Source organism: Providencia sp. PROV122 (assembly GCF_028482365.1).
Taxonomy (GTDB): Bacteria; Pseudomonadota; Gammaproteobacteria; order Enterobacterales; family Enterobacteriaceae; genus Providencia; species Providencia stuartii.
Map to the genome: position 1 here is coordinate 57,672 of NZ_JAMPQI010000012.1, position 57,671 is coordinate 115,342.

A 57,671-nucleotide genomic window follows, 5' to 3' on the forward strand; every position below is an offset into this window, starting at 1 on the left:
AATAAGCATTCATGTTGTCGATCCCAACAACCTCATGACCACTATCTAATAAACGCTGACATAGTCTAAAACCGATAAAACCTGCACTACCAGTAACTAAATATTTCATGTTAATTATCTTTTAGTATTAAACCATTCTCACGACTCAATATAAGCCGCATTCAATATCCATTTAGAGTTAAGACCTGTAAATGTAACAATGGTTTTATTTCTAAAGAAATAAAATAATGCTCTCAGTGAGCTATTCGAAAGTTTCTGGTATGGCTTGTGATAGTGCAGATTGATTAATTTCACTTAATGTCGGTGCACCCGCGGGGCCTTGCTTACTGACAACGATAGCAGCAACTTGGTTACCAAAGTCAACACAATCGCGTAATGGCCAGCCCTGAGATAATCCCGCCAATACTCCTGCGGTATGTGCATCCCCAGCACCAATCGTATCCACAACGGCAACTTGGTATGCAGGCACGAACAGTGGCTGTTGATTCGGTTGACATAGCCAAGCACCTTGGCTATCCAAGCGAACAATCAGCGTAATACCACGACGATACGCATACTCCGCTGACAACCTTACAAGGTCACCTTCACCACAGAGGAAACGCGCCTCATCACGGTTGACCGTTAAAAGGGTTCTATTGGCGGGTAATTGCTGTAAGAAATTCTGAGGAAGCGCTGCAAGTCTTGGTCCTAAATCTAAAACGAGGGTTTGTGTTGGGCAGTCATTCAGCAACCATTGTTGTAACGCTTCCCCTTGCAAGCAGCCTAGTTCGTAGCCGCTCGCATAGATAATACTGTCGTTCGGTAAAGCGAGAGTTTGTAGCTCCTCCCTATTCCACTCTTCTTCACAACCCGCGATAGAAATAAACGTCCTTTCGCCGTTAGGCTCTGTTAATGCAAAGCACCAACCATTATCTTGGGTTTCGCTAACGAAAAAAGGTGACACACCAAGCTCTGATAGCGCTTGGCGAACTCGCTGTCCCCATTGGCCATTGCCCACACGAATACCATTAATTATAGGGAGTTGTAGACGAGCTAAAGCACGAAGAACATTAAATGCACAGCCACCGATTTGCCAGCCGTGATCGTGGGCTGCGATATCTTCACCACTACGTGGCATTCTCGCGACGCTTAAAACGCAATCGCCAGCAGCAGCCCCTATCACGGCAACGGTACGCATGATTAATCTTTCTCCGCTGAATGATTAAACATCAAGTATAAGCCGTAAAGCAAAAAGCTTAATACAAATGAAAGAAGAATGGATAAACTAGAGCCTTCAAAAATCCCTGTTGCCCAAGGCCCTTTAATAAACTCATTATCACTGACTAACAAACCAGCCAGCGCACCTAACAGCCAGCACAGCAGCGGTATCCAACGAATTCCTGCGTTCGACTGACCAAACAGTTGCTCAAACTTATAACCTTGGCGACTACGCAATACGGCATAATCCAACATAAATACCGCTTCCCATGAGGCTAAGAACACGCCACAAAATAGTAAGAAAGCAATAAATGAATTAATAAATTCGCCTGAAATAAATAGGATATAAATCGCCACACCCATGACTAAAATAGCATCTATTGCGACCGCATAAACTTGGCGAATTTTTATGCCAATCGTCAGTAAGTTGAGACTCGCAGAATAGAGGCTTAGTACCGCAATAGTAATAATACCCGCGGTTGCCGTTAATAAATAAGGGATAGACATCCAACTTGGCAGCTCTGCACCAATTAACGCAATCGGGTTTTCAGCGGAAGCTAATTCCGGCAAGCGTGCCGACAGCAAAATCCCTGTAAATAACAGAATAAATAGCGGTAGCATCGCTCCAAATGTGACGGCATTAAAAATAGATGATTTTGATGACCGTTCGCTTTGATAACGGCTGTAATCTGCTCCTGCAATCCCCCAGCCAATACCTGTTCCTGCCGCAATAATTGAGACAGCAGGTAAAAAGCCCGTTAGCCAGCTACCAGAAGGCATGGATAACACTGCCTGCCAATCTGTATGCCAAATAATATACAGCGCGGCAATCAAGGTCATGGTGCCAAAGATACGCGTGATCCAGCTTTGCATAACCACAACCGTTGCTTGCCCGAGTAGGCTAATAGTGATAGCTAAACCACCAAATAACACCATACAGACAACGGTTAATGTCACTGAATCACTAAATCCAAGCACCTGAAAAAGCGCTTTTAATGTCAGTGTCCCAGTGATCATGTTGATGGCTTCCCATCCCATCAAAGTGACCCAACTGAAAAATGTCGGGGCTATATTCCCTGTTTTGCCGAAAATGGTTCGCGAGAGTGTTAGTGTAGAGGTGCGGCCTTTTTGGCCTGATAAACTGATGTAACCAACTAATGCGAAGCTGGCTATACCGATAATCGCCGCGAGCAGCGATTGCACGAAAGAGAGACGAAAAGAAACAATAATTCCGCCATAAACAATACCGAGGATCCCGATATTCGCGGCAGACCAGATCCAAAATAACTCAAGAGGAGTGGCTGTTCGCTCATGCTCAGGTACGATATCAATACCTGTATTTTCGATTTTCCATGCTTCATTTTTTTGTGCAGCGTCAGGTAGTGCACTCATTCAACTCTCCTTAATGACGTAAGGCGCTGAGTATTTTTGCGTAGGGATAAAAATCTATATTATTAGAATTGTTAATCATTGCAATCCATTCTTCAGGAAAAGATTGAATACCTGACAAAGCTCCCGAAATCGCTCCGGCCATAGCACCAATGGTGTCCGTGTCTCCCCCCAGGTTGGCACAATATTTCGCACACATGACAGGATCACCATTTGTTAGGTCAACTATGGCCAGAGCGCAGGGAATAGACTCTATCGTGTCCATACCGGCCCCGATAAAATCGTACAGCTCTTTAAGTGTTGTTTGAGGAGAGCATGTTTGCAACTCGCTAGCCTTCTTAAAGGCCAATAAAATTCGTTGGCCTAAAGACGGACTAAACGTTGAGGCATATAACTGTTGCACCTCATCGGCGAGTAGTGGAAGTTCTTGTTTTATTTGAGGCCATGGAGTTTGCTCGATAGCTCGGCTAATTGCCCAAGCAATGACACAGGCACCTGCAATCGCAATGTCCGACTTATGTGTCGGGATACAAGCCGCTTCAACGGTTTTTATAAATTGATTGCGATCAGCAGTTGAAGCAATGCACCCTACAGGGGCTATCCGCATTGCCGCACCATTGGTGACACCATTTGACACAATATCGTTAATTGGAACGCCTGCTTGAATAGCTAATAGAGATTGCTTGGATGTTGGTCCAAAAATATTTTTATCAAAGGCATTAATGCGGTCTGCCCACGCTAAAATATTTTGTGCAACCACCTTCGGCTCTACCTGACCATTACAAGCGATAATCGCATCCATTAACGCAATTGCTTGATGAGTGTCATCCGTCACTTCACCAGCACGAAACCCAATCGCGGCAATATTTTCGTCTGGCCCTGGTAAAAAGTGATCTATCCAGCCGAAAAATTGTTGAACTTTGTCTTGGCGCCATAGTTCAGAAGGCATGCCCATGGCATCCCCTGTAGCCTGACCATATAAGCATCCAAGTATCGCCGCTTCAATGTTGGGTTTCAGGCCCATTTTTACTCCCAGTACTTTCCTTAACAACACTAATTATATTAGCAGCAATTAAGTCCAATACCAGTCCAATCAGTTAAAAAATAATGCCAATGTAAGTCCAATCGATGATATTATGCATATCCTGAACTCTGTTATAAACTTAATTTGTTGAAAGTTTTATGGAAAAATACAATGCAAGTACACTTTCTTGAATGGATTAAGAATCAACTAGATGTGAATTCCACAATGCCTCTGTATCGCCAATTGCAACAAGCGATTGAATCCGCGATTGAGCACAAAATTGTGGATGCAGGCGATTATCTTCCAGCAGAGCGCTATCTTGCACAACAGTTAAATCTTTCTCGAGTGACAATCAGTAAAGCAATGCAATCTCTTGAAAAAAAGGGAGCCGTTGTTCGGCAGCAAGGGGTTGGTACTCAAGTCGCAAAATATCTAGGTTACTCGTTATCACATGAAAGTGGTTTTACCTCTCAAGTGATTAAAGCAGGTGGTACAGTCACCACACAGTGGTTATTGCGCACACTCACCGAAGCAACGGCCGATATTGCCGCAAAACTAGGTTTAGCTGTTGGTAGCCAAATCGCGCAATTAAGGCGTATCCGTATCGCAAATGGTCAGCCTGTTTCTTTTGAAAATAACTATATTCCTGCTCAATATCTTCCTGAACCGGAAAAACTGACCGACTCTCTCTATGCCCTGTGGGGGAGCCAAGGTATTACTTTCAATCATGTGCAACATAAAGTGAAAGCGATCAGTTGCAATGAAGAGTATGCAAATTGGTTAAACACAACGGTAGGGGCTCCATTATTACAGGTGAAACAAACTAGCACCCTGCAAGGTGGCGTGATCATTGAGTACAGTGAAATCATCTGCCGTGGGGATATCTATGAGTTGGAGTTTAATTCACCATAACGCTTGGCGTGATCTTATCCACGAACACGATTGATAATTTAGATTACTTAAACATTTACCTTTATTCTAATTAATAGTCGTTTTTACTATTAAAGAGAGGGGGTAAATCATGCAGGTTTCTGCTCGTAACCAATTAATCGGTACAGTTAGTGAAATTAAAGAAGGTGCAGTTAACAACGAAGTGGTGCTCAGTTTAGGCAACGGAGAACAACTTACCACCGTCATTACCTGTGAAAGCTGCAAAACCTTGGGGTTAGAGGTAGGCAAAGAGGCGGTCGCTATTATTAAGGCCCCTTGGGTGGTACTCGCCACACCGGACTGTGGTTTGCAATTTTCAGCCCGTAATCAATTCAACGGTAAAATCAGCAATATTATTGAAGGCGCCGTCAACAGTACCGTTCTCCTCGTCACCGATAAAGGTGTTGAGCTAACCGCCGTGATCACCAATGAAAGTCTAAAAGAGATGGCGCTCACTAAAGGGGTCGATATCATCGCCTTAGTGAAAGCCTCTAGTGTGATCCTCGCGACTCGCCAGTGATTGCAGCGGAGATAAAAAATAGCGGAGCACAGCCCCGCTATTTTCCTACCCCTTATTCCTCGACGTTTTTATTCGCCGCCTGTAATGTGTGATAGATGTAGTGGTGATAACTCTCTAATAATTTTTTATCTTCACAGTCATCTAACTTGCCATCACACAAATGACGCATCTTAATATTCGCTTCATAGAACGGGGAAACATGTAAATTTGCGCGCTCTAATATTATCCCTCCAAGGAAGGCAATATCGGTTAACGGACCCGTTTTAATCTGATTACCCGATTTCAAATTATCACGTAACGTAAATTGTGTGATAAAGGCGGGGTTAGAAAATTCAGATTGATATTGATTTAAGCTGATCCCCGGCTGGTGGTCACCAAAATATAAAAACATTAATGGACGTTTGCGCTTCGCCATAAATTCTACAAAATCGCGTATCGCGTTATCAGACGCGACGATTTTTTCCATATAATGGCTAAATTCACCAACGGAGTCTGCATTTTTTACCTTCCCTTTTAAACCATAATCATCATGATGGCTCTCTTTATAAGGGCCATGCTCATACATGGTTAACGAGAAAATAAATACTGGTTTATCAGTCTCTTTTGCTAAGATTTCTTTGACATATTTCAGCATATCTTCAGTGCTGATCGTCCATAAGTTATCTTGTAATTTTCCTGGGTAACCCAACTCTTGAGGCTGAATAATTCTATCGACACCTAATGTTTGATAAGCATGGCCTGAATGGTAAGCACCACGGTTAAATGGCGTCAGAACGACGGTATAATAACCATTTGCCTTCATCTCTTTAAACAAGCTGTTATTTAGATGGTCGACAATAAAGTAAAAGACACCACTTTTTTGCGAGCCAAAGTCATCACTGTTTAGCCCTGTTAAAGCGGCAAATTCAGACAACCAAGTTCCTCCCCCGAAAGTTTGCACTCGCATATGGCTATGCGCGATCAACTCGTTATCCTGTTGAAACATAAATAAATCGGGTAGTTTAGTGCCGTCTGGTAATTTATAGATGCTTGGATTAACAGTGGACTCTTGTAATAACAATAAGATATCCGGTTTTTCTGTTATATCAGATGCGGGTAATGATACCGTTGCCGCTTTTTGTATAAAATAATCAGATGAACCTTTAATTTGGGGGGAATGGTAATTTGAATTTTTCGCCGACATAACCAAGTTGGTAACGGTTCCTCTACCTTTCGGTAAGGTCTCCGTCCATTGGTTGTAATAATGGGAGGCCGCAAAGCTCGCGCCAAAATAGCCACCAACGCCAAGTAATATGCCGATTAATCGCCAAGAAAATGTTTTCGTTGGGCGTAATAGACGCCAACTAAGCACTGCATTAATGATTAACAAAATCAATAATCCGATCAATGCAACGCCAGCTAACCAATAATGCCCCAAGGTTCCCATATTTGACGTATCCATCATGATATTAATATCGGAATAAAATAATTGCTCTTTATAATAGTGAACTTTGAGTTGGTTAAGGAATTTAATAATAATAAACAGCGTACTGGTAACAACGGCAGAAAATAACCATCTAGCTGAGACAAGATAGAGCCCCCCAAAGATAACGGCATAAACACTTACCGAGATCAATCCGGGGTAAATCACACTCGTTTTCTCGAAGACTAGGAAAAGGGAAGCAATGAATATCAGTGTTAGATAAACGGCGGAAAATACTCTTTTCTTCATCGGGTTTACCACAAAATATGTAAGTATCGACGACCTCCAACAGATAAAGGCCGCCACAGACTGGCTATTTTAACTAATTTAGACGATAAATCTATTCAACAAAAATGCCTTTATCTCGCAAAAAGTGCCCATCGCCTTTGCGTCTAGTGAAGCCACTTCTATCGAAAAACTCAAGAATTTGAATCGCCAATTTCCGACCAATCCCTAATTCATTGCGAAAATCAGCGGCGCCTATTTCTCCTTTATGCGTACAGTAACGCAAAATAAGCTCGGCAAATTGCTTTATTTGATCACTACTGTAGTAGCGGTCACGGATAATCGCCGTCACTAGCCCCATTTGTGCCGCTTTTTTCATCGCACGTCGGACAGCGTCTTCATCATGATTGATTTCTTTAGCCAGATCACGGACCCACCATGCCTCGGCTCGAGGGAATAAAGGCGCTATTTGTTGCCAAATTTGTTGTTGTTCCGTATCAAAGACTAACCCATGTTGTGGCATGTGTAGCCAACCACGGGTCTGTTTAATACGCTCATCAGCAATCAACTCATTAATTAATTTAAAAACTAATGATTCACTTACTGTCGGTAATGCCATGCGTTTTAAGCGTGCTTTCCCAACCCCAATTTGGTCACTGTGCACTTCATGGAAATCTTCTAATGTTTGAACGAGCCGTTCTTTCGCCACTTGGGCTTTAAAAGCAGAAAGAGCCAAATCCCCTACGCGAACGAGTTCAACCTGTGATAATAGCTGTTCAAGGGCGGGCGGGGTTAATTGACGAGCCCAACTATAACGCTTTAAATCTAACTCACCATTAGGTAACTGTAATTTCAGATGGGTAAGTTCATCATTTGTCATACAGAGGCGAGTTAACCATTCAATGAATTCAGGTAATCTCTTACCTCGACGTGGAGAGGTAAGCCGGATCACTCTTGCTGACGCCAGTGTTTCTCGCGCACTAATATCACGAATGATGAGGCGGTCGTTATCCACAAGCCACAACGGTGTATCGAGAATGAGTTCCGCGAGTAAGGGCGTCGAGCCAAGTTCGGTTAATAATGAGACTCGACCTGTAATATGGCTCGCACCATGGTATAAATGGACCGGCTGCCAATGTTTAATCACCGAATCACACTCTAATTCAACAATCACTCTTGTTGCCGCAGCGAAAGGCTTCTCTGATAGCAGCCAATCACCACGTGTAATAGCCGCTTTATCAATATCTCCTGCTAAATTGAGTGCAACCCGGTCACCCGCTTGAGCTAGCTCTGCTGGCTGATTTTGGCGGTGGATCCCCCGAATACGAACAGTGGTGTCAGCGCCCGTTAACCATAAAGTATCACCAAGCTGCACTTGCCCTGCTAAGGCCGTGCCTGTGACAACAATACCGGCCCCTTTGACATGGAATACACGGTCAATCGCTAAACGAAAACGTTGTTGACGATTTTGGTGATCGGCTCTTTGCTGGTGTAATTGTTGTAAGTAAGCCTGTAATTCCGCAATTCCGCGTCCATCGTTGGCCGAGGTCACAAATATCGCAGCATCAGGCCAATCTTGGTGCTGTAGCTCATTTTTCACTTGCAAAGAAATGTGTGCAATTCGCTCTGCATCAACTTTATCTGCTTTCGTCAAAATAGCTGTTATATTTTGGCAACCAGCTAAACGTAAAATCGCTAAGTGCTCTCGCGTTTGCGCCATGACCCCATCATCACAAGCAACCACCAGCAAGGCATGATTGATCCCGCCGACCCCCGCTAACATATTCCCTAAAAATTTTTCATGTCCGGGAACATCGATAAAACCGATTGAACTACCATCTTGTTGAGGCCAATAAGCATAGCCGAGGTCGATGGTCATACCCCGTTTTTTTTCTTCGGGTAAATGCGCCGTATTCACCCCAGTGACTGATTGAATTAGCGATGTTTTACCATGGTCAACATGGCCAGCAGTAGCAAAAATCATGACAACAATACCTGCAATAATCCATGTTCATCATCTAAGCAACGGAGATCTAGCCATAATTTGCCATCTTTTAATCGACCAATTACTGGTTGGTCGGTGTGACGCCAACGTGCCGTCAGTAAGGCCAACGTATTGCCCCGCCCATCAAATGGCGTAAACGTCACAGCATAACTCGGTAGCCTATCAATCGGTAATGAGCCGCTACCAATTTGGGATAAACAAGGCTCCATTTCTACGACAAATTTATCGCCATAGAAGGCTTGTAATGGAACGATCAAACGTTCAGCTCGCGCTTTGATTTCATCGGCACTACGTGTTAACCAGCGTAGTGTTGGAAGCTCCGTGACCAGTTTTTCGGGCGTTAAATAGAGTTTTAATGTGGCCTCTAATGCGGCTAACGTCATTTTATCAGCACGTAAGGCACGCTTAAGCGGGTGCTTTTGAATGGCTTCAATCCACTTTTTCTTCCCGAGAATAATCCCTGCTTGCGGCCCTCCCAGTAGCTTATCCCCAGAAATAGAAACAAGGTCAATCCCTTGAGCAAGGTACGTTTGCGGCATTGGCTCGGCAGGTAGTCCATAGGCGGTCATATCGATCATTGATCCGCTGCCTAAATCAATTGCGGTCGGCAACTGATGCTGTTGACCTAATTCCGCCAATTCAGCGCCTTCAACTTCCGCGGTAAACCCTTCAATACTGTAGTTGCTGGTGTGCACCTTCATCAATAACGCGGTTTGCTCATTAATAGCGCCCGCATAATCACGCAGGTGAGTCCGGTTGGTTGTTCCTACTTCGACTAATTGGCAACCTGCTTGTGCCATCACGTCCGGTACTCGGAAAGCACCGCCTATTTCAACTAATTCGCCACGTGAAACAATAACTTGCTTGCCTTGAGCCACCGTCGCCAAAAGCAATAATACGGCAGCAGCATTATTATTCACAATGCAAGCATCTTCGGCGCCCGTGAGTTGGCATAGCAATTCAGCCAAAGCGCGATCACGATGCCCTCGCGTCGCGCCATCAAGAGAGTATTCCAAAGTCACAGGTGAGCTCATCACCTTATTAACGGCAGCAATCGCTGAAGAGGCCATCACCGCGCGACCAAGGTTGGTGTGCAGCACCGTTCCCGTCAGGTTAAATACGGGTTTTAATGCGCTTTCTTGTAAAGCACCATGGCGCCTAACCAACTCAGCAACCCAATCAGGATGCCAAGCGGGCAACTGACTATGTTGTCGGATATACTCGCGAGCTTGCTGTTGCATCTCTCGCAACTGCTCGGTTACCCAGTGGTGTCCTGACTCGATGACGAGGGTTTGCACCTCGTCAAGTTGGAGGAGTTTATCAACAGCAGGAAGCTGGCGGTATAGTTCGGCGGTGGAGTCTGCCATCGTGATTACTCTCTTTTAGTGACTATTTTTCACCGGGAAATAAAAATGGGTTAAGGCTACTACGGGCAAAGCCCTCTTCTTCCATCCGAGCATCTAGGATGATAGACGCCAGATCATCAGCAACGGCTTCGACTTTCGCATCTTTTTCTTGATAAAGAATTTTGAGATAACTACCGCAGTCACCACAACTTTCTGCTTTTACCGCAGCATTTTCATCATCAAGAGACCAATAGTGGAGATCGCGAGTTTGTTCACAGTTACTGCATTTGACACGTACCATATGCCATTCTGTTTCACACAGGTTACAGTGCAAATAGCGTAGGCCTTGCGTTGTGCCAATTTGTACAATGCTAGACACAGGCATGCTGTTACAAACGGGGCAGAAGTGGCGATGATCACCATGTTCAGCGCGCGCTTTTCCGGGAATTTGTGCTGCCATTTGTGCCCAATACACAGACAGTGCCGCCCAAATAAACATGGATTTATCAGCGGGAACCTTCTCAAATTGCTCGTTAAGTAGCGCAGTCGCCATCTCTTCAAGCTCATTTTCAGACGCCTTATCGAGATTCTCTAATGCAGGGCGTACTGACTCTGGAACCACTGGTAATAATTCAGCAATAATCGCATTTAATAACTTATGCCAATGGGCTGTACGTGGGAATGTTTTCGCATCAAGAGGCGGATTATTGGTCGCCGTTGCGCGCTCTAATACCGCATTCATATCCATTTCTAAAGGATTATCATGCTGCGCATTGTTTTGTGCCGTTGCCACTTCCGCTGCAAAATTAAGATAATCTGCAAAAGGATGTTCATCCACACCCAGTGCTTTTAATCTTTCTGCGCGTCGTTGATACAGATTTTTTAAATTCGGGAATAGGACTGGCGGGATAAAACCAATACCTTTTTCTTTTAGTCTTTCTTGCCCTAATTCTTCTTTAGGGACGATACGAATACCCATCGCATTGCTCTCTTTCAAATTTTTAAAATGATAGCTCTAGGGGATTTCCCTAGAGCTATCTATCGTATTGTATGCTTATCAGCGGAAATTGCTGTTATCTATCGCTCAGGATAAAACAAAAGTCGCTCAGTAGCCACCTTGTTCCCTTTGTATCGTGCGTATCGCCTGCTTTTTATATCAGAGCGAAGCAATCTTTATACCGTTTCTTTAGATGAGGTGATGTGGGGAAGGAAATGATGATATTAAAGATAATGGGTGATTTCACTACGCCTGAATATCACCCATATCGCGTTATATTTGTTAAACGGACTCAGACTAATTTGAATCAATAGGTAAGCTACTGTCTTCTTTTGCGAAATGTCGCCCCATGGTAAAAATCAAACATAATGGGATTAGGGTAATTAATAATGCGTACTCTCTCGCATAGTCAGCTAACATTGCCATCATAAAAGCACCACCAGCAAAGCCAAATAAGGTTAAAAAGTAGCAATAACTTTTGTATAACGCCTCTTTGCGCTCTTGCCCTTTAAATGCCACGGATTCTGCTAATGAGCTAAAACCTAATTGTACGTTAAGTGTCACAGCAATATTGCCATATAACATGCCATTAATTTTATGGAACGCATTACCTTGCATACCCGCAATAAACGATAGCGCCCATACCGCGTGGAAACCACTTGCCTCCACTTTAAAAAAGTAAATATAAGCAATGAGCAGTAACAGCAGTATGATTTCTAAAGATAGCAGCGTAAATGTCCATGTTTTCTCATCGGTATTGTATTTATAACGTAATAACGCCAATAACATAGCACCTGCGCCAAACGAAAAAATTGCAATAACATAAGGAATTACCGCCGTAATACCGTGCTTAGCAAACTCATAGCCTAACATGATGATATTACCCGACTGAAAGGTAGCAAATGATTTGGTCGTAAAAAATGCATAGCCATCGAGCATACCTGATGTGATTGCCAATAAAAACGCGATGGTCGGCAATTGCATAAATGGAATTTTGGGTGTTGAAGTTGTCATTGTGATTAAACCTATCAATATATTGTTATTTTTAGCGATTACAGTGCATCTGGATTTTCTGAGGCTGCTTTTTTGGTTTGGCTTAAGCGACTGATCACTGAGGTAATATAAACGGTAAATATTGGAAATACCGTCATCCCTGTCGCTGCCAATACAGTGGTAATGACTTTTCCTGCGGTTGTCACAGGAATGATATTCGAGCCCAATGTCGTTACCGTCATTGCCGCCCACCAGATCGCATCACCATAATTTTTAACTTCAGCGTTATTGCCTCGTTCAAAAATAAAAAAGATCAAACTGATAAAATACACTGTTGAAAAAAGTAGAATAATATAAGAGAGAAAGAGTGCCGTGGTGTTTCGTTTTACAACCATCATCATGAGCATCACAAAAGCGGCTCCGCCACGAAATAAAGGAATAAAACGAATTAAATAAATTTGTTCTTCCGTAAATTGAATCGATGTGTAATCTAAAATAGTCAAATACGGAATCGAAAGAAAAATAATAATAAAATATTTAGCGATAAACTTTTTTCTATTTTTCGATAGAAATAAAAAAATGAAAAAATCGATCGTAAAATAAATACAAATCCAAAATTGAATATCGAAATAAATCGAATGCGCCAAAAATGGATCATGCCGAAATGTCTCTAGAGAAATACTTGCAATCAAAAATAGCGAAGCCACAACACCGAGAAAATGCAGTGTTTTGATCAGGGTTTGCTTGCTATAGAGCGTTTGAGGTGCTGTTATGTTCATTTTATCTTTATCATCAAATAGGTAGGTAACCTATTCGATTACCTACCTAACAACATGAATATAGGTAAAGGGTTTAAGACACAAGCGGCGTGAACCAAATCGCCTGTTGCCCACTGATCAGGCGTTCCTGATTGATCCACGTAAACGGTGCTGGTACTTGCGCTTGTAGCCTAACATCAGATGCACCACGCTCTGCGGTCAGAGTCGGTGTTAATACGACTGGCTCAGGCCCATAAATTGCCGCTGAGGTGAAGTCTCGTTCTTGACGCCCCCCACACACAACCCATAGTTGGTTTAGCGTCGCTATTGCATAAGGGATAAAGTCGGCTCGTCCTGTTGGTGGATTCTCCACCGAATAGAGATGGCTTTCGATTTCAACACGTAAATCACTCGGCATTCCAGCAGGGGCCGCAATAATGTCGGCACGTAACGTGCTATAAAGTCCGCCAACTTCGAGCATTTCTAACTCATGTGCCGCCGCCAACGCAATGCGCCCAATCGGTGTAGCGGTAACACTCATGACGTTCCCAGCATTCGCCCAACCTTTATCACGCTCATTCAAGTGAGTAACACGGTATCGTGCTAAAATATCGCCCGTAGGACCCGCTAATACAACCGTGTGATAGAGTTTATCGACATCAATTTCAGGGTAACTCCCAACAACATAGCCTTTCCCATCAGCGGCTATTTTACTGAGCGCCTGCTCAAAGGTTCCCCCCTGCTTCTGCGCGTGAGACAACAGTACATTAGGGTCATTGGTGTACGGCAGTGCTGAAAACTCGGGTAGTACCAGCAACTCATTTTCACCCACTGTTGCCGAAGCCAAGTCAGAGGTGGATTTATCCCATTGAGCAGCAATGAATGTTGTTTGCGTTTTAGTGGTTGTCGCATTGATATCGGTCGGGCTGCGGTGAAAAGCCAGCGTAGGAAAATATAATTCAGGGCGACGTTTCGCCAGTATCGCTTCTCGCTGTTTATCCGCCTCATCAAGGTCGATAGTCGCACAGAAAATACCATTCAAACCCGGCTCTAATTCAAGTGGACTTAACACAGGAGATTGAGCCACTTTATGGCCTGAAGGCGCCCATATACTCGACCCACCATTATAGTAAAGCTGACCTTGTGTGATTGGATTTGTTTCAATGCCACTACGCGTAGCACAAATAACCCACATCCCATTAAATGCGCTCATATGCTGAACATGTGCAATGGTTGAGTGATCACCTAACATTTCTGCGGGCGTTGCATCAGGCATCATACGGTCCGATACTGAATGCCATCCCAAAATTTGGGCACCTTCTAATGCCGCTAAACGCGCATATTGCCAATAAGTATCATCATAGCAAATTAATAATGCTATACGCCCAATCGCGGTATCAAATGTTTTCACCCCCGTATTTCCCGGTGCAAAAACTTTTTGGTCTTGAGAGTTCAAACCAATTTTGCGATATTTACCAATAATCCCTTCCGGCCCCATTAAAACGGCTGAGTTATAAGCTAATCCGGTCTCGGTATCACGTTCTGCAATACCAACACTCATATACATCCCTGTATGCGCCAATATGGGTAAAATTGCCGCCGTTGTTTTTCCTGGGATAGTATCTAAATAAGGTGCTAATTCTGCTGAATCAGAAAATAAATAACCACTTACTGCCGTTTCGGGGAATACCGCATAATCAACGCCTTGTGCCGCCACTTTTTCCGCTGCTTCCGCGAGACGGCGAATATTCCCCTCTAAGTCGCCCCAAGCGGGAACAAAATCAACAGCAGCAACTTTACTGCTTTTTTTCACTGTTAAATGGTTCATGCTATTCGTCCTTATTTAATAACCACCGTTATTGTCAGAAGTCATATAAAGCAGCCCAACTATTGGCTAAACCAACAAATAACGAATATTCAAAAAATGGATGAGTGAAGCTGCCTCATCAATAATGATGAGGTAACAAACTTCTTAATTGATTTATTACGTTTATTTAATTAATGCGTAGCACTCTTATTTCGATATCATTAATCTCTATTATTTAGCCGCAGCCCAATTAATTTATTTAAATAATAAAATTAATTGGGCTGGATAATTTAAATAACTTTTTTCGTTTTCATTTCGGCTATTTGTTGTTCGCTATAGCCTAACTCTTTTAAAATTTCGCTATTATGTTCACCTAAAAGTGGTGCACTTTTTATTTCAGGCGTAAAAGCTGAAAATTTCATTGGGCAACCCACCGTCAAATAATGGCCTCTCAATGGTTGCTCTACTTCAACAATAGAGCCACTGTCTCGCAAAGATGGGTCATACATAATCTCTTTCATACTCAAAACCGCCGAGCAAGGTACGCCGAACTGGTCAAAGTAATCTGTTAGCTCATGTTTATCTTTGTCTTTAGCAATCTCTTCAATAGCATCCCAAACATCTTGGATATGGCTGACCCGTGCTTCTGTGGTTGCAAAGGCAGGATCGGTTTTCCACTCAGGTTTACCTAATGCATCACAGGTATTGGCCCAGTTGTGATCTTGATTGATAAAATAGATATAGGCATTCGGGTCATGATCACTCCCTTTACATCGCAACATCGTTCCCGGTTGCCCTCCACCGCTGGCATTACCGCCACGCGGTACTGCATCACCAAATGAACCATTTGGATATTGAGGATACTCTTCTAAAAAACCGAGTTTTTCGAGGCGTTGCTGGTCACGCAATTTAACGCGGCATAGGTTAAGCACGGCATCTTGCATCGACATAGTGACACGTTGCCCTTTCCCCGTTTTCTCACGTTGCAGTAATGCCGCTAATAAACCAATTAATAGGTGCATACCAGTATTGCTATCGCCTAGTGCCGCTGAACTCACAACCGGTGGGCCATCAGGAAAACCCGTTGTTGATGCGGATCCCCCCGCGGCCTGCGCAACGTTTTCGTAGGCTTTCACATTCGCATAAGGGGAGTTTTCATTGAACCCTTTGATGGAGCCAAAAATCAGGCGTGGGTTTAGCTGTTGAATGACTTCCCAGGTAAACCCCATATGGTCAATCGCTCCCGGATGGAAATTTTCAACCAAAATATCCGCTTGGCGGATCAGCTTTTCCATCACCTCTTTGCCTTCAGGGGTTTTCGTGTTCAGCTCTAGCGAACGCTTATTACTATTGAGCATGGTAAAATACAATGCATCAACATCAGGAATATCTCTAAGCTGGTTACGAGTGACATCCCCAATACCCGGTCGCTCAATTTTTATTACATCTGCCCCGAACCAAGCCAACATCTGAGTACATGATGGGCCAGACTGTACCCCTGTAAAATCAAGAACACGAATGCCTTCAAGTGGAAGTGGAAAAGCCATAATCACTCCTTATTGTATGATGGATACGAGGCATCTATTTGATGCCTCACATTCATCTATTTATTATGCAACCAAACGCGCAACGTAGATCCACAACGGTGCAGCGATGATAAAACCAAGTACACTGACTGCGAGGGATGCTGTTCCCGTACGGGTATACAGGTTAAAACGGCTCGCGATAATAATTCCAGAGAAGGCAGGCGGTAATGCGCCGGCTAATACCATCATCTGTAGTTGCTCTGAGCTCATATTAAATGTCATACCAACTAGTAATAATAAGCCCGGCATCAATATTAATTTGAGTAAGGTGTTGTAGATAATTTCACCATCAAATTCGAATTTATTCGCGGCTAGTGTCAGGCCGGCTGCAAATACCGCGACACCGGAGTTAGCTTTGGCAATAAGGTCAAAGGTCGGGTCCCAAACATCAGGAATTTTAATACCGATTAATACCAAAACTGTCGCCAATACTGGTGACCAGACAACAGGCTCTTTGAATGCCGAAATAAGAGCATCCATACCGCCGCCGCCTTTTTTACCATCAGCATTGGAAGGGTTAAGTAAGAATAAGCCAATTGGGATAGTAATCGCATTCACGATAATCGAAATAATCGCCACAACTAAACCGGTTGATACGGTTTGCCCATAGATAGGATCCAAAACCGCAAAACCAAGGAAGCCAATGGTAGGAGAGCCAGCAATCAATGCACACACCGCTGCTTCACCACGACTATGTTTAAAAATGTACTTACAACTAAAGAAAGAAAAGAAAAAACAGACCAATAGCACGACAAACGAAATAATTGTTAGCTTAGTATCTGCAAAAATCATTTCACGGTTTGCACGCACAATGGAGACAAATAACGCGGCAGGCAAAGCATAGTTTAAAACCAGTTTATTAAATGCTTTTGCTTGGTCATTGGTAAATACGTTGCGTTTACCGCTAGCGTATCCCAGAACCATAATGATAATTATGGGCAATAAATCGCTCATAAATATCTTAAACATAAAATCAGCCATATGATTTTCACCTATTTTGGGCAAAAGCGTTCCTATGCCACTTAAAAAAATAAGTGGCACAGAAACCATTTAAATATTTATTTCATTGAAATAACGCTAGTTTTTCACAACAGATTTCGGATTTAAGTTACCAATATGGCCACTTTCTGTTCCTACTGCTGGATCAATAACCACATTAATCAATGTCGGTTTACCAGACTCAAGACCTGCTTTTAGCGCCTGTTGAATTTCATCTGGTGTCGTTGCGTTATAACCGATGCCGCCAAAAGCCTCGATCATCTTGTCATAACGCGCGCCTGCCATTAATACCGTTGGGCACGGGTCCTTATCGCCATGTAAATTGACGCCATCGCCACGGTAAATTCCCCCATTGTTAAAGATTAAAATGGTGACTGGCAGTTGATAACGGCAGATAGTTTCAATTTCCATACCACTAAAACCAAACGCACTATCTCCCTCAATAGCCACGACAGGCTTACCGCTAGTGACCGCTGCACCAATAGCATAACCCATACCAACCCCCATCACGCCCCAAGTACCACAGTCGAGACGTTTGCGAGGTTCATACATATCGATGATATTTCGTGCATTATCGAGGGTGTTAGCCCCTTCATTCACCACATAAACGTCTTTATGGTCGACTAACACATCGCGAATTGCGCGCAATGCATTGAAATAGTTCATCGGTGATGTATCGGTATTCAGCTTAGCGGCCATCTTCTCGCTATTTGCTTTCTTATGCTCATCAATCCCAGCCATCCAATCGCTCGGTGACTTCACTGGTGTGGTTTTTAACCCTTCAAGTAGTGCGGCAACACTTGAATAGATATCGCCGACAACAGGGGCTGTTATTGGACGATTGCTATCGATTTCAGATGGCTCAATATCTAATTGAATAAATTTCGTCTCTGGCGACCAGTGTTTGCCTTTTCCGTGATCTAATAGCCAGTTTAGGCGTGCCCCCATTAATACGACGACATCGGCATTAGAGAGTGCATGGGAACGTGCTGACGCGGCTGATTGTGGGTGATTATCTGGCAATAACCCTTTTGCCATCGACATAGGCAAGTAAGGGATACCTGTTGTTTCAATAAATTGACGAATATTTTCATCCGCTTGGGCATAGGCTGCCCCTTTACCTAAAATAATCAACGGACGCTTTGCCGATGCCAATAATTTAAGTGCTTTATCAACAGATTCAGGCGCAGGTAGTTGGCGTGGAGCAGGGTCTTCAACCGTAAAGATTGTTTTGTCTGCTGCATCTTTGTCCATAACCGCAGCCAATACTTCGGTTGTTAAGTCAAGATAGACGCCACCAGGACGACCAGAAACAGCAGCACGAATTGCGCGAGCCAGAGCAATACCAAGGTCTTCCGGTTTATTGACTCGGTAGGATGCTTTAACAAAGGGCTTAGCGGTATTCATTTGATCCAGCTCTTCATAATCGCCTTGTTGTAGGTCGATAATTGCTCTATCACTGGAGCCGCTGATTTGTATCATTGGAAAGCCATTGGTCGTCGCATTCGCTAATGCCACCATACCATTTAGAAACCCCGGTGCGGACACCGTTAAACAGATGCCGGGTTTTTGGGTTAAAAAGCCGCTGATTGCCGCAGCATTACCCGCAGATTGCTCATGACGAAAACCAATATAACGAATCCCTTCAGCCTGTGCATGCCTAGCCATATCCGTCACAGGGATCCCCACAACACCATAAATTGTGTCAATGCCATTTTTTTTCAGTGCATCAACAATAATATGCATACCATCAGTCAAATTTTGGGTTTGATCAGTCGACATATCCACCTCATGAAATATGTAAAAAGAAAGTGTGGAGGGGGCTTATCAGCGGCCCCCTCATTTATTCGCGTTAAATGGCTTTATTGGTGCGCATTGAGGCGATCTGCTCCGCGCTATAACCTAACTCAGTTAACACTTCCTCGGTATGCTCACCTAACAGTGGCGCACTCTTAATCTCAGGGGTGAATGATGAGAACTTCATTGGACAACCAACAGTGAGATAAGTCCCGCGTTTTGGTTGCTCAACTTCAACAATGCTGCCGCTATCGCGTAATGATTGGTCACGAGCAATCTCACGCATGCTCAATACAGGCGCACATGGCACACCATATTTGCTTAAATATTCAACGGCTTCATGTTTGTCTTTATCGGCTAAGAATTTTTCAATTTCAGCAAAAATATCGAAGATATGTGGTTGGCGCGCTTGTGGCGTGCTGTAGGCAGGGTCTTTCGCCCACTCTGGCTTGCCAATAGCAATACAAGTTTGCTCCCAATCTTGCTCTTGGATAGTAAAATAGATGTATGCGTTTGGATCCGTTTCCCAACCTTTACACTTCAAGATCCAACCCGGCTGGCCACCGCCACCAGCGTTGCCCCCACGAGGAACGGCATCACCGAATTTACCGTTTGGATACTGAGGATACTCTTCAAGATAGCCCACTTTTTCTAAACGCTGCTGGTCGCGCAACTTCACACGGCAAAGGTTTAATACGGCATCTTGCATCGACATTGTCACGCGTTGCCCTTTTCCGGTTTTTTCACGGTGTAACAAGGCGGCTAGTAGACCAATTAATAAGTGCATTCCCGTGTTGCTGTCGCCTAGTGCTGCTGCACTGACTAATGGTGGGCCATCCCAAAAACCTGTGGTTGACGCCGCTCCACCCGCAGCTTGCGCAACGTTTTCATACGCTTTTACATCTGCATAAGGGGAGTTCTCATTGAACCCTTTGATAGAGCCAAAGATTAACCGTGGATTTAGCTCTTGAATATGTTCCCAAGTAAAGCCCATATGGTCGATAGCACCCGGATGGAAGTTTTCAACTAATACATCCGCTTGCTTAATCAGGCGTTCCATGACCTCTTTGCCTTCCGGCGTTTTGGTATTCAGTTCAACAGAACGCTTATTACTGTTGAGCATGGTAAAATAAAGCGCATCGACATCAGGAATATCTCTTAACTGATTGCGCGTCACATCACCGACGCCTGGGCGTTCAATTTTAATTACGTCAGCACCAAACCACGCTAACATTTGGGTACAAGATGGCCCTGACTGTACACCGGTGAAATCGAGTACTTTGATACCTTGTAAAGGAAGATCCATGAATTACCTCATTATTTAGCTGTCGTAAATGGAATTGAATATTTATTTAGCTGTGGTGAAAGTCATTTCAAAAAATAAAGATTTTATTTAGATGGATTTTATTAATAAATAATGATTTACACCGTTATAATAAATATTTCACTTAATGTCTAGACGACAGAAATAATGTGTTTTAATAGCTCAATTATCCTTTCCTATTAATGATTAACAGTTATTAATACCCTATTCTTTCAATAATAGAACAAACCTCTATCTATATATACCAAAATAAACAATATGGATTATTATAATAAGACATTATTAAATCTTATTTAGAGAGTCCTATTTGGTTGACTAAAAATCAATAACATAATTGGATGCTCTTAAATAAACATTCACAAACAACAAATTATATTTAAAATCAATTAATTAACCGCGTTGCTGTTTTATTGGATTAAATAAAACTCAACAATAAGTTAATTATTATTGAATAATATTCAATTATTATTTATTTGATCTACTCCTTAATCAGGTGAATAAAACAACTCATAAAAAGAAGGTGATTAATAATGATCTTTATCGGTACGTCATATTTGTTTTATTAAAATAGAATCGGTTATGTATTTTTCTATATTATGATAATAGAGAAAAAAATTATTACACTCATTATGTTTATTCTTAAAATTAATCAAAGCGCACACTTTATATGAATATAAAAAGAAAGTGTTCCATTTTTTAATCCTCTTTTTATGAAAAAACCCACAAACAATATTCTTGTTTGTGGGTTTATTATCAGAACTCAACAATTGAAAGGTTTAATTTTTCTCTTGTTGCTGCTGTTTCTCTTTTTCGACGATTTCACGGTACCAACGCGGGTGATGCTTTTTCGCCCAACCACGGGTTACCCAACCTTCCACCATCGCACGCACAGAGCCTTTCACCCAGATTGCGGCATAAGCGTGCACGATAATCATAATGATCAGAGCTATCGCTGAAATGGAGTGCACGATAATCGCTGCACGATAAATTGGGATTGAGAAAAAGTCTGCAAAGTAAGGACGCCACATAATCACGCCACTTACAGCCAGTAGCACTAAGCAGATAGAGACAACCCAATATACCCCTTTTTGACCAAGGTTATATTGACCAACATCCCCAGCTTCTTCGTTTTTCAATACTTTACCGATATTTTTCGCCCACTTAATATCTTCTTTGTTGATAAAGTTGTGGTGAAAATAACGGAAAAACATAAAGACGAACAGCAGGAACATCGCGGTACCAACAAAAGGATGCAGGATCCTAGCGAGTTGTGATGTGCCAAAAATGTTCATGAACCAGTTCAGTGATGGGAAGAAAAACCCCAATCCACTGATAGCAGTGAACAAGAAGCAAATCACAACCGCCCAGTGATTGATCCTCTCAATCGGCTTATGGCGAATAATTTTTTCATTATCCTGCGGCATCATTTTTGATCCTCCCCTTCAACTGACTTTGAAGTCTCAGAAGATTTTGAGTCCTGAATATCTTTCAGAGCCTCTTCTTCTTCTTTCTTGGAGACGCGGTTCGGACCAATACCCACATAGTGGAAGATGGCCGCCGCAAAGGTCGCAGCAAAACCAACCGCTGCTAACGGCTTCCAGATACCTTTCCAGAAAGTGACTGTTGGACTGATTGTCGGGTTGTCCGGCAAACCATGATACAACTGAGGTTTATCAGCGTGATGCAAAACATACATTACGTGTGTACCACCAACGCCTTCTGGATCATAAAGACCCGCGTTGTTGTAACCACGTGTTTTCAGTTCAGCCACACGGTCGCCTGCCAGCGCCGTCATATCCTCTTTGCTACCAAAATGAATAGCGCCAGTAGGACAGGTTTTCACGCAAGCAGGCTCTTGTCCAACTTCAACGCGGTCGACACAGAGCGTACATTTGTATGCTCGGTTATCTTCTTTGTTGATGCGTGGAATGTTGAACGGACACCCCGCAATACAATAGCCACACCCAATACAGTGCTCAGATTGGAAGTCAACAATACCGTTTTTATACTGAACGATCGCACCTTCTGACGGACAAGCTTTCAAACAGCCTGGGTCATAGCAGTGCATGCAGCCATCTTTACGGATCAGCCACTCGAACTTGCCATTTTCTTCCACTTCAGAAAAGCGCATAACGGTCCATGACTTCGCGGTCAAATCCGTTGGGTTATCATATACCCCAACGTTAGTGCCGATTTTGTCACGAATATCGTTCCACTCTGAACATGCTACCTGACAAGCCTTACAGCCAATACAGGTAGTCACGTCAATCAGCTTCGCCACTTCTTCCTTAAAGTCCCTCACTTGCGCGGGGGGCGTCAGGGAATTGGTGGCGGAGCGACGAATAATGTCTTGTGATTGCATTGACATAATTTATCTCCTTACACCTTTTCCACATTGACAAGGAATGATTTAAATTCCGGCGTTTGCGTGTTGGCATCACCCACATATGGTGTCAGTGTATTTGCAATAAAGCCTTTCACTGCTAAGCCCTCAAAGCCCCAGTGGATAGGAATACCAATCGTATCCACATCCTTGCCGTTGACTTTCAACGTATGAATACGTTTCGTCACAACTGCTTTCGCTTTGATATAGCCACGCTTAGAGCTGACTTTCACCATATCACCTTGTTTAATACCTTTTTCTTTCGCCAAACGATCACCAATTTCAATGAATTGTTGTGGCTGAATAATGGCATTCAACAACGCATGTTTTGTCCAATAGTGGAAATGCTCTGTTAAGCGATAGGTTGTTCCAACATAAGGGAACTCTGTCGCTTTACCCATTTGCGCCCAGTCATCTTTGAACACACGCGCAGCCGGGTTCGAGACCACATTTGGATGTAATGGGTTAGTATCGAGCGGAGTTTCAATCGGTTCATAGTGTTCTGGGAACGGACCTTCTGCCATTTTGTCTAGTGCAAATAGGCGACCCATCCCTTCCGGTTGCATAATAAACGGATTCACACCACTTCCCGGAGGCGCATTGCTATAGTCTGGTACGTCCATACCAATCCACTTGCTGCCATCCCACTCAAGAATTTGACGGCGAGGATCCCATGGTTTACCCATTGGGTCAGCAGATGCTCGGTTATAGATAACACGACGGTTTAATGGCCATGCCCACGCCCAACCAAGGGTATTACCTAGGCCAGTCGGGTCAGAGTTATCACGGCGCGCCATCTGGTTACCTTTCGGTGTCCAGCTACCAGCAAAGATCCAACAGCCACTTGATGTCGTACCATCATCACGCAATTGAGCGAACGAACTCAGTAGTTCGCCTTTCTTCACAATGATGTTGCCATCGGCATCTTTCAGATCCACCAGCGCATAACCATTGCTTTCCTGAGCCACTTCTTCCGGTGTTGGATTATCACGGTCAAAGTAGTTCCAAGTCATGTTCAAGACTGGCTCTGGCGACTCACCACCTTCTGTTTCATAGAGTTGGCGTATACGGTGGTAGATACCCGACAGAATTTCGCCATCGCTAATCGCTTCACCGGGTGCATCTGCACCTTTCCAGTGCCACTGTAGCCAACGCGCTGAGTTAACAATCGAACCATTTTCTTCAGCAAAACAGCAAGATGGCAGACGGAAGACCGTTGTCTGAATTGCAGACGGGTCAACGTCATTCATTTCACCGTGATTTTGCCAGAAGTTTGACGTTTCTGTGTTCAGCGGATCGATGGTGACCAAGAATTTCAGCTTAGATAGCGATTTGATAATTTTGTTTTTGTTCGGGAATGAGGCTAATGGGTTAAAGCCTTGGCAGATATAGCCATTGACTTCACCTTTATCCATCATCTCGAAATAACGCAATACGTCGTAGCCCTGATCCCATTTAGGCAACCAGTCAAAGCCCCAATCATTCTCTTTCTGCGCTTTATCACCATAGAATGTCTTCATCATACTGACGAAGAATTTCGGGTAATTGCCCCAATAGTTAACCTGACCTGGTAGGGTCATTTTGGGTGTATTCGCAGCCAAATAGCTTTCGAGGGTAGTTTGTTTTTCTGACGGTAAAGTCAGATAACCCGGTAAGCTTTGAGATAATAAACCTAAGTCGGTCAGACCTTGGATATTCGAATGACCACGCAATGCGTTAACACCGCCACCTAGCATACCCATATTACCTAGCAGTAACTGGATCATCGCCATCGTACGGATGTTTTGCGCACCGATAGTATGTTGTGTCCAGCCAAGTGCGTATAGGAATGAGGCCGTCTTATCTTTCGCGCTCGTTTCTGCAATGTACTCGCAAACTTTCAGGAAATCTTCGATTGGGGTACCGCAGATGTTATTCACCACTTCTGGTGTATAACGGCTAACGTGCTCTTTTAGTAAGTTCAAGACACAGCGAGGGTGAGTGAGCGTTGGGTCGCGTCGTGCGAAACCATTCTCATCCATCTCGTAGTTCCACGTCGTTTTATCATACTGACGTTTTTCGGGATCATAGCCTGTGAACAAACCATCATCAAAACCGTAATCTTCACGGATGATCAGGCTGGCGTTAGTGTAGGCTTCCACATACTCTTGCTGGATTTTTTTATTATCCAGTAGGTATTTGATCACACCTGACAAGAACGCAATATCAGTACCAGAACGTATAGGCGTGTAGAAATCCGCCACTGCCGCTGTACGGGTAAAGCGTGGATCAATAACAATCAGTTTGGCTTTATTATGGATTTTGGCTTCCATCGCCCAGCGGAAACCGACTGGATGCGCTTCTGCCGCATTACCACCCATAACAACAACAAGGTTAGCGTTTTTAATATCAACCCAGTGGTTGGTCATCGCACCGCGACCAAATGTTGGAGCAAGACTTGCTACCGTTGGTCCGTGTCAGACACGCGCTTGGTTATCCACGGCAAGCATGCCGAGGGCGCGACTAAATTTTTGGGTGACAAAACCTGTTTCGTTACTGGCGGCTGATGCACAGAGCATACCTGTTGTCAGCCAACGGTTAACCGTTACACCATCTTTGTTCTGTTTAATAAAATTGGCATCACGGTCTTCTTTCATCAACTTGGCGATGCGGTCAAACGCTTCGTTCCAAGTGATACGTTTCCACTCATTCGTACCTGGTTCGCGTACTTCAGGGTATTTGAGTCGACTTTCACTATGAATAAAGTCGATAAGTCCTGCACCTTTCGGGCAGAGTGCGCCGCGGTTTACCGGATGATCCGGGTCACCTTCGATATGAAAAATGCTCTCTTTCGCATTTTTCGCTCCATCGCCTAAGCTATACATCAATAGCCCACAACCGACAGAGCAGTACGTGCAGGTATTTCGGGTTTCTTTCGCACGCAGTAATTTATACTGACGTGTGGACGCTAACGCAGTTGAGGGTGCAAAACCCAATGCTGCTGCCGTCGTACCCGCCATACCGCCAGCACAGATCTTAAAGAACTGTCTTCTGCTGACTTGCATGGGGATCTCCTCATTTACATTGCTCTTGTTACCCGGTGAATGTTTTAAATCTCATTATTCAGGTAAACTGTTCTTATTCAACGTCTTCCGTATCGTATTCAGGTTCATTGCCTGATAAATGGTGTAAATTCTTTTTACCCATAATCAATATTATGTATCATTAATGCTAGGAATTCATCTAATGCATGAAACAAATAACACGAAATTGTCAAAATCCATCAAAATGATTGGCGCAAATCACACAAGTGTGCAACAAAAAGGCAACCTCGATCAGTCTGTAACTGATTGGGTAGCCGAAGAATTACCTGTTGCTTTGGTTTATAATGGGATATCTCATGTCGTTATGATGGCAACGCCAAAAGATTTAGAAGATTTTGCTGTTGGGTTCTCATTATCGGAAGGGATCATACAGTCAAGGCAAGAAATTCGTGGAATTGATATTGTTCAAGGCTGCCATCGTGGTATTGAAGTGCATGTTGAGTTATCCAGCCGCCGTTTTATGGGGTTGAAAGAGCGCAGGCGCAACCTCGCCGGCCGGACAGGCTGTGGTATTTGCGGCACGGAACAACTCGACGAAATTTTTAAACCTATTTCCCCACTGCCATTCACCCAAACTTTCTCACTAAGTCACTTAGATAACGCATTATCTGAGCTAAAAAAAGTGCAAGAAATCGGAGCACTCACTGGATGTACTCATGCTGCCGCGTGGATTTCACCAGAGGGCCAATTGGTTGGCGGTTGTGAAGATGTTGGTCGCCATGTCGCATTGGATAAACTTTTAGGTATGAAACACCGCCATGATTGGCAACAAGGTGCCGTATTGGTTTCTAGTCGAGCGAGTTATGAGATGGTGCAAAAGGCGGCAAGCTGTGGCGCTGAGATTTTGTTTGCTGTTTCTGCTGCGACCTCATTAGCCATTGAAGTCGCGCAAAAAGCAAATTTAACGTTAGTCGGTTTCTGCCGCCAAGGAAAAGCCACAGTATTTACCCACAGTAATCGAATTACAGATTAAGTCACCGACTGATATTTCAAATAAACAATTAAAAAAGAAAAATATCAACGCCCTAACATTAGAAATAGTATGGCATGCATAAACATTTACATAGCACTCCCTTTATTCATTTCCCAGAGAGTGCAACATCCAAAGGTTAGGCTCGATATATTCGCCCCATTGAGCTTGTGTATCGATATTAACGGGAACGCCTGCGGTACAATATATTGGCCAGACTGCATAAAACGCATGCCTGTCCATGACTCCCATTGTTTAATGGTGCCAGCAATCACCATAGAACGATATACAGGCTGTAAAATTTTACCCCCTAATCGCCAATGTGTGCGTATCCAAGGGTCAAAAGGCTCCCCTTGTGCATTTTTCCATGCACAATAATCGTCAAATGATTGTAGAGGATAACGATGCTTTAAAGTGGGCCGTACAGGAACAACAACCGCCTTCGCCCCATACGCTACAGCCGCTTTTTTCAACGCATTAATCAGTAGTGCTGGAATTTGATAACCGCGATATTCAGGCTCAATCGTCACTGATAATGCAGAAATATAGCGATCTTCACCTTGTTTGTTCTCAACCGCAAAATTGAAAATATCATCCCAACCAAAATCAGGCAGTTTTGTCAGATTTTCATCAGGCCATAGAAAGGAGATCGCTTTAATGACACCGACGACCTTCTCTTTTCCATCCACATTCGCGACAGCTAAAAACTGAAATTGTGCATTCGGCTCTTCATACAATACTTGCCAATATTCATCACAAACAGCAGTTTGGCTCATAAACTCTGGCCATAATTTATCCAGCAGTTCATCGGATTCATCGATAAGGTCAGGTCGCTGTACAAAATTGTAGATGTGTATATTGGTAGGAAGCTTAATGCTCATGAATATAACCTATGACTAAAATTAGCTCGACATTATAAAAAGAAAAATCACAAGAAGGATTAAGACAAAATTAACGTTAAGCAGACATCATCTAAATAATAAGTATTTCTTAATGATGTTGGCACTATCACTGCTCTTTGCCATATATTGCGATATTCTCTTGATAATTAGATGAAATAATTAAACTAACACTCTAATTATATTATTTTTATAATAATCAAAGGAATACTATATGAATGATATCAAAACAAAAAAGCTAATATATCATCTTACTAGTTTGAAAAATATAAGAAATATATTGATTGAGGGCTTAAAGCCAAGAGTAGACATTAAGAAATTTCATGATATTGCAGACAAAGAGATCATCGAAGGTAGAAAAAAACATCAATTAGATAGCTATGTTCCGTTTCATTGGTTTTCACGCAATCCCTTTGATGGCAGAGTGCAAAAAAATTTTCCTAATGAAAAATTTGTACTCATTACGATTAAAAGAGAGTTGGCTCAAAAAGAAAACTGGAAAATTATCCTAAGGCACCCTTTGGCTTTTTGCCAATAGTTTATATGCAGGAAATAGTGAACATCTGTCACCGAATTGGGTGACTATTGACAATACAGACCTCATTAGCCGCCGTAAAGATACCTTTTGTATTCACCGATCGTCATGCATATCCAGTGAAGTCTCAGTTTTATAACCAGTTAACAGATCTAACGGCGATAGATTGACTGCAGCTTGCTGATAAGATAGCAAGCTGCCACAACTTTTAGCTAAGCAAATTTTTACTTGCCGATACAGAAACTCGAGAAAATACGGCCTAACAGGTCATCTGATGTAAATTCACCGGTGATCTCGCTCAGCTCTTGCTGTGCAAGGCGCAACTCCTCTGCAAGTAGCTCACCGGAGCGAGCAACGACCAATTGCTCATGACCTTGCGCTAAGTGCATTGCCGCTGCATCAAGGGCTTGTAGATGACGGCGACGAGCCAAAAAACCACCTTCGGTATTACTATTAAAACCCATCGTCTCTTTTAGGTGATCGCGCAACAAATCAATCCCTTTCTCTTCACGTGCAGATAGGCGAATTAATGGGTAACGAACATCTTCAACAAACTCAATTTTTTCACCTGTTTTATCCGCTTTATTGCGGATCACAGTAACAGGCAATGTTTCTGGCAGGCGTGCCATAAATTCAGGCCAAATCTCTTGAGGCTCTGTCGCATCCGTGGTGGTGCTATCAAGCATAAACAAAACTCGGTCTGCCTGTTCAATCTCTTTCCATGCTCGCTCAATACCAATACGTTCAACTTCATCACTCGCTTCACGTAAGCCCGCTGTATCAATCACGTGCAATGGCATACCATCAATATGAATATGCTCACGCAAAACATCACGTGTGGTTCCTGCAATATCGGTCACAATCGCTGCTTCACGACCTGCTAACGCATTCAATAAACTCGATTTCCCTGCATTAGGACGACCCGCAATCACCACTTTCATCCCTTCACGCAACAAGCTGCCTTGGCGAGCTTCTGAGCGCACTCGCTCTAAATCCGCTATCACGTCATCCAATTTGGCTTCAATTTTACCGTCAGAAAGAAAATCAATTTCTTCATCAGGGAAATCGATGGCAGCTTCGACATAAATACGCAATGTCGTCAATGCTTCGACCATTTGATGGATTTGTGCTGAAAATGCCCCTTGTAACGAGTTCATTGCCGAACGGGCGGCTTGCTCTGAACTTGCATCAATCAGATCTGCAATCGCCTCAGCTTGTGCTAAATCTAATTTGTCATTCAAAAATGCGCGCTCAGAGAACTCACCTGGGTTAGCAATACGCACCCCATCAATCGTCAAAATACGTCTAAGTAATAAATCAAGAATGACAGGACCACCATGGCCTTGCAGTTCTAGAACATCTTCCCCTGTAAATGAGTTAGGGCCGGGGAAAAAAATGGCAATACCTTGGTCCAGTACGGTGTCATCGACGTCACGAAAAGGTAGGTAATCCGCATAACGCGGTTTTGGTAGCTTACCCAACACAGTTTGAGCAACTACAGCCGCTTTTGGGCCTGATACACGTAAAATACCGACCCCACCACGACCGGGAGGTGTTGCCTGTGCAACAATCGTATCGTTGGTTTGCATGATGTCTCTCTGTCATTCCTATAAAAAATTAAGGCGGTCATGAATGGCCGCCTTAATACTATATCCTGAAATAAGCTTCTTGCTTACCCAAGACCTCTATTATTTCTTCTCTTTTTTATCGCGGCTATGTAGACCACGTTTTTCCAGACCGCGGTAGATGATCTGCTGCTGGATAATGGTCACCAAGTTACTCACGATGTAGTACAGTACCAGACCAGAAGGGAACCACAGGAAGAAGATAGTAAACACGACCGGCATATAGGTCATAATCTTCTGCTGCATAGGATCGGTCACGGCTGTTGGCGACATCTTCTGAATAACAAACATAGTCACACCCATCAACACTGGCAGGATGTAGTATGGGTCTTGTGCTGACAAGTCCTGAATCCAACCAAAGAATGGTGCATGACGTAGTTCAACAGAACCCATCAACATGTAATAAAGAGCAAGGAAGATTGGCATCTGGATAAGCAGCGGTAAACAACCACCTAGTGGGTTGACTTTCTCTGCTTTGTACAACGCCATCATTTCTTGGCTCATACGCTGTTTGTCATCACCAATACGCTCACGCATTGCCGCCAGTTTTGGTTGCAATAAACGCATTTTCGCCATTGAGGTGTACTGTGCTTTAGTCAGCGGGTACATAATACCACGGACGATAAAGGTAATGATGATGATAGCAATACCCCAGTTACCGACAAAACCGTGAATAAATTTCAACAGCTTGAACAGTGGCTGAGAGATAAACCATAACCAACCATAATCAACCGTTAAGTCTAAATGAGGTGCCACTTCAGCCATTTCTGACTGGATTTCAGGGCCTACCCATAGCGTCGATGAATAAGTACCAGCACCATTAGCAGCAATTGTTAATGGTTGGCTCTTATAACCGATAATCGCCTCTTTTTGACCAAGGTCGATGGTGTAGAACGTGCTATTTTCATTACTTGCAGGAACCCACGCGGTTGCAAAGTATTGTTGCAACATTGCCACCCAACCACCTTTAGTGGTGACATTGAGTTTTTTATCTTCGATATCACTAAAGCTATATTTTTTATAGTTAGATTCATCTGAAGAATAGGCTGCACCACGGTATGTATGTAATGCGAAGTTGCTGCTACCTGTATCACGTTCTTTTGGTAGTTGGATAGTTTGTTTTAACTGACCAAAGAAGGCAAGGTTCAAAGCTTGCGCTGTTGGGTTCTGAATATTGTATTCAACATCAACATTGTAGTGGCCGCGTTTCAACACATAGGTTTTTTGATAAACCACACCGTTTTTGTCGGTGAATGTCATCGGAACACGTAGCTCATCTTGGCCATCCGCAAGAATGAAACTTGATGATTCCACACTATAAACAGGGCGTTGACCATTGCTATTATCTGGGTTATCTGGGCCATGTTGGCCAATCAGACCACTTTGTGCCTGATAGATAAAATCGGGTGTAGTTTCCAGTAAACGGAAGGGACTTTCCGAATGAAGGGTTGCAGGATAGGCTAACAAGTCAGCCTCATCGATATCACCACCACGAGTATTGATGCGTAAATCTAACACATCCGTTTTCACTGTGATTAGCTTACCTTGCCCACTGCTTGTAACAGCTTGGGAATCACTGCTTGGCATATCTGTTTGTTGTGTCGTTTGGACAGTTTTTAGATCCTGAGCAGCTTTATCGCTTTCCCAGGCCTGCCATACTAAGAACGAAACAAATAGCAAAGCGATGAGTAGAAGATTGCGTTGCGAATCCATCGTTATAATTCTCTATTATCATCGTTTTTTTTAGGCGGAACAGGATCGTCTCCACCAGCGTGTAAAGGGTGGCATTTTAATACGCGTTTCGCCGTTAACCAACTACCTTTTAACATTCCAAACCTGCGCAATGCCTCAATTCCATAATTTGAACAAGTTGGATTGAAACGGCAACGAGGCCCTAACAGTGGGCTAATTGCCAATTGGTATCCCCTAATCAACCCAATCAGGAGTTTTGAGCCAAGCGACAGTGTCGACGCCATAATTTACCCAATGTTTCCGTTATTTGTTGATTATCGAGATTAGCAACCCCTTTTCTTACCAATACCACAAAATCCATGGGAGGCAACTCATGTTGATGCAAACGAAAATATTCACGGGCTAATCGCTTAATACGATTTCGCTCATGAGCTCGTTTAACATTTTTTTTGGCGATGGTGAGACCGATGCGGGGATGCCCCAGCTCGTTTAGGCGACCAAGGATTGTTATCTCTGGGGAACTCGCCCTCTGCGGCTGCTTAAAGACATTATCGAAGTGCCTGGGAGTTAACAAACGTAACTCCCGGGTAAAAGCGAGCGTAACCACTTGAATAGAGGGCTAGCTTTATTACTTAGATGAAACGGTCAGACGAGCGCGGCCTTTAGCACGACGGCGAGCCAGAACCTGACGACCATTTTTAGTGGCCATACGAGCACGGAAACCGTGTGAACGGTTGCGTTTCAGTACGGACGGTTGAAAAGTGCGTTTCATAACGATTTCTACCTAACTTTAAAATTTATTACTGATTCAGTAAACGCGTTGGCAACCAGTGGAAACTGATTTACACCTGTGCCTCTATCGCAACAATATAGAAAGAGGCAGGATTGTAATAAAACATAGGGGGTCACGTCAATGAAATGACGCAATCAAACCACTTTATTTATAGCCTGGCTGACAGGTTTGCTGACATATGCTGCAACAGCGAATGAAGCGCCATTTTCATAACTTACCTCGAAATGGTCTATCGTGAAAATCACTTCAATGCAGTACACAGGGTGGAAGATTATACGGACTCCGCCTCAAAGCGCAAGGATCATCGGCCGATCTAAAAATATTTTTTGATCCTTAGAGAAAATTTTTCATAAATCGTCTAAAGTTATCCCCTGCTTTGTGGAAAAATAGCAAATGATCGAGATCAAACAAGAGGGTTCTCCTCTAATCGCGATGTCTTACCACAATTACCTGTGGATAAAAAGCATAAAAACTGTGTAAAAGAATGAAGATCTCTTGCCAATTTTACGGTATGATCTCTGGTCACGTTTCTGATCTGAGGATCGGAAAAATACGATGAGTAAAAATGAATCACTTTGACTTCTCTGGCGCTTGCATAAAAAAGCGACCAGTAAAAAATTCTTTGTTTAATCCGTACTTCTTTTGTTTCATTGATCTTGTTTAGGGGAGTCCACCGTGTCACTTTCGCTTTGGCAGCAATGTCTTGCCCGATTGCAGGATGAACTACCTGCCACAGAATTCAGTATGTGGATACGCCCTCTTCAAGCTGAATTAAACGATAATACACTGGCACTTTATGCCCCGAATCGTTTTGTCCTTGATTGGGTTAGAGATAAGTACATCAATAACATCAACGAGTTATTGAATGACTTTTGTGGTACTGATGCGCCAGCTCTGCGTTTTGAGGTGGGGAGCAAACCCATCACCGTTTCTCCTACCAATACTCAGGCTCGCCATACCCATGAAGCGCCAGCTATCGCCGTTCCGTCGGCGCCAGTGAAGCCAAGCTGGGATAACTCAACCAAAGCGCAACCTGATGTTGCCTATCGCTCCAATGTTAACCCCAAACACACCTTTGATAACTTTGTTGAAGGTAAATCAAACCAACTCGCTCGTGCTGCTGCGAGGCAAGTTGCCGAAAATCCAGGGGGAGCATACAACCCATTATTCCTTTATGGGGGAACGGGCTTAGGTAAAACACACTTATTACATGCTGTAGGCAACAGCATCATGCAGCACAAAGCCAATGCGCGTGTCGTATATATGCATTCTGAACGTTTTGTGCAAGATATGGTCAAAGCTTTACAAAACAATGCGATTGAAGAGTTTAAACGCTATTACCGCTCTGTTGATGCACTGCTGATTGATGATATCCAATTTTTTGCGAATAAAGAGCGTTCTCAAGAAGAGTTTTTCCATACCTTCAATGCGCTGTTGGAAGGCAACCAACAAATTATTTTGACTTCCGATCGCTACCCTAAAGAGATCAATGGAGTTGAAGATCGTTTAAAATCGCGTTTTGGTTGGGGTTTAACGGTGGCCATTGAACCACCTGAATTAGAAACCCGTGTAGCGATTTTGATGAAGAAAGCCGATGAAAATGAGATCCAGCTTCCGGGCGAGGTGGCTTTTTTTATCGCTAAACGCCTACGCTCCAATGTGCGTGAACTGGAAGGTGCGTTAAACCGTGTTATTGCCAATGCAAACTTTACTGGCCGCGCTATCACCATTGACTTTGTGCGTGAAGCGCTGCGAGATTTGCTAGCACTACAAGAAAAACTGGTAACTATCGATAACATTCAGAAAACTGTGGCTGAATATTACAAAATAAAAGTTGCGGATTTACTTTCTAAACGTCGTTCTCGCTCTGTCGCCCGTCCGCGCCAGATGGCGATGGCGTTGGCGAAAGAACTGACCAATCATAGTTTGCCTGAAATCGGGGATGCCTTTGGTGGCCGTGATCATACAACGGTATTGCATGCTTGCCGTAAAATTGAACAATTGCGGGAAGAAAGCCATGACATCAAAGAGGATTTTTCTAACTTAATCAGAACATTATCATCTTAATTGCTATGAAATTTACTATTGAACGCGAGCAGTTATTAAAACCGTTGCAACAGGTTAGTGGTCCATTAGGTGGGCGTCCAACGCTACCTATTTTAGGTAATCTTCTTTTACAAGTTAAAGAAGGCGCTTTGCTATTAACCGGAACCGACTTAGAAATGGAGATGATGGCCCATGTTCCTTTAACGCAGGAGCATGACGTTGGAGCAACCACCGTTCCAGCACGCAAGTTTTTTGATATCTGGCGTGGGCTTCCTGAAGGTTCTGAAATTCGTGTAGAACTCGATGATGACAGGCTGCTTGTTCGCTCAGGGCGTAGCCGTTTTTCACTATCGACATTACCAGCCACAGATTTCCCGAATTTAGATGATTGGCAAAGTGAGGTGGAGTTTTCGCTTCCACAGTCAATCCTCAAACGCTTAATCGAAGCCACTCAGTTTTCAATGGCTCATCAAGATGTCCGTTATTACCTCAACGGCATGCTATTTGAAACCGAAGGCCAGTTATTAAGAACCGTTTCAACCGATGGGCACCGCCTTGCTGTATGTGCGATGGATATCGGGCAAGATTTACCTTCACATTCGGTCATCGTGCCACGCAAAGGGGTCATTGAGTTAATGCGCCTCTTGGATGGCGGTGATACCCCTGTCCAATTGCAGATAGGCAGTAATAATATTCGTGCCCATGTGGGTGATTTTATTTTCACCTCAAAACTGGTTGATGGCAGGTTCCCTGATTATCGTCGTGTTCTGCCGAAAAACCCGGATAAGACATTAGAAGCTCGTTGTGATCTGCTCAAGCAAGCATTTTCACGCGCGGCCATCTTATCGAATGAAAAATTCCGTGGCGTTCGCTTATATTTCAGTGAAAATCAGTTACGCATTACGGCAAACAACCCAGAGCAAGAAGAAGCGGAAGAGATTGTTGATGTGAATTATCAGGGTACTGAAATGGAAATAGGCTTTAACGTTAGCTATATCCTTGATGTGCTCAATGCCCTGAAGAGTGAAAACGTCACTCTGTTTTTAACCGATGCTGTGTCGAGTGTTCAAATTGAAGACTCCGCAAGTAGCGCGGCTGTTTACGTTGTTATGCCAATGCGTTTGTAATCGTTTTATGATCCTTTCGCGTTTATTGATCCGCGATTTTCGTAACATTGAAGATGCCGATCTCGCTTTAGCTAATGGGTTCAATTTTTTAATTGGCCCCAATGGGAGCGGCAAAACCAGTGTGCTTGAAGCGATATACACCTTGGGACATGGTCGTGCTTTTCGTAGTATCCAAGCGAACCGCGTGATCCGTCACGAACAGGCTCAATTTATCCTACATGGGAAATTAGGCCATCTGGATGCATCGCGCAAAGCATTGTCGTTAGGGTTGAGTAAAAACCGTGAGGGTGACAGTAAAGTCAGAATTGATGGCACAGACGGCCATAAAATTGCAGAACTGGCAAAATTACTGCCAATGCAATTAATTACCCCAGAAGGGTTTACCTTACTAAACGGTGGCCCTAAGTATCGACGTGCATTTATCGACTGGGGCTGTTTTCATAACGAACCGTTGTTTTTTTCCGTTTGGTCAGACTTAAAACGGTTATTAAAGCAACGCAATGCTGCATTACGGCAGGTCAGTCGCTATGAACAAATACGCCATTGGGATCAGCAATTAGCTCCGCTTGCAGAGCAAATCAGCCAATGGCGTAGTGAATATATTGCAGGTATTGCGGAAAATATTGAGCAAACCTGCCAACAATTTTTGCCTGAATTTGTATTATCGGTCTCTTTTCAACGCGGTTGGGATAAAGAAATCGATTATTCAGAGCTATTAGAACGCCAATTTGAGCGTGATAAAATGTTAACCTATACCGCCTCTGGGCCACATAAAGCTGATTTGCGGATCAGGGCGAATGGAACCCCTGTGGAAGATATGCTTTCACGCGGTCAATTGAAACTTTTAATGTGCGCATTAAGGTTAGCGCAGGGTGAGTTTTTCACCCAACAGAGCGGGCAAAGATGCCTGTATCTACTGGATGATTTTGCCTCAGAACTTGATTCGGGACGCCGTCAATTATTGGCTGCTCGGCTTAAGGCTACGCAAGCTCAAGTGTTTGTTAGTGCAATAACACCTGAGCAAGTTAAAGACATGATTGATGTAAATAGCAAGATGTTTAGCGTAGAACATGGCAAAATAGAAGTTAAACCACAGGAATAAATATAGCGGGAAACGTTGATGTCGAATACATATGACTCCTCAAGTATCAAGGTATTAAAAGGGCTGGATGCCGTGCGTAAGCGCCCAGGCATGTATATCGGTGATACCGACGATGGTACAGGTCTTCATCACATGGTCTTCGAGGTTGTCGACAACGCTATCGACGAAGCCCTCGCCGGTTTTTGTGACGACATCGTGATCACAATCCATGCTGATAACTCAGTCTCTGTTCAAGATGATGGTCGTGGTATTCCAACAGGTATCCATGAGGAAGAAGGGGTATCAGCAGCAGAAGTTATCATGACGGTACTGCATGCGGGCGGGAAATTTGACGATAACTCCTATAAAGTCTCCGGCGGTCTACACGGAGTTGGGGTTTCTGTTGTTAACGCCTTATCCGAAAAATTAGAGCTCACTATCCGCCGTGATGGTAAAGTTCATGAACAAACTTATTGCCACGGTGAGCCACAAGGCCCACTAACTGTTGTTGGTGAAACCGATCAAACCGGAACTCGCGTCCGTTTTTGGCCAAGCTTAGACACCTTCAAAGGCGTCACTGAATTTGAATACGACGTTTTAGCTAAGCGTCTGCGCGAACTGTCATTCTTAAACTCTGGTGTCTCAATCAGACTGATTGATAAACGTGATGGCAAAGAAGACCATTTCCACTATGAAGGTGGAATTAAAGCGTTCGTTGAGTATTTAAGCCGCAATAAAACCCCAATTCACCCATCTGTATTCTACTTCTCAACTGAGAAAGATGGTATTGGTGTTGAAATCGCCATGCAGTGGAACGATGGCTTCCAAGAAAACGTTTATTGCTACACCAATAATATTCCACAGCGTGATGGGGGTACTCACCTTGCAGGCTTCCGTGCCTCAATGACACGTACACTCAACAACTACATGGATAAAGAAGGCTATCAGAAAAAAGCTAAAGTCAGTGCAACCGGTGACGATGCCCGTGAAGGCTTGATTGCAGTTATCTCTGTTAAGGTGCCTGATCCTAAGTTTTCATCACAAACAAAAGAAAAACTCGTTTCTTCTGAGGTGAAAACAGCCGTTGAAACCATGATGAATGAACGGTTTGTTGAGTATCTATTAGAGAACCCAACTGACGCAAAAATTGTTGTTGGTAAAATTATTGATGCAGCGCGTGCGCGTGAGGCAGCACGTAAAGCACGTGAAATGACTCGCCGTAAAGGCGCCTTAGATCTGGCGGGTTTGCCGGGCAAACTGGCAGACTGCCAAGAGCGCGACCCAGCACTTTCTGAACTCTACCTTGTGGAAGGGGACTCCGCGGGCGGCTCTGCAAAACAAGGCCGTAACCGCAAGAACCAAGCTATTTTGCCTCTAAAAGGTAAAATTCTTAACGTTGAGAAAGCGCGTTTCGATAAGATGCTCTCCTCACAAGAGGTCGCTACGTTGATCACCGCTTTAGGCTGCGGTATTGGGCGTGATGAATATAACCCAGATAAACTGCGTTATCACAGCATTATTATCATGACGGATGCTGACGTCGATGGTTCGCATATCCGTACGTTGTTATTGACCTTCTTCTATCGCCAAATGCCTGAAATTGTTGAGCGTGGTCATGTTTATATCGCTCAGCCTCCACTGTACAAAGTGAAAAAAGGTAAGCAAGAGCAATACATCAAAGATGATGATGCGATGGATGAGTATCTCATTTCTATTGCACTTGATGGAGCCGCGCTACATCTAAGTGCTGATGCACCGGCGATGAAAGGCGAAGAGCTAGAAAAACTGGTTGTTGAATACAATGCTGCACACAAGATCATTCGTCGTCTTGAGCGGCTCTATCCACAAGCATTACTGAATAGCTTGGTGTATCACTCTACCTTGACGGAAGAAGCACTGAAAAGCAGTGAACAAGTCGAAGAGTGGACTAAAGGCTTAGTTCAACGCTTGGAAGACAATGAGCAGCTTGGTAGTACTTACAGCTATACCATCAAGGAAAATCGCGAACGTCAGCTATTTGAACCGACCATTCGTATCCGTACTCATGGCGTCGATACTGACTACAATCTCGACTTTGATTTTGTTCACGGTAGCGAATACCGCCGCATCACCCATTTAGGTGACATGATTGCCGACCTAATTGAAGAAGGTGCTTATATCGAACGTGGTGAACGCCGCCAGAATATCAAAAACTTCGAGGAAGCGCTGGCGTGGTTAAGCCGTGAGTCACGTCGTGGCCTATCGGTACAACGTTATAAAGGTCTTGGTGAGATGAACCCTGAGCAACTTTGGGAAACCACTATGAACCCTGATACACGTCGTATGATGCGCGTCACCGTAAAAGATGCTATCGCAACCGACTTGCTGTTCACCACTTTGATGGGTGATGCCGTTGAACCTCGTCGTGCCTTTATCGAAGAGAATGCTCTGAAAGCGGCAAATATTGATATCTAATTTGCGGCGAGAAAAAACCGTTATCAGCTTGAAAACCCTGTGTGAAAACATAGGGTTTTCTTTTATCCATGACTTAACATAACGCTAGTTTACAGTTTTTTACCCCTTGTATATTGATTAAACTCTCTTTTTTTATGTTATAAACGCTTAATACATACCTAATTAACTTAATTAAAAATAATACCCAATTAAATCTTTAAATTAGATATAACCAATCATTATCACTATGCGTTTATTTATCACTTTAATTTACTTTTTGCTGATTTCCGCTATACCCGCACTATTGGGTGGTGATATTAGTTTACTTTCCAAGCTCGCGATCACCGTAACGGGCGCATTAGTTATGTTGCTTTGTGCGGGGATCTACCGCACGCTGGCTGGGAAAATCATCACGGTATTTGTTACCTTTTTATGGGCGCTCAACCTCTCCGTTTCATTTTTCTTTTATCAAAAACACGATATCCGCTTTTCCTCGTCGATTGCCGAAACATTTATCAACACCAATAGCAGTGAAACTGTAGGCATGCTCTCCTACAACAAATACTATGTTCTATTTTATATTATTGTTTTCGCTGTTTATTTTTTGAGTATTCGTCAAGGTGCTAAATACCTCAATCGCAAAGTCACTTGGGCAAGCTTGGGGTTATTTTGTGGTTATCTTGTGTTGATCCCAACCTATTATTCCGCGTTATTCGCGAAACAAGATAGCTATCTACTTTTAGGGGAACAATATCTCTCTCACACCCCTTTTTATAACGCGTCTGCACTGATCAGAAATTTATATGAAAATAGAGGCATTCGGAAGATATCCAGTTATACTGTTCAATATCAATACGATAAAAAAGAAACTGCTACCGATGTTTATGTCTTGATCATTGGCGAATCGGTACGCCGAGACCACTTAAGCCTTTATGGTTATCAATACGATACAACACCCAATTTAAACCGCCGTAAACCACAAATGCTGCTGTTTAATCAGGCCTATTCGCCTGCACCAGTCACCATCCTATCGGTGCCAGTGTCTCTCTCAAACATTAGCTTTTCACAGATGCAGGATAAGCAGCACTATGCTGATAACATTATTGCCTTAGCTAACCATGCGGGCTTTGATACCTATTGGATCAGCAATCAAGGTAAAACCAATAAAAAAACCAGCGTTATCTCCACCATTGCTAGCATGGCAAAACACAAGAAATGGAATGAGTTTGTCGGTTACGATGAAGAGATTTTAGACTATTTCGACCAAGCCATTAGCGATGATCCGCAGAATGGGAAAAAGAAAAAACTGATTGTATTACATACCTATGGTAGTCATGAACCATCCTGTAATCGCTTCCCTGAAGACCAATACCAAGAATTTAGCAAGCAAGAGGATGATAACTGTTATGATAGTTCGATTGCCTATACCGATAAATTTATCGATAAGATCTTGCAAAAATTAGATGGTAAGGCTGCAACCGTCATGTATTTTTCTGATCATGCCTTACAGCGATTAGACAGTGACCGTAACATTCACTACCACCATGGTGTCAATAGCCCACGCAAAGAGGCCTATGAAATTCCCCTGTTTATATGGTACAGCCAGAGTGCGTCCAAACCTGTATTGAACGAAACCGCCCTCAATCAGCCCTATTCTACCGCAAATAATTATTGGCTAATGAGTGATTGGTTAGGAATACAACAGCGCTCCTCTAAAGCCTGTTTATCTCCACTACGCGAGTGCTATCAGCCACAGAAAACGATCACCATGATTGATGGTAATCGAAACTTATTGGAGCTCAATACGCTCCCCTCAGAACAGACATCACCACAATAATCAGGCAATGGCTCGCTCTAAAATCATTGGAGCGAGTGCATCACTCTTGGTTATCCGTAAACCGTTCAGGGAAATCTTTAATAGAAATATCAACGGCATTCTTTGCCAGACTGTCAAGAAAACCAAATAGCTGCTCAGCGTCTTGTTCCGTTAAATCTGCCGCCAAGTAATCATTCCACTTATTTAATTTATCATTCAGCTCCTCAACAATTTGCTCCCCAATCGCCGTTAGCGAGATATGGTAAGCACGCTTGTCAATTAAGCTACTCTTCTTTTCGACCCATCCTTGCTCAAGGAATTTACTGATCCCGCGCGTTGTCACCGACTTATCAATCACCATTGCACGCGAGATTTGCTCAAGCGTCGATTCATCATATTGCTGAATATGAAGTAACATCAAACACTCAATCGCATTGATCCCATAAGGCTCCCCCATCCATTTCATATAGCGATGGGCTGCACGGCTAATTATCCCAAAAACACGCGCTTGGTCTGTCCGCATAAATACCCCATTAGTTGATTTTATCAACTAATTAGTTAATAATCTGTTATCCATTTAGTTGATAATATCAACTAATCTTACTATTCACACGCAGATATTACCCATATTCAATACTTTATGTCACAAAATAATGCTTTGTTGCAGCGTTTAGGTTTTAATTCAGATCGCTTACGCTTTGCCACAATCACTGCTTGCGCCTCAATTATTGCGCTGTTTGTTGCTCAATATTTTCAGCTTGTCCATCCACAATGGGCAGCGATGACTGTGTGGGCATCTGCTCAGCCTTGGCGTGAAAACTTACTCGAAAAGAGTTGGTGGCGTTTTGCCGGTACTGTCAGTGGCGTACTCGCTGGGGTACTACTCATCTACCTGCATTTTATCCACCCGCTACTGTTTATCTTTGGGCTTGCCATATGGCTAGGGGCGTGTAGCGGTATTGGGCAACTCCAAAAAGGATTTGTGGCTTATGGTACGTTACTCGCAGGTTATTCTGCCGTGATGGTAAGCATGCTTAGCGTACATGACTCAAACAATATCTTTTTGGTGGCTTGGGATAGGCTATGGACTATCTTGGTCGGCGTTCTCTCTGCTGTGATTTTTAATTATCTATTCACGCCAAAGCGAGACCAAGCACCTATAACTGTTTTAAAAAACCAGATAAATCAACAGTTTTATACTATTTTACATCGAGCCTTACATAAGAAAGAAGCGATTAAACCAGATGATATTCATCATCTCTGGCAGCAAATCGCAAACTATGATGAGCAGTTAGAAGCAAACCGTATTGGTTGGCGCTACCATCGAAAACAGGTGACTCAAGCACGGCAACGATTAATTGCCCAAAGCCAAATATTACTGCATTTAACGCAATTTAAATCGATTGCCGCATTCCCCTTTCCAGACCAAGAGCCGTCAGAAAGAGAGTGGAAACACTTATTATCACTTTGCCCAAATGGCCCCTTAAAAAATCTTTTGGTCACGCTCTATTACGCAATTAAAGGCACTTCGATAAAGCGTGAAAGCCGAGTCGATAAGCTCAAATTACATCAAGACAAGATTTCGGCATGGCATGCATTTTCGCGGTCATTTATCACCATTGGTGTGGTTGGGGTGCTTTGGCTATTAACACAATGGCAGACACTGGCTTATCTCACTTTAGGCCTTTCAGTGATGCTAACCATATTTGCTTCATTTGATTACCCCGATAAGTTCATGAAAAATGTTTTCACGGGGCAATTTTTGGGGGCTATTGCCGCCTTAATTTGCAGTTGGTGCCTGTGGCCTTTTGCAAGCTCATCATGGCAAATGACCTTGTTAATTATCCCTGTCATCATTAGCGGCATCATTATTTTTGCTCATAGCCGATTAATATTTATTGCTTTTGATTACATAATGGTTTCACTGATCTTACTGCAACCTAGCTACCCATTTTCAATTTCTTTTACAACCAGTGTGGGGAATGCGATTGCGATTGTCTGTGGACCTCTTGTGGCTATGATTGCCTTTATGTGGATTTATCCAACTAACCCCCAAAAACGTTACCAACATCTGCTTCAACTGGCTGATCAACAATTTAAGCAAGGGGTTGCACAGCTTATTCAAGGCCATAAACCATCAACAACGCGCCTAATGCATCGTTTATTAAATGGGTTAATACTTGCCAAAAAAAGCGAGCAGTCTTTCTCTGCTACACTTGATTTCTTCGAGGTAAGGCAAGGTATCTGGTTGATTTTAGTTATACTGCATAAACAATTTATGCATCAACCCTCAAAAAAACGCGCCCTAAATGCATTAGTTTTTCGCTTACAACACGACAAAATCGATGCAAACAAGCTAGAGCGAATCATTCAGCGATTAAGTAATAACCACGATAATCCAAAGAGGCTAATGCTATTACAGGACTATTTGAACAGACTGATGGAGCAGAAAAGAAGATAAAAAACTGCACCTCCACGTTGGATGTGAGGTGCAGATTAATATGTCTATATGGCTTATAGTAGGATGTTTAGCATACGACGTAGTGGCTCGGCAGCACCCCACAACAGTTGGTCACCGACGGTGAAGGCAGACAGATATTCTGGCCCCATATTCAGTTTACGCAGGCGGCCCACAGGGGTACTCAATGTGCCAGTCACCGCAGCAGGTGTCAGCTCACGCATGGTGATTTCACGATCATTCGGGACGACTTTCACCCATTCATTGTGAGAAGCCAGCAACTGTTCAACTTCATTGAGCGGGATATCTTTTTTCAGTTTTAATGTGAATGCTTGGCTATGGCAACGTAATGCACCAATACGTACACATAAACCATCAACAGGGATAATATTACTACCTGTTGCCAAAATTTTGTTAGTTTCCGCTTGGCCCTTCCACTCTTCACGGCTTTGGCCATTTTCTAGCGCTTTATCAATCCATGGGATCAGACTGCCTGCCAAAGGTACCCCGAACGCATCGGTTGGCATGGTGCCGCTACGAGTAAAGTCGGTCACTTTTTTCTCAATATCTAAAATGGCCGATGCAGGATCTTGTAGCTCTTTAGCCACTTGATTATGTAATGCACCCATTTGCATTAATAGTTCACGCATATTGCGCGCGCCAGCCCCTGAAGCTGCCTGATATGTTGCGACAGAAGCCCATTCAACGAGGTTATTGGTAAACAAGCCGCCTAGCGACATTAGCATCAAACTGACCGTACAGTTACCACCAACGAAGGTCTTAATGCCTTTATTCAGTCCATCTTGGATATGTTGTTGGTTGACGGGGTCGAGAATGATGATCGCATCATCTTTCATACGTAAGGCTGATGCCGCATCAATCCAATAGCCTTCCCAGCCTGATGCACGTAATTTAGGGTAAATATCATTCGTATAATCACCGCCTTGGCAACTAATAATGATATCTAGCGCTTTTAATGCATCGATGTCATTCGCATCTTGCAGCGTTCCGCGATGCCCACCATAAGTTGGCGCTTCAGCGCCATGTTGCGAGGTGGTAAAAAATACAGGATGAATTGCATTAAAATCACCTTCTTCTACCATTCTCTGCATCAAAACTGAACCGACCATACCTCGCCAGCCGATAAATCCTACATTTTTCATTATGTTCACCCTGTCTGTTTAAAATTCTCCCCCCGAATAAATGCTCTGCTCCATCCGAAAACAGGTTTTGCTCTCAGCAGAAACAAAAAATTTATTGGGTACATTAAAGCTGACAAAATATGAACCAGTGTGCAAGTGAATTTATTCACTAATAGTAAGAAGATTAGAAATGTGCCTAATGATCCCCCTATCTTGGCGCTTATACCCTACGCGCAAAAGGCTAAACGTAGAGGGGCTAATGAAAAAAAACCATCGCGACACAGGACTGCCGCGATGGCGCAGGAAAACTGAAGTCAAGAAAATCAATCACTAACAGTTCCTAGATAAGCTTAACGTTTCTTTCTACAACCCTGTACCGCCTTAAAACGTGGATTCGTTTTGCAAATCACATAAACACGACCACGCCGACGAACGACTTGGCAATCAGGGTGGCGCTGTTTAGCGGTTTTTAATGAACTCAAGACTTTCACGTTTATTTCTCCTCTTTTGATAGGAAGCGAGCAAAACGTTTCTGGAACTGCGCGGTTTTCCCTTCTTGTGAAATCATTTTTTGTTTACCGGTATAAAACGGGTGTGACTGTGAAGAGACATCCAAAGTGACATATGGAAAGCGTTCACCTTCAAACTCTATTGTTTTTTCCGTTTTAATCGTTGAACCAACTTTAAAATAAGCATCAGCACTGGTGTCGTGAAACACGACGGTTCGATATTGAGGATGGATCCCAGATTTCATCATAACGCCTCTAATTGTTATGTTATAATATAACAATATACACTTTTAAATAGCGATGCAATCCTTTTATTGAAAAGGAACACTAAAAAATTATTAAATATTTGTTTTTATTGTGGAAATGAATGTTTTTGCTATAAAACGCACTGATTTTATAGGGAGCTATAATCTTTATTTGATATTTAGACCAACTATTAGTTGATAGTTTTATTAATCATCAAAACAACTAATAGAGTAAATCAATGAACGTAGAATCAATTACTTCTCAGCATACTGTCGCTAAACAGATAAAACCTTCTTTCACTGACACGCTACTAGGTTCGATTAAGAGTATACAAAATAAGATAAAATCTTCTGCCCCCAAAGTACATGCCACACTCAGTGGTGAAAAGAAAATAGAAAGCAGGATCCCCGGCAAAATGTTCCAATTGGCTATGGAGTACCAAGAGGCCTTTCCGCCACACCACAACGTGCATACTTCAAGCCTAGATAGCCTTTTATCAATGGAAAATGACCCAAAAAAACCCATTATTGATTATTTTGACAGAGTCATTGTGATTGGTGATAGCTTGTCTGACTCAGAAAAGAGGATGTATCACAAGTCAAAAGGGCTTATCCCCCGCTCCTCTCAATACTATAAAGGTAAGTTTACTAATGGCAGCGTATGGACCGAATTTCTGACAATGCCAAGCATCATGCAAAGCGTGGCATTCCATAAAGGGATATCTCACGACCCGAAAGTGACGCTTATTAATAGGGCGGAAGGTGGGGCACCTTGTGCATCTTATTCAACGTCATCCCCTAAATTTAGGTTTCTCTCTAATATGGAAAAACAGATAAAAGGGTTAAATTTTACCGAAAAGGATTTAGTCATTGTTTTTATCGGTGCCAATGATTATCTCACTTATCATAAAACAGACGTGAATTTCGTCGTTTTGAGTCAAAAAAAATCAATTGAGAAGATGGTGCAAAAAGGCGCTAGGCAAATTTTAGTCATGGGGATACCCGACCTTTCTCAAACCCCTTACGCCAAAAAGGTCGCAGAGAAAAACCCCAAATACCGGCAGGAAATGCAACGTATTTCTATTGAACATAATCATAAACTTAGACAACTCGTTGAGCTTATGAATTTACAGCAACCTTGTCGGATCATGTTCTTTGATGTCAATAACACCATGGATAACATTATGAATGTCGTCAATAACATAAATGCCAGAAAGCCGGGATCTTATGAGGTAAACAAGGCTTTTTCACATGGGTACATCTTCGGGAACGCCCCCTTAGAAATCGACCCTCACTATGTATTTGTTGATGAGGTACATCCAACCCAAGAAATCCATCATATTATTGCGATGGAATTGCATCATTTTATTTATAAAAACTTTAATCCACAGAACAAATCAATATTAATCAGCGAACCTTAAACCGTCTAAAAAACAACAAGAGGCTCGTTTGTCCATACAACTAGCCTCTTATTGCCTTCCCTACACTGCCACGGCAAAAACTGCGCTTTCTTTAACATGAACAAAAACAATGTCTAGCAGCAAAGCCGCATTATCTGACTAAAAACTTTTATATAATCAGCCTCAAACGCTACCATTTATGACTTATCAAAGTGATACTAAGCGTATTAGATAATTGTCACCATTAAGGAGATACCTATGTATTACGGCTTTGATATGGGCGGTACAAAAATTGAACTTGCTGTGTTTGATGAATCACTCAACCCCATTTGGCAAAAACGCGTACCAACACCAAAAGATGATTATCAAGCTCTCCTTAATGCTTTTCGTCATCTTACTGAAGAAGCTGATACTCAATTTAACGGTCAAGGAAAGGTGGGAGTTGGCATACCCGGTATTGTCAACCACGAGAAAGGAACGGTATTTACTACAAATGTACCCGCCGCTAAATATCAGCCTTTGGTCTATGACTTAGCCGATACCTTACAACGCCCAGTCAAAGTAGAGAACGATGCTAACTGTTTTGCGCTTTCAGAAGCTTGGGCGCCTGAGTTTAAAAATTACCCAACGGTACTTGGTCTGATATTAGGCACTGGCGTTGGTGGCGGCTTTGTCACCCACGGTAAAGTCCTTCCCGGTAAAAATGGCATTGCTGGCGAAATTGGTCATATGAATGTGACCTTACAGGGCGCTCGTTTACTTGGAAACCAAGTTCCGGAAGTCATGTGCGGTTGTGGTAAACCTGCTTGCTTTGAAACCTATTTGTCCGGCCCAGGTTTTGAACGCATCTATACCTCATTTACAGGTGAACAAAAATCAGCGATTGAAATTATCCAGCTTTACTACCAAGGCGACCGCAATGCAAAACAGCATGTTGAACGCTATATCGATTTATTAGGGATGTTTTTAGGCCAAGTATTGACCATACTAGACCCTGATTTAGTGGTGATTGGTGGCGGATTATCGCAATTTGATGGTATTTACCAACTTCTGCCTGATGTTTTGCCTCAGTATTTGTATGGTATCGCGAATCTCCCTGCCATTGAAAAAGCACGATATGGTGACTCCGGTGGTGCAAGAGGTGCTGCGTGTTTAAACTTACTTGATTAATTCTATTTAATTTTTTTCATACTAAAAAACTGAAGCAGCGCTAAATACACCGTGTCTCTTTTCGTTGTTTCAGTTTTTAAATAGTGAGATCGGGAACCAAAACACCGTAAAACGCCCCATATTTTAATGGGCACAAAGAGATTCGCCAATTCACATCTGGCATGACTATTTTTAGCATCCCTTCGACAATCCCCCCCAGTCTATCAATAGACAGATAGATTTATTGAACGCCAATTAATGGCAATAGCCTATTCTTTATCAAATGATTATTGTCACTGTTAAAAATGGTGCGTTTATTTTTATCAAAGCTCAACTTATTAATGCTACATATTGTTTTTATTGATATTTTTATTTACCAGTGTCAATAAGAAAATCTTCAATTAATGATTAAACTCATTTGACTTAAGATTCAAAAATAAATTAAACATACGGTTAATTATAATATAGCCTCCCTTTTAACCAGTCAGAAATTATCTTAAATAATCGAATAACATCATAAGCATTCGCAATTTAACTAAGTGAAAACAGTCCATCATATTAACGAAGCTGGTGAGCTATCATCAACATATAAGGGTAAGCTGTCTAACTATTAGACAATGAAATAGGGCTAGCGACATGCCTATTTTTTATTATTTGATTGATTAAAACACTTTACCATCGCTTACTAGTTTTGAACTATAAATACGACAAAATAATAATAAAGACATTATAATTGATTTTTTGCCAACTTCATCACAAAAAAATAATTATGATTCATGATTAAATTAAATCATGAACTATATGTTCACATATTGCTAGGAGTCATTAAATTTGTTAGTCGCCTTAGCAGACCTTATCGGTTATCAGATAAGCCAGTCTTTTAAACTCTAAACGCATAATATCACTTATCAGATATTTTTAAAATATCAATTGATGTAGTGGCTGTGATTATCATGGCAAAAGATAACTCCGATATTACTAAACAATCTCTCTATTTCATATGATTAATTAAATCGTATGAAATAAAGCATCGCATTACATTAATGAGGTATATCATGGATTTTAATCAATCTCCTTTAGCTATAAATAGTGCAAACAAAAAACAATCCAGTTTTGATTTGATTGTACAAAGTAGTTGTCGTTCCGTTATGCAACAGCCATTAGTGAATTTCACTAATAATCCGTCATTAATTAGCTTACAGCAAGATGTCAATTCTGCATTAGGCACAGCAAAAGAAAATGCAAAATATTATCTTGATACGATACAACCAATGATAATTAGGAATATTTCCAGCATTAGTGCTTACTATACAATTCATAATTCAATAGCATCCCAAGTTCCGGCGGGAAAAAGTATTTCTGATTGGCTAAATATTTTAGGTGCGATTAGAGATCAATCAAACAAATATGCAAGTGAGGCGAATGTAACTAGCACACTCTTATCACAATTTAGCCATAAGCTAGATAATAGTGTAGCGAGTTTCTATGATGTTGTTGATAGATTAAACACCGCGATACTAGGTGATAACGGTGCGCTGTCTCAAAATAGAAATAATATACTCAATATACAAACACAAATAGCTGCTGATCAAGCCGGTATAACGATTAGTGCTTTAGGTATTGCTGGAGGGTTCTTTTCTATTATTGTGGGGGCTGTGGGTTCCCTCGTTACCGGAGGGGCGGCAGTAAGCATGGTGATTGGAGGGGCGGTGGCAATAGCAACAGGTCTTGCTGGTGTTATAGGTGCGGTACTTAAACTTCAGGGTGACCTTAGATTGAAAGAGAAGTTATTAATTGAAGATGCTAATTTGAAAAATGAGGTTAGAGTCGCTCAAGCATGTTCAACGGGAAATGCGCAACTGGCAACTTGTATATCACAAGCAGCTCAAGCTTCACTTGAAATGTCAAATGCATGGCAGTTTCTCTCTAATGATATAGATAACCTTATTAGTGACCTAAATATGGGAATTATCAATACGGATAATGTTAGAGAATTATTCTTATCTAGTGCTAATAACCAAGTTAAAATCGTATTAAAAGATACTGATACAATTAAATCGCAAATGAGTGGTGTTGAATATGTCATCAACCCTAAAAAGTTAACTTATGATTTAATTAATGTTAATTAAAAATCAGCACTAAAAATAGCATAGGAAGTTAATAACATGAAGTAAAATTAACTCAATCATAAGGTGAAGGTATGAACATTTTAAATTATAAAAGCCTAATGTTTAATTATCTTGGTATATTAAGCAAGTATAATAATTCGCAATGGAACTTGCCCTTTTATGCTCAGAAAATAATCATCGCAATTAATAATTCAATGCTTGTATGCGAGAAAGTTATTGAGGCTTCATCAGCTCAAATCCAAAATTGGATTAATGAACTTAAATCAATATCCAATTTTATAAATATGAATGACATATCTAGTTGTCGTGAAGCATTCTCTAAAATGCAACTTGATTCATCTAATGTCATTAATGATATATCGTTACAAATAAGTGTCCTGCAAGACTGTGTTAGTACTATAGAAGACGTCATGTCAACATCTCAAATTTTCTATGGTGATCCGGAAATTAACGCATTAAATGAATTTAAAAATGACGTAATTGGTTTTTTTAATATTGAAATGAACTTTCAAGTATATCTACTTGTAATATTATCGGATTGCAAAGCGCTAAATAATCTCTTTAGCATAAGTATACAACCATACAACTATGAACAATATAACTCGATGTTAGTTGTTAAGGTGCAAACCGAAGCCTCATTTGTAAAAGTAAAGGAATTAAGATTGTCACTTTAGGATATAGGGATTAAAGGCGCTTATTGCAAAAAGTGCATTGATGTGACGTTATTGCTCATTATTTAGGAAAATAACCATGTCACTGAATGATTTTAAATGGAAGTATTTTGCTCCCTCTATCACCCTTTGTGTATACGTAGCTATGATTCAATATCTCTGAGCTATGCCGATGTTAGTGATATTTTGGCTGAACGAGGAATTTTTCATCATTCAGCCACTTATTGCTATTTTATCGAATAGACTCCGATAAAATATGTCAAATATATCAAGCAAACCTAACTCAGTTATGGCGTAATGACGCGTATGTATGTAAGCTATTTTCATAATGCTAGTTAAGTTAAAGGTCACAAATTGTAGGTAAAAATTGCAATGCCTGATGTGAATTGACGAATATCTAGCTGACCATGGAAATGGGCTGCTTTACTGTGTTTTTGAATCTATAGCACGCCTTTAATCTCACTTTTTTCTTTTATTAATAACCATTTTATTGTTTATCACTAGAAAAAGATAATTTAAAAAATAATATTTTTATATTGATGCATTTTTCAGAGTTTTTTAATTCTACGGTTTCAATAAGTTATAACATAATCTTACATATTGCTGTTATGATTCATTATCTTTTATTAACAATTAATGGCAAAATAACTCCTATCTAGCCCGTTTTTATCAGTCATTGATGATACTTAGAAAAATTTCATAAATAACTCATGAAAATCAGCCAGATAATAAAGAATAGTCCGATACTGAAAATCATTGAAATTGATATGATTAAGTTAACGGTAATGGTAATAACAAAATTGAAACTCTAAATATTATAGAGAGAACATTTATGAGTTTGTTTCTACAAAACTGTCTGACCTTCCCCGTCATTATTTTTAGCGGCCTACTTATTATTGTTATGTTTTATTGGTTATGCGCCGCTTTTGGATTATTAGATATTGATTTATTTAATGTTGATACATCCGTTGATGGTGGCGGCTTTGATGCTACAGGGTTTGCTGGCTGGCTCACAAAACTCGGGCTTGCAGGTATTCCAGTCACGATTATTCTGACCTTATTTACACTATTTGGCTGGTTATTAAGTTACTTTAGTGTTCATTGGTTTATTCGCTTTATTGATATTACACTACTACGCTACCTTGTCGGCTTCACTGTATTCTTCGTTATATCCTTTATTTCAATCCACTTAACCGCCCTATGTTTAAAACCATTACGTGAGAAATTGGCTAAATCCAATACGCCAAAAACAGCCCAGCGATTAATGGGTAAACTCGCCACCGTACGTTCAGGAGAAGTCACCGAACATAAAGGCGAAGCCATACTAGAAGATGGTGGTGCGGGGTTAATTCTGCAAATTCGTGCCGCTTCTACTGAAAATATTAAGCGAGGTGACCGCGTTGTTATCATTAGTTATGACCCCGTGTCACACAGCTACAATGTGGTGACGGAAGACGAATTTCGCCAGTAATAAACACTATTTTGAACCTTTAACGACGACATTATCGAAACCCATGGAGAGAAAATATGGAATTGGCTGACCTAATGCCCTTTTTAACCATTATTGGGGGCATCATCATAGTCATACTTGGCTTTTTTGGGCTATTTAAAGCCTTCTATATCAAGGTCCCACAAGGAACTGCATTGATTGTTAACGACATGTCGTCGCAACCAAAAGTTCACTTTACTGGTGCTTTAGTTTATCCCGTCATCTACAAAAAAGAGTTTATGAGAATTTCTCTCTTAACTTTGGAAGTTGACCGCCGCGGTAAAGATGGCCTGATTTGCCAAGACAACTTACGTGCAGATATTACTGTCGCTTTCTATTTACGTGTTAATGAGACCACTGAAGACGTACTCAAAGTGGCTAAAGCCATTGGGGTCGACCGCGCATCCGATCATCAAGCCGTCAGTACCTTATTTAGCGCTAAGTTTTCAGAAGCACTCAAAACGGTTGGTAAGCAGTTTGAACTCTCTAAGCTATTTGAAGATAGGCAGAACTTCCGTGATCGTATCGTGGATGTTATCGGTAAAGATCTCAATGGTTATGCACTTGAAGATGTGGCCATTGACTACCTTGAACAAACGCCAAAAGCCGCTCTTGATCCAAATAATATCTTCGACTCCGAAGGTATCCGTAAAATCACTGAAATCACCGCTATCCATAATATTGAAACTAACCAGAAAGAGCGCGACCAAGAACTGGCTATTCAAAAGAAAAATGTGGAAACCCGTGAAGCAAGCCTAGCCCTTGAACGCCAACAAGCGGATGCAGAAGCTCGCCAAAAACGTGAGATTGAAAATATTCGTGCTCGTGAGCAAGCCGAAACATTACGCGTACAAGAAGAAGAGCGCTTAAAAGCAGAGCAAGCACGTATTCAAACTCAGCAAGAAATTGAAATTCGTGAAGAAAATCGCATGCGTGAAGTTGAAGTTGCTCAGCAGAACCGGACCCGCGCAGTTGCTATTGAACAGGAACGCGTTAATCGTGCTCGTGACCTCGAAATCGTAGCCCGCGAACGTGAGGTTGAACTACAACGTATTGAAAAAGAAAAAGCGTTGGAAGAAGAACGCAAAAATATTTCTAACGTGATCCGTGAACGCGTTATCGTTGAAAAAAGCGTTGCCCAAGAAGAAGAGCGTATCAAAGAGGTACGTGAAGTATCAGAAGCCGATCGCTTAAGACAAGTGACCGTTATCAACGCTCAAGCAGAAGCGGAAGAGTCTTTAGTTCGCCAAGTGAAGAAAGCCGAAGCCGATGAAGCGAGTGCAAAACACAGAGCCGAAGAAATCAGCACCATGGCACAAGCGGAACTTGAAGCTTCAGCAAAACAAGCAGAAGCCAAAAAACGCTTAGCAGAAGGGATTGAAGCTGAACATGCTGCACTCGGCCTCGCAGAAGCACGAGTACGTCAAGCCACAGCCGAAGCGGAAGAAAAAGAGGGATTAGTCCTAGCGAATATCACCGCTGAGAAACTCCTAGCAGAAGCGCGTGGATTAAAAGAAAAAGGCTTAACTGAAGCACAAGTGTTGGAAGCAAAAGCGCTTGCTGAACAACAACAAGGCTTTGCTGAAGCGAAAGTCCTCGAAGAAAAACTGGCCGCTCAAGCACGCGGTGAAGAGCAACAAGCCAATGCGAAAGAAAAACTGGGCTTGGCGGATGCGAAAGTGCTTGAAGAGAAACTGGCTGCCCAAGCTCGAGGGGAAGGTCAATTAGGTGCCGCGCAAGCCGAAGTGATCCGTCAACGTCTGAAAGCAGAAGCGGATGGCTTGACCGATAAATTCAAATCCATGGATCACCTCAGCGATACTGCCCGTGCTCATGAAGAGTTCCGTATGCGTCTTGAGAAAGAGTTTGAGCAAGCTATGGCATCAATTGACGCAAATAAAGAGATTGCTCGTGAGCAAGCCGATGTATTGGCTGCTGCATTAACCAAAACCAATATCGAAATTGTGGGCGGTGACGGTAGCTTCTTTAATACCTTCTCTAAAGCGCTTAGCTTAGGTAAAGCCGTTGATGGCTTTATGGATAAAAGCAGCTTTGCTAAAGAGAGTGTCGAAAAGCTGATCAACCGTAAAGACGATAAGAAAATCGATATTGCAGCTTTACTGAAAAACCCTGAGGTTCAAGATTTGATTAACAGCTTTATGGCTGCAAAAGGTGCAAACCCGCAGGTTAAAACCGTCTCGGCAAAACCTGAAGCACCAACGGATGATCAGCTCTAATGGGGTATGCTCTAACGTGTTTAAATTATATTACTGGCTCGGTATGGCACTCATACCATAGCGAATAATCATTTAACGGTAAACGAGCATCCTAGTTCAAAGGCATACATATCGGGTATGCCTTCAACTTTTGTCTTTTGTTATAGCCAAGGAAACCAACGACGCATGTCAATTCAGGATACGAGTCACGAGCAAAACATACTGGATAGTGCTGTTGCGCAAGGCGGCGCATATGAAATATTACGCAAACGCCTTACTGAACAAGGGCAACAGCTTCATCAAAAAGCAGCGCAACTCAATGACAGTCGTTTACAAGAGTTCGGTCAAAGCCAAATGGATATTATTGGCCGTATTCGTATTCGCACAGAAAATAATTGCCAAGCAAGGGATATTGTCCGAGTTGGTGAATGGCTTCTATTTGGCTATAACGTTTTCCTTGGCCTCAAAAGAGAAACACAAATTGAAGATGTGTTTTCTCTGTATCGACTGATTGATAACCAAGGTGAGTTTGATGTTGAAGCGGTCTCCTATGACGGCACCTTCCTCAGTGATACGCGCTTTATCCAAGATTTTACTGAGCTTTACACCTATTACAAAAACACCCAATTACTACAGTTAGTTGAACGTGATGGTAAGCTATTAGCTAGCTTTCAAATTGGTGAACGTATCACCGATGTGCGGGTTTTCCGCTGGTCTATCTCCAGTGATAAAAGCAAAATCGATTATATCGACAACCGCGGTGAACGCGACATCGCCCTTCCCCCTGCCTATGACTTTGAATGGGTGAAAACAACCCGTGAAAACACGGTTAATGGTCGTTTTCCGCATATCAATATTTTAGATACTGTTTTCGTTGAAACTATTGGTGGCGACCTCACCATAAAATGCGAAAATAACACAGAAGATGGCCTCGGCATTTATCGCGAAGCGGTGTTAGATAAAAACCAATCCCTAGATGATGCCCAAATTGAATATGCCCAAACAGGCAGCCTGATCTTACTGAAAATATTACCCTATCGCGAAGAGAACTGGCGCTATCTCGTCTACAATACACTGACTCAAACAGCTCAACGCATTGATGCGATTGGTCAGGCATGTGTACAGCTTCCCGAAGACCACGGCATTATTTTCCCAGGTGGATATTACTTACAAAATGGTGAGTATAAAACCTTTGATCAACCTATGGATGGCATGCGTTTTCGTCGCTTGCGCCGTTCCCCAAACGGTGAGGATGTCCTGTATGTCTTCTATTCGCCAAACCAAGGTCGTATCGCCCTCTTTAATTATAATTTGATTGAGCGAAAACTGGCGATTCCGCTGATCGGGCATGGTTATGCCATGCTTGAAGATGGAAAAATGGTTCTCTTTGAAGGTGAAGGTGACGAAGCCACTCGAGTTCACCCGATGCAAGTTTGGCAAACCCCTTTCTATTCAGAAGAATTTGCCGATCAACAGCCTGCGCGAGGGGGCTTTTTTGGTCGCATTGGTAACGCTGATCTTGTACGTGGTATCTCAGAAATTCTGCATATTGCTAAAGAAATTGAAGGTAATCAGGTTTCCGTTGCCCGCTATGAACAACTCAGCCAACAACCGAAAAACCTACTTGATATTTATTATTGGTTTAATGACGAGCAATGTTTAGGTATCGGTAAATTACTCAAAGAGATCACACAAACCAGTGAATTGGTCTTAGATGAGTATGAAAAAGTCGAGAGTATCCGCCAGCAATCAGCAAAATCGATGAATGAAGCGGTTAATCGGCAAAAGACACTGATGTCTTTAACATTACCTGAAAGCTGGAATGATATTCAGCAGTTTGTTGATGGGTTAAATGCACTCAGTGCCCAACGTGGTCACCTGATCTCCTTACGCGAATTCCGCTATATGGATTTAACGAAACTCGCGCAGATGGAAGAAGAAATTACGCAAGCACAGCAGTATGTTTCTCAAACTACCGCAACTTTCCTAGCGAGCGATAAAGCACTACAACCATTTAAAACGCAACTTTCTCAGTTTGAAGAGCAAATGGAGAGTGCTCAAAATAGTGCGCAGCTCGATATTCCAATGAATGGCATGGAAAAAATGTCTGCCGACTTGGATATGCTATCGAATCTAATGGCTTCGCTAAAATTTGATGATGTGACTCAACAAACCAACATCATTGATGCAATTTCACAAATTTATGCCCAATTAAACCAGTCACGCGCTCGTTTACAACAAAAACGTAAATCACAAAGTGCTGTCGAGACTGTGGCTCAATTTGGCGCACAATTCCGCCTATTTAGCCAAGGCATTACAAATGCCCTATCACTCTCCACGGATCCTGAACGCTGCGATGACCAGCTATCTAGGCTATTAGTCCAATTAGAAGAGTTAGAAAGCCAATTCAGCAGCCATGATGAGTTCCTAGAAGATATTCTCGCCAAACGCGAAGAGCTGCTAGAAACCTTTGAGTCGCACAAGCAAGCCTTATTAGATGAACGCCAACGCCGTTCACAAAACTTACAAACAGCAGCCGACCGCCTGTTAGATAGTTTGCAACGCCGCACTGCACGTTTACAGTCTCAAGATGAATTAAACGCCTTTTTTGCGTCTGATCCATTGGCAACAAAAACGCGTGAAATCATTGAAAAACTAAGAGAAATCAATGATAACGTCAAAGCGGATGATATTGATGCCAGATTAAAAGCAGCGCGCGACCAATCTATTCGCACACTACGCGATAAAACAGATATTTACGAAGATGGCGGTAATATAATTAAATTAGGGCCTCGCCATCGCTTTAGTGTTAACACCCAAGAGCTTGATTTAACCATCTTGCCGAAAGATAACCAACTTTGGTTATATCTGACGGGTACCGATTTCCAAGAGCCTATTGATAACCCTCAATTAGCTGAGTTACAACCTTATTGGTCAGCGGCACTTGAATCCGAGTCAGACGATGTTTATCGGGCTGAATACCTTGCATATTCAATTATCTACGCTGCAAGTAAGCGCCAAGATGGCCTTGATTATAATATGCTTAAGTCCGCGTTATCGGTGCCTGAGAAATTAGAGAAAATCGTACGCGACTTTGCAGCCCCACGTTATAAAGAGGGCTATGAGAAAGGTATTCACGATCACGATGCCATCGCTATTTTGAAAAAGCTCCTGCCTGTCGGAGAAAGTGCTGATTTACTGCGTTATAACCCAACATCGCGAGCAATTGCTGCGATTTTCTGGGAACAAGTACAAAATAATGAATATCCGGCTTTATGGCCAGAGCGCGCCAGAACCGCAATGAATATTCATCAGCTATTCCATAATGATGATGCTTTGCTCGATTTGCAGGCGGAGATCGAAGCAGACATTAGCCTATTTTTACAAGAGCACCCGATACCTTGTGAAAGTTACCAACAAA

General features: G+C 42.4%; 45 protein-coding genes (2 of these 45 cut by a window edge). 17 read left to right on the forward strand and 28 right to left on the reverse strand.

All coding sequences use genetic code 11. The features are described 5' to 3' along the window. From PSE69_RS10435 to PSE69_RS10450, 4 genes are all read right to left on the reverse strand, one after another. Window positions 1-109, reverse strand: partial view of an NAD-dependent epimerase gene (locus PSE69_RS10435; protein ID WP_004924190.1) — the beginning only. Its footprint begins 893 nt before the window's first position; 109 of the gene's 1,002 nt are visible here — the first part of the coding sequence; it begins with the start codon at window positions 107-109; its stop codon lies off the left edge, out of view. A gap of 132 nt (window positions 110-241) precedes the next feature. Further along, window positions 242-1,177 (reverse strand): PfkB family carbohydrate kinase, encoded by a 936-nt coding sequence (locus PSE69_RS10440; protein ID WP_154610471.1) that lies wholly within the window; start codon window positions 1,175-1,177, stop codon window positions 242-244. A gap of 2 nt (window positions 1,178-1,179) precedes the next feature. Further along, window positions 1,180-2,589 (reverse strand): purine-cytosine permease family protein, encoded by a 1,410-nt coding sequence (locus PSE69_RS10445; protein WP_154610473.1) that lies wholly within the window; start codon window positions 2,587-2,589, stop codon window positions 1,180-1,182. A gap of 10 nt (window positions 2,590-2,599) precedes the next feature. Further along, window positions 2,600-3,610, reverse strand: coding sequence for an ADP-ribosylglycohydrolase family protein (locus tag PSE69_RS10450; protein WP_014657179.1), 1,011 nt, complete (start codon window positions 3,608-3,610; stop codon window positions 2,600-2,602). A gap of 171 nt (window positions 3,611-3,781) precedes the next feature. On the opposite strand from PSE69_RS10450, the gene PSE69_RS10455 reads away from it, so the two are divergent. Both PSE69_RS10455 and PSE69_RS10460 read left to right on the forward strand, forming a co-directional pair. Continuing rightward, window positions 3,782-4,522, forward strand: coding sequence for a GntR family transcriptional regulator (locus PSE69_RS10455; protein WP_272675224.1), 741 nt, complete (start codon window positions 3,782-3,784; stop codon window positions 4,520-4,522). 109 nt (window positions 4,523-4,631) lie between these two features. Then, window positions 4,632-5,060 carry a TOBE domain-containing protein gene (locus tag PSE69_RS10460; protein ID WP_004924171.1) on the forward strand — a complete coding sequence of 143 codons (429 nt, stop codon included), beginning with the start codon at window positions 4,632-4,634 and terminating at the stop codon, window positions 5,058-5,060. 52 nt (window positions 5,061-5,112) lie between these two features. On the opposite strand, the gene PSE69_RS10465 is transcribed toward PSE69_RS10460, so the two are convergent. The 14 genes from PSE69_RS10465 to fdnG all read right to left on the reverse strand — a co-directional run bounded on the left by PSE69_RS10465 (window position 5,113) and on the right by fdnG (window position 25,786). Further along, on the reverse strand, window positions 5,113-6,771 hold the full coding sequence (locus PSE69_RS10465) for an LTA synthase family protein (RefSeq protein ID WP_154610475.1): 1,659 nt from the start codon (window positions 6,769-6,771) through the stop codon (window positions 5,113-5,115). Window positions 6,772-6,862: 91 nt separating this feature from the next. Then, window positions 6,863-8,731, reverse strand: a complete 1,869-nt coding sequence (gene selB, locus PSE69_RS10470) for a selenocysteine-specific translation elongation factor (RefSeq protein ID WP_150376185.1) — start codon at window positions 8,729-8,731, stop codon at window positions 6,863-6,865. Next, window positions 8,728-10,119, reverse strand: a complete 1,392-nt coding sequence (gene selA, locus PSE69_RS10475) for an L-seryl-tRNA(Sec) selenium transferase (protein ID WP_004924163.1) — start codon at window positions 10,117-10,119, stop codon at window positions 8,728-8,730. The genes selB and selA overlap by 4 nt, the downstream gene beginning before the upstream one ends. 22 nt (window positions 10,120-10,141) lie before the next feature. Next, window positions 10,142-11,077, reverse strand: a complete 936-nt coding sequence (gene fdhE / locus PSE69_RS10480; RefSeq protein ID WP_014657174.1) for a formate dehydrogenase accessory protein FdhE — start codon at window positions 11,075-11,077, stop codon at window positions 10,142-10,144. Window positions 11,078-11,392: 315 nt separating this feature from the next. Continuing rightward, window positions 11,393-12,109 (reverse strand): YoaK family protein, encoded by a 717-nt coding sequence (locus tag PSE69_RS10485; RefSeq protein WP_014657173.1) that lies wholly within the window; start codon window positions 12,107-12,109, stop codon window positions 11,393-11,395. A gap of 38 nt (window positions 12,110-12,147) precedes the next feature. Then, window positions 12,148-12,867 carry a potassium channel family protein gene (locus PSE69_RS10490; RefSeq protein WP_040132612.1) on the reverse strand — a complete coding sequence of 240 codons (720 nt, stop codon included), beginning with the start codon at window positions 12,865-12,867 and terminating at the stop codon, window positions 12,148-12,150. Between the two features lie 73 nt (window positions 12,868-12,940). Beyond that, complete coding sequence (locus tag PSE69_RS10495) at window positions 12,941-14,674, reverse strand: nitrilase-related carbon-nitrogen hydrolase (protein WP_154610476.1); 1,734 nt, start codon at window positions 14,672-14,674, stop codon at window positions 12,941-12,943. A 269-nt stretch (window positions 14,675-14,943) separates the two neighbouring features. Further along, window positions 14,944-16,200 carry a formyl-CoA transferase gene (gene frc, locus PSE69_RS10500; protein ID WP_014657171.1) on the reverse strand — a complete coding sequence of 419 codons (1,257 nt, stop codon included), beginning with the start codon at window positions 16,198-16,200 and terminating at the stop codon, window positions 14,944-14,946. A 63-nt stretch (window positions 16,201-16,263) separates the two neighbouring features. After that, a complete protein-coding gene (gene yfdV / locus PSE69_RS10505; RefSeq protein WP_014657170.1) occupies window positions 16,264-17,208 on the reverse strand; it encodes a transporter YfdV in 945 nt (314 codons plus the stop codon). A gap of 108 nt (window positions 17,209-17,316) precedes the next feature. Continuing rightward, on the reverse strand, window positions 17,317-19,020 hold the full coding sequence (gene oxc, locus PSE69_RS10510; protein WP_004924149.1) for an oxalyl-CoA decarboxylase: 1,704 nt from the start codon (window positions 19,018-19,020) through the stop codon (window positions 17,317-17,319). A gap of 70 nt (window positions 19,021-19,090) precedes the next feature. After that, on the reverse strand, window positions 19,091-20,341 hold the full coding sequence (gene frc / locus PSE69_RS10515) for a formyl-CoA transferase (RefSeq protein ID WP_014657168.1): 1,251 nt from the start codon (window positions 20,339-20,341) through the stop codon (window positions 19,091-19,093). Between the two features lie 794 nt (window positions 20,342-21,135). Continuing rightward, window positions 21,136-21,786 (reverse strand): formate dehydrogenase cytochrome b556 subunit, encoded by a 651-nt coding sequence (gene fdoI / locus PSE69_RS10520; protein ID WP_004924143.1) that lies wholly within the window; start codon window positions 21,784-21,786, stop codon window positions 21,136-21,138. Continuing rightward, complete coding sequence (gene fdxH / locus PSE69_RS10525) at window positions 21,783-22,727, reverse strand: formate dehydrogenase subunit beta (protein ID WP_014657167.1); 945 nt, start codon at window positions 22,725-22,727, stop codon at window positions 21,783-21,785. Before fdxH ends, fdoI begins: the two co-directional genes overlap by 4 nt. An 11-nt stretch (window positions 22,728-22,738) precedes the next feature. Continuing rightward, on the reverse strand, window positions 22,739-25,786 hold the full coding sequence (gene fdnG, locus PSE69_RS10530) for a formate dehydrogenase-N subunit alpha (protein WP_080728249.1): 3,048 nt from the start codon (window positions 25,784-25,786) through the stop codon (window positions 22,739-22,741). A 181-nt stretch (window positions 25,787-25,967) separates the two neighbouring features. Here fdnG and fdhD point away from each other — a divergent pair, with 181 nt between their 5' ends. Then, on the forward strand, window positions 25,968-26,798 hold the full coding sequence (gene fdhD / locus PSE69_RS10535; protein ID WP_014657166.1) for a formate dehydrogenase accessory sulfurtransferase FdhD: 831 nt from the start codon (window positions 25,968-25,970) through the stop codon (window positions 26,796-26,798). A gap of 86 nt (window positions 26,799-26,884) precedes the next feature. Here the strand turns inward: fdhD and PSE69_RS10540 are convergent, their stop codons facing one another. Beyond that, the gene (locus tag PSE69_RS10540; protein WP_272675225.1) at window positions 26,885-27,676 is read right to left on the reverse strand and encodes a transferase; all 792 of its coding nucleotides are present in this window, start codon (window positions 27,674-27,676) and stop codon (window positions 26,885-26,887) included. 232 nt (window positions 27,677-27,908) lie between these two features. Between PSE69_RS10540 and PSE69_RS10545 the strand changes: the two genes are divergently transcribed. Continuing rightward, window positions 27,909-28,232, forward strand: a complete 324-nt coding sequence (locus PSE69_RS10545) for a DarT ssDNA thymidine ADP-ribosyltransferase family protein (RefSeq protein WP_060560777.1) — start codon at window positions 27,909-27,911, stop codon at window positions 28,230-28,232. Window positions 28,233-28,453: 221 nt separating this feature from the next. On the opposite strand, the gene mnmE is transcribed toward PSE69_RS10545, so the two are convergent. The 5 genes from mnmE to rpmH form a co-directional block, all read right to left on the reverse strand. Further along, complete coding sequence (mnmE, locus tag PSE69_RS10550) at window positions 28,454-29,818, reverse strand: tRNA uridine-5-carboxymethylaminomethyl(34) synthesis GTPase MnmE (protein ID WP_004924119.1); 1,365 nt, start codon at window positions 29,816-29,818, stop codon at window positions 28,454-28,456. 99 nt (window positions 29,819-29,917) lie between these two features. Further along, a complete protein-coding gene (gene yidC, locus PSE69_RS10555) occupies window positions 29,918-31,567 on the reverse strand; it encodes a membrane protein insertase YidC (RefSeq protein ID WP_004924116.1) in 1,650 nt (549 codons plus the stop codon). Between the two features lie 2 nt (window positions 31,568-31,569). Further along, complete coding sequence (gene yidD, locus PSE69_RS10560) at window positions 31,570-31,830, reverse strand: membrane protein insertion efficiency factor YidD (RefSeq protein ID WP_014657163.1); 261 nt, start codon at window positions 31,828-31,830, stop codon at window positions 31,570-31,572. Then, window positions 31,794-32,153, reverse strand: coding sequence for a ribonuclease P protein component (gene rnpA, locus PSE69_RS10565; RefSeq protein ID WP_004924110.1), 360 nt, complete (start codon window positions 32,151-32,153; stop codon window positions 31,794-31,796). The genes yidD and rnpA overlap by 37 nt, the downstream gene beginning before the upstream one ends. Window positions 32,154-32,174: 21 nt before the next feature. Beyond that, the gene (gene rpmH / locus PSE69_RS10570) at window positions 32,175-32,318 is read right to left on the reverse strand and encodes a 50S ribosomal protein L34 (RefSeq protein ID WP_004906236.1); all 144 of its coding nucleotides are present in this window, start codon (window positions 32,316-32,318) and stop codon (window positions 32,175-32,177) included. A gap of 696 nt (window positions 32,319-33,014) precedes the next feature. Between rpmH and dnaA the strand changes: the two genes are divergently transcribed. From dnaA to PSE69_RS10595, 5 genes are all read left to right on the forward strand, one after another. After that, the gene (gene dnaA, locus PSE69_RS10575) at window positions 33,015-34,406 is read left to right on the forward strand and encodes a chromosomal replication initiator protein DnaA (RefSeq protein WP_004924106.1); all 1,392 of its coding nucleotides are present in this window, start codon (window positions 33,015-33,017) and stop codon (window positions 34,404-34,406) included. 5 nt (window positions 34,407-34,411) lie between these two features. Then, the gene (gene dnaN / locus PSE69_RS10580) at window positions 34,412-35,512 is read left to right on the forward strand and encodes a DNA polymerase III subunit beta (protein WP_004924103.1); all 1,101 of its coding nucleotides are present in this window, start codon (window positions 34,412-34,414) and stop codon (window positions 35,510-35,512) included. A gap of 7 nt (window positions 35,513-35,519) precedes the next feature. Beyond that, window positions 35,520-36,614 carry a DNA replication/repair protein RecF gene (gene recF, locus PSE69_RS10585; RefSeq protein ID WP_004924099.1) on the forward strand — a complete coding sequence of 365 codons (1,095 nt, stop codon included), beginning with the start codon at window positions 35,520-35,522 and terminating at the stop codon, window positions 36,612-36,614. Window positions 36,615-36,632: 18 nt separating this feature from the next. Beyond that, complete coding sequence (gene gyrB, locus PSE69_RS10590; RefSeq protein WP_004924097.1) at window positions 36,633-39,047, forward strand: DNA topoisomerase (ATP-hydrolyzing) subunit B; 2,415 nt, start codon at window positions 36,633-36,635, stop codon at window positions 39,045-39,047. Window positions 39,048-39,273: 226 nt separating this feature from the next. After that, window positions 39,274-40,863, forward strand: a complete 1,590-nt coding sequence (locus PSE69_RS10595; RefSeq protein WP_154610479.1) for a phosphoethanolamine transferase — start codon at window positions 39,274-39,276, stop codon at window positions 40,861-40,863. 40 nt (window positions 40,864-40,903) lie between these two features. Here PSE69_RS10595 and PSE69_RS10600 read toward each other — a convergent pair whose 3' ends face one another. Then, entirely contained in the window at window positions 40,904-41,365 is a 462-nt protein-coding gene (locus tag PSE69_RS10600) for a MarR family winged helix-turn-helix transcriptional regulator (RefSeq protein ID WP_072502657.1), read from the reverse strand. Between the two features lie 117 nt (window positions 41,366-41,482). Here PSE69_RS10600 and PSE69_RS10605 point away from each other — a divergent pair, with 117 nt between their 5' ends. After that, the gene (locus PSE69_RS10605) at window positions 41,483-43,303 is read left to right on the forward strand and encodes an FUSC family protein (protein WP_154610480.1); all 1,821 of its coding nucleotides are present in this window, start codon (window positions 41,483-41,485) and stop codon (window positions 43,301-43,303) included. A 53-nt stretch (window positions 43,304-43,356) separates the two neighbouring features. Here PSE69_RS10605 and asd read toward each other — a convergent pair whose 3' ends face one another. From asd to PSE69_RS10620, 3 genes are all read right to left on the reverse strand, one after another. After that, entirely contained in the window at window positions 43,357-44,463 is a 1,107-nt protein-coding gene (asd, locus tag PSE69_RS10610; RefSeq protein WP_004924086.1) for an aspartate-semialdehyde dehydrogenase, read from the reverse strand. Window positions 44,464-44,792: 329 nt separating this feature from the next. After that, window positions 44,793-44,933 (reverse strand): type B 50S ribosomal protein L36, encoded by a 141-nt coding sequence (gene ykgO / locus PSE69_RS10615; RefSeq protein WP_014657160.1) that lies wholly within the window; start codon window positions 44,931-44,933, stop codon window positions 44,793-44,795. Window positions 44,934-44,935: 2 nt separating this feature from the next. Continuing rightward, complete coding sequence (locus PSE69_RS10620) at window positions 44,936-45,196, reverse strand: type B 50S ribosomal protein L31 (protein WP_014657159.1); 261 nt, start codon at window positions 45,194-45,196, stop codon at window positions 44,936-44,938. A gap of 239 nt (window positions 45,197-45,435) precedes the next feature. On the opposite strand from PSE69_RS10620, the gene PSE69_RS10625 reads away from it, so the two are divergent. The 7 genes from PSE69_RS10625 to PSE69_RS10655 all read left to right on the forward strand — a co-directional run. Further along, window positions 45,436-46,617 (forward strand): SGNH/GDSL hydrolase family protein, encoded by a 1,182-nt coding sequence (locus PSE69_RS10625; RefSeq protein WP_053110695.1) that lies wholly within the window; start codon window positions 45,436-45,438, stop codon window positions 46,615-46,617. A 237-nt stretch (window positions 46,618-46,854) separates the two neighbouring features. Further along, entirely contained in the window at window positions 46,855-47,766 is a 912-nt protein-coding gene (nagK, locus tag PSE69_RS10630) for an N-acetylglucosamine kinase (protein ID WP_004924069.1), read from the forward strand. A 1,034-nt stretch (window positions 47,767-48,800) separates the two neighbouring features. After that, window positions 48,801-49,874, forward strand: a complete 1,074-nt coding sequence (locus PSE69_RS10635; protein ID WP_014657156.1) for an HBL/NHE enterotoxin family protein — start codon at window positions 48,801-48,803, stop codon at window positions 49,872-49,874. 71 nt (window positions 49,875-49,945) lie between these two features. Further along, window positions 49,946-50,548 (forward strand): hypothetical protein, encoded by a 603-nt coding sequence (locus PSE69_RS10640; RefSeq protein WP_004924062.1) that lies wholly within the window; start codon window positions 49,946-49,948, stop codon window positions 50,546-50,548. 829 nt (window positions 50,549-51,377) lie between these two features. Then, window positions 51,378-52,016 (forward strand): OB-fold-containig protein, encoded by a 639-nt coding sequence (locus PSE69_RS10645; RefSeq protein ID WP_154610481.1) that lies wholly within the window; start codon window positions 51,378-51,380, stop codon window positions 52,014-52,016. Window positions 52,017-52,072: 56 nt separating this feature from the next. Further along, window positions 52,073-54,271 carry a flotillin family protein gene (locus PSE69_RS10650; RefSeq protein WP_004924051.1) on the forward strand — a complete coding sequence of 733 codons (2,199 nt, stop codon included), beginning with the start codon at window positions 52,073-52,075 and terminating at the stop codon, window positions 54,269-54,271. Between the two features lie 165 nt (window positions 54,272-54,436). Further along, a protein-coding gene (locus tag PSE69_RS10655; RefSeq protein ID WP_014657155.1) for a DNA repair ATPase crosses the window boundary here: on the forward strand, window positions 54,437-57,671 show its 5' portion. The gene runs 1,706 nt beyond the window's last position; only the first 3,235 of its 4,941 coding nucleotides appear in the window; the start codon lies at window positions 54,437-54,439; the stop codon falls past the right edge of the window.

What these genes read in the sequence shown, in the direction of transcription:
- PSE69_RS10540 (WP_272675225.1), bottom strand. Translation starts at nt 27,676, where the DNA reads ATGAGCATTAAGCTTCCTACCAATATACACATCTACAATTTTGTACAG.
- selA (WP_004924163.1), bottom strand. Translation starts at nt 10,119, where the DNA reads ATGGCAGACTCCACCGCCGAACTATACCGCCAGCTTCCTGCTGTTGAT.
- PSE69_RS10620 (WP_014657159.1), bottom strand. Translation starts at nt 45,196, where the DNA reads ATGAAATCTGGGATCCATCCTCAATATCGAACCGTCGTGTTTCACGAC.
- frc (WP_014657171.1), bottom strand. Translation starts at nt 16,200, where the DNA reads ATGGCTTTTCCACTTCCACTTGAAGGCATTCGTGTTCTTGATTTTACA.
- PSE69_RS10600 (WP_072502657.1), bottom strand. Translation starts at nt 41,365, where the DNA reads ATGCGGACAGACCAAGCGCGTGTTTTTGGGATAATTAGCCGTGCAGCC.
- PSE69_RS10645 (WP_154610481.1), top strand. Translation starts at nt 51,378, where the DNA reads ATGAGTTTGTTTCTACAAAACTGTCTGACCTTCCCCGTCATTATTTTT.
- fdxH (WP_014657167.1), bottom strand. Translation starts at nt 22,727, where the DNA reads ATGTCAATGCAATCACAAGACATTATTCGTCGCTCCGCCACCAATTCC.
- rpmH (WP_004906236.1), bottom strand. Translation starts at nt 32,318, where the DNA reads ATGAAACGCACTTTTCAACCGTCCGTACTGAAACGCAACCGTTCACAC.
- PSE69_RS10455 (WP_272675224.1), top strand. Translation starts at nt 3,782, where the DNA reads ATGCAAGTACACTTTCTTGAATGGATTAAGAATCAACTAGATGTGAAT.
- PSE69_RS10445 (WP_154610473.1), bottom strand. Translation starts at nt 2,589, where the DNA reads ATGAGTGCACTACCTGACGCTGCACAAAAAAATGAAGCATGGAAAATC.
- selB (WP_150376185.1), bottom strand. Translation starts at nt 8,731, where the DNA reads ATGATTTTTGCTACTGCTGGCCATGTTGACCATGGTAAAACATCGCTA.
- PSE69_RS10485 (WP_014657173.1), bottom strand. Translation starts at nt 12,109, where the DNA reads ATGACAACTTCAACACCCAAAATTCCATTTATGCAATTGCCGACCATC.
- dnaN (WP_004924103.1), top strand. Translation starts at nt 34,412, where the DNA reads ATGAAATTTACTATTGAACGCGAGCAGTTATTAAAACCGTTGCAACAG.
- recF (WP_004924099.1), top strand. Translation starts at nt 35,520, where the DNA reads ATGATCCTTTCGCGTTTATTGATCCGCGATTTTCGTAACATTGAAGAT.
- PSE69_RS10625 (WP_053110695.1), top strand. Translation starts at nt 45,436, where the DNA reads ATGAACGTAGAATCAATTACTTCTCAGCATACTGTCGCTAAACAGATA.
- yfdV (WP_014657170.1), bottom strand. Translation starts at nt 17,208, where the DNA reads ATGTTTAAGATATTTATGAGCGATTTATTGCCCATAATTATCATTATG.
- PSE69_RS10465 (WP_154610475.1), bottom strand. Translation starts at nt 6,771, where the DNA reads ATGAAGAAAAGAGTATTTTCCGCCGTTTATCTAACACTGATATTCATT.
- PSE69_RS10640 (WP_004924062.1), top strand. Translation starts at nt 49,946, where the DNA reads ATGAACATTTTAAATTATAAAAGCCTAATGTTTAATTATCTTGGTATA.
- PSE69_RS10490 (WP_040132612.1), bottom strand. Translation starts at nt 12,867, where the DNA reads ATGAACATAACAGCACCTCAAACGCTCTATAGCAAGCAAACCCTGATC.
- asd (WP_004924086.1), bottom strand. Translation starts at nt 44,463, where the DNA reads ATGAAAAATGTAGGATTTATCGGCTGGCGAGGTATGGTCGGTTCAGTT.
- frc (WP_014657168.1), bottom strand. Translation starts at nt 20,341, where the DNA reads ATGGATCTTCCTTTACAAGGTATCAAAGTACTCGATTTCACCGGTGTA.
- fdoI (WP_004924143.1), bottom strand. Translation starts at nt 21,786, where the DNA reads ATGATGCCGCAGGATAATGAAAAAATTATTCGCCATAAGCCGATTGAG.
- oxc (WP_004924149.1), bottom strand. Translation starts at nt 19,020, where the DNA reads ATGTCGACTGATCAAACCCAAAATTTGACTGATGGTATGCATATTATT.
- yidD (WP_014657163.1), bottom strand. Translation starts at nt 31,830, where the DNA reads ATGGCGTCGACACTGTCGCTTGGCTCAAAACTCCTGATTGGGTTGATT.
- PSE69_RS10460 (WP_004924171.1), top strand. Translation starts at nt 4,632, where the DNA reads ATGCAGGTTTCTGCTCGTAACCAATTAATCGGTACAGTTAGTGAAATT.
- PSE69_RS10635 (WP_014657156.1), top strand. Translation starts at nt 48,801, where the DNA reads ATGGATTTTAATCAATCTCCTTTAGCTATAAATAGTGCAAACAAAAAA.
- gyrB (WP_004924097.1), top strand. Translation starts at nt 36,633, where the DNA reads ATGTCGAATACATATGACTCCTCAAGTATCAAGGTATTAAAAGGGCTG.
- PSE69_RS10450 (WP_014657179.1), bottom strand. Translation starts at nt 3,610, where the DNA reads ATGGGCCTGAAACCCAACATTGAAGCGGCGATACTTGGATGCTTATAT.
- PSE69_RS10495 (WP_154610476.1), bottom strand. Translation starts at nt 14,674, where the DNA reads ATGAACCATTTAACAGTGAAAAAAAGCAGTAAAGTTGCTGCTGTTGAT.
- PSE69_RS10650 (WP_004924051.1), top strand. Translation starts at nt 52,073, where the DNA reads ATGGAATTGGCTGACCTAATGCCCTTTTTAACCATTATTGGGGGCATC.
- PSE69_RS10605 (WP_154610480.1), top strand. Translation starts at nt 41,483, where the DNA reads ATGTCACAAAATAATGCTTTGTTGCAGCGTTTAGGTTTTAATTCAGAT.
- mnmE (WP_004924119.1), bottom strand. Translation starts at nt 29,818, where the DNA reads ATGCAAACCAACGATACGATTGTTGCACAGGCAACACCTCCCGGTCGT.
- nagK (WP_004924069.1), top strand. Translation starts at nt 46,855, where the DNA reads ATGTATTACGGCTTTGATATGGGCGGTACAAAAATTGAACTTGCTGTG.
- PSE69_RS10440 (WP_154610471.1), bottom strand. Translation starts at nt 1,177, where the DNA reads ATGCGTACCGTTGCCGTGATAGGGGCTGCTGCTGGCGATTGCGTTTTA.
- PSE69_RS10545 (WP_060560777.1), top strand. Translation starts at nt 27,909, where the DNA reads ATGAATGATATCAAAACAAAAAAGCTAATATATCATCTTACTAGTTTG.
- fdhD (WP_014657166.1), top strand. Translation starts at nt 25,968, where the DNA reads ATGCATGAAACAAATAACACGAAATTGTCAAAATCCATCAAAATGATT.
- fdhE (WP_014657174.1), bottom strand. Translation starts at nt 11,077, where the DNA reads ATGGGTATTCGTATCGTCCCTAAAGAAGAATTAGGGCAAGAAAGACTA.
- yidC (WP_004924116.1), bottom strand. Translation starts at nt 31,567, where the DNA reads ATGGATTCGCAACGCAATCTTCTACTCATCGCTTTGCTATTTGTTTCG.
- PSE69_RS10595 (WP_154610479.1), top strand. Translation starts at nt 39,274, where the DNA reads ATGCGTTTATTTATCACTTTAATTTACTTTTTGCTGATTTCCGCTATA.